Here is a 57,671-nt window from a genome sequence, read left to right on the forward strand (position 1 = left end):
AAGAAATGGGAAGGTGGACACATCCAACAATGGGCCATGATCATGAATCAACTATTAGTTCACGACCACCTGAAGAAACGTGTGAAGAAATATCTAGAATAACTTACACACTTTTCTTGACAAGCCCGCCAAGTTCCGAAAAACCAGTGCTGTCATTAAAAGAATTGCTAAAAAGCCAACCAATTGACCCACTCCCGGTACACAAATCCCGCCATCCTCATAAAACTTGCACAAAAAAGGAAACCTATCGTATGAACAACAACATTTGGGTCATTCAAAACGGAGGTTTCCACCATGAAAGAGGTTATTTTAGCACTGTTGACGGGTCTTATTACTGGGATCCTGTTTGCTGCATTCCGCCTGCCAATACCGGCGCCGCCAGCTTTTGCTGGAGTGACAGGAATTATTGGGATTTATCTGGGGTTTAAGGTGTTTGCTTGGATCAGTCCGATTTTTTTAAATTGGTTTAAATAATAGGGGCGGGCGGGTTTCTAAGTTCCACTCCACCGCCGCGGATTCGTGTTACCCCTCGGTTCCTTCTCAAATCCTCGTATTTTTTCAAGGCCAGCCCTTTTGCTTTTACGTCATCATAATATCGACATCCCTCTTTGCCCCTCCTTAGAGAAAGTAAGAGATGGTGCGGGAAATTTGTTCTTTAAAGGCACGAAAAAAATTCGGCTGATTTAATTGTTCCAGCGTTAGCCTTGCAGACTGTGTAATATCCTCCAGCAATAGGCTTTTAGCCTTGGCGACGACAGCTGGCTCGTAGATATAGCAATTGATCTCATAATTTAAAAAAAGACTTCTCATATCAAAATTGGCGGTTCCGATATCGCAAACAGAGTCATCTCGTATCAAAATTTTGGCATGGAAAAAACCAGTTTCAAATTGATAAACTTGTGCCCCATGTTTTAAAAGTTTTCGAAAATAAGGATATGCAGCTTCCTTAACAAGGGCATGGTCACTGCATTTCGGAACAACAATCGATATCTCAACTCCCCTTTTTAACGCATCTAAAAGCGCTTGAAATAAAGAGGGACTGGGGACAAAATAGGGAGAACCAATATAGAAGGATTTCTTGGCCTCCTTTATAAAACGAATATAGATGTTTTCAAGCTCGACTCCTTCAGTAGCAGAAAAATGATGACGGGCAGAACCTTTGGGGAGCGGGGGAAAATAACGTGAATCATTCTCAAGACATTCCTTCGTTGCTAGTTTCCAATCCGCTAAAAACTGCCTTTGTAAATCGGAAACGCCTTCTCCCTGAAGCTTCAAATGGTAGTCACGCCAAGGAGAAAGCTTTGGGTTGCCGCCAATGTATTCTTTACCAATGTTAAAACCTCCAACGTACCCCACTTTACCATCAATAACGGTAATTTTCCGATGGTTTCTTTCCTGAAGTGTATAAAAGAAAAAGGGAAAACGGGGTACATGGCAATAGGCAAACTGAACTTGGTTCCTTTTTAACCGCTCCCTATATTTTCGTTTAAAGCCGAAGCTTCCAAACCAGTCTAATAAAAGGCGAACTTCTACACCGGAACTCGCCTTTTCCTCTAAAATCTGCAGGAATCGATCACTAAAGGCATCATTTTGTACGATATAAAATAAAACATGAATGTGGTCGGATGCAGCCTCTAGTTCCTTAAAAAAGTCTTCAAACAAATCGGGACCATCTGTAAAGATACGTATATCGCTTTTCCGTTCAGGAAAATTTATTTTTTTATACCTTTTAACATGACGTTTTCGTCCATATGTAAAGTCAAGAAACAGCCATAGACATATCAGTGCCACAATGATGAATAGGATAGAAAAGATCATGTATGAAAGCTCCTCTTCTTCGGGACTGGTGCTGTACGTATTATGCCCGAAACAGACGAAGATAAGTGAAGTAAGAGAATGGAAAAACGGATTAGCAGACACCCTTTAACAGGGTAAAGATCAAATAAAAGAATGCTAAAAGTCGAAAAGGACGTATTGACTGAATGCTCATTCATAATATAATGGTAATAAGGATTCAGAAAATTAATTGTTTTTCATACAAAGAGAAGAAAGGGGAGGGGACCGTGACACCACTATTATGGGTGAACTTTGCTGCATTTTTAATTGTAACCGCTTACGCAGTAAGCCTCTTTGTATACGTTGTTAAAACACGAATTGCTTATATTCGGCTAGGGAAAAAGGTGGAATTCGATCAGCGTTTAAAAGAGAGATTCGAAAAAATCTGGGTTAATGTGTTTGGACAAAAAAAGCTATTAAAGGATAAGAAGAGCGGAATTATTCACGTCATGTTTTTCTATGGGTTCATCCTTGTTCAATTTGGGGCGATTGATTTTATCTGGAAGGGGATTGCACCAGGATCGCATCTTCCATTAGGCCCATTATATCCCGGTTTTACGTTTTTTCAGGAACTCGTCACATTGATGATTTTAGTGGCGGTGGGCTGGGCGTTTTACCGACGCTATATTGAAAAGCTAGTTCGGTTAAAGAGAGGATTAAAATCTGGACTTGTCCTAATTTTTATCGGAGGACTCATGCTATCCGTTCTATTTGGAAATGGAATGGGCATGATTTGGCACGGACATGAAGCGACTTGGTCCGAGCCAGTTGCATCATTAGTCGCTCTTTCGTTTGCTTGGTTAGGGGAAACTGCCGCCATCATATTATTTTACATCTCCTGGTGGATTCACCTGCTTTTATTACTGGCCTTTTTAGTTTACGTTCCGCAATCCAAGCATGCGCATTTAATTGCAGGACCTGCGAATGTCTTTTTAAATCGCCTCGAACCGCCTGGAAAACTTGCCAAAATTAATTTTGAAGATGAAACGCAGGAAACGTTTGGCGTAGGTAAAATTCAAGATTTTACACAAAAACAGCTAGTCGACCTTTATGCTTGTGTTGAGTGTGGCCGCTGTACCAATATGTGTCCAGCAACAGGTACAGGGAAAATGCTGTCACCAATGGATTTAATTACAAAACTTCGTGATCATTTAACCAATACCGGAGCTGCGATTACATCAAAACAGCCTTGGGTACCGGCTTATGCCTTTTCAAATACGTTAGGAAATCAGCTAGCGGTTGCATCTGCGGGAGCCGGAGCCAGTGAGTCAGCAGTTGCGCTTGAATATAATCCTAGTCTGATTGGTGATGTCATCACTGAAGAAGAAATTTGGGCTTGTACGACTTGCAGAAATTGCGAGGATCAATGTCCAGTTATGAATGAGCACGTCGATAAGATTATCGATTTAAGACGTTATCTCGTTTTAACAGAGGGGCGGATGAATCCGGATGCACAGCGCGCGATGCAAAATATTGAGCGCCAAGGAAATCCATGGGGCTTAAATCGGAAAGAAAGGGAGAACTGGCGTGAAGCACGGGAAGATGTCCATATTCCAACTGTGAAGGAAATGAAAAAATCCGGAGAAGAGTTCGAGTATTTATTCTGGGTTGGCTCAATGGGTTCTTTCGATAATCGCAGCCAAAAAATCGCATTAGCGTTCGCCAAGCTCTTAAATGAAGCGGGTGTTAAATTTGCGATTTTAGGAAACAAGGAAAAGAACTCTGGGGATACACCGCGCAGGCTCGGTAATGAGTTCCTCTTTCAAGAGCTGGCAGCCAGTAACATTGAAGAATTTGAGAAAAATGAGGTCAAAAAGATCGTTACAATCGATCCGCATGCCTATAACATTTTCAAAAATGAATATCCTGATTTTGGTTTAACAGCGGAAGTGTATCATCATACAGAGGTTCTCGCTAAGCTTGTAAAAGAAGGAAGGCTAACACCTAAATATCAAGTTCAGGAAACCATCACCTTCCACGACTCCTGCTATTTAGGGCGCTATAACGAAGTGTATGATCCGCCTCGCGAGATCTTAAAGTCCATTCCAGGTGTGAAGCTGGTGGAGATGGAGCGAAATCGTGAACGGGGCATGTGCTGTGGAGCCGGCGGAGGTCTGATGTGGATGGAGGAAGAAACCGGTCACCGCATTAATGTAGCGCGGACAGAACAGGCTCTGGCGGTATCGCCTTCTGTCATCAGTTCGGGATGTCCGTACTGCCTGACAATGCTTTCAGATGGAACGAAGGCAAAAGAAGTAGAAGATTCAATTGGAACATTTGACGTAGCGGAAATTCTAGAAAGAGCCGTCTGCGGTGAACCGAACCAATTAGTTTCTTAGTGAAAATAGGAGGGGAGAAAAAGCATTTCTTCTCCTTCTCTTTATAAAATATAGTAAGCGTTTCCACGGTGAGTGCTGGATGTACTCGCTTCCTTTTGGACCAGTCTTGAGCGAGCGTTCAGTCAAAATCTAAATGAATGGCTACATTCTCTTCTGCAAGTTTATATGTATCGTAACTCGAACCGGACATAGGATCCGTTATTTCATGAAAATCAAGGAGATCCGAGGGTTTCGCGGACTTGAGATCCGCTATTTAAGCTTTTTTATAGGAAAATACCCTCTTTTACACCAAATAACGGAACCAGTGTCCGCTGAGTTCAAAAAAACCCTGCTTATCAGATGAATAACGGAACCAAAGTCCGTGTAACACATGATGGCCATAAAAATTTAAAAAGCCAACTAAATAAAGGAGTGGAGAAAAATGAAAACAGTGATTTTGGATGGTGCAAGAACACCCATTGGAAAGCTTGGAGGGGTAATCAGTTCACTGACAGCCTCTCAATTGGGGGGGATTGCGATTAAGGAAGCACTTAATCGGAGTCAGGTCGGTCCAAAAGAAGTTGGGACTGTCATTATGGGGTCTGTGCTGCAAGGCGGACAGGGTCAATTGCCATCACGGCAAGCAGCCCGCTACGCAGGTCTTCCATGGGAAGTCAAAACCGAAACAATTAACAAAGTATGTGCTTCTGGAATGAGGAGCGTTACGCTTGGAGATCAGCTAATTCGCCTGGGGGAAGAGGAAGTTATTGTTGCGGGCGGAATGGAATCAATGAGTCAAGCTCCATATATATTAACGAAAGCACGCTTTGGTTATCGTATGGGTGATGCGCCTGTCAAAGACTTAATGATTTATGATGGGTTAACTTGCAGCTTTAATGGCGTCCATATGGGAACGTACGGGAATAGCACGGCAAAAGAGCTGAATATTACAAGAGAAGAGCAGGATGCATGGGCATTAAGAAGTCATCAGCGCGCCGTAGCTGCGACTAAGAACGGAATTTTACAAGAAGAAATTGTGTCGGTTGAGATCCCGCAAAAGCGCGGGGAAGTTTTAAAGGTAACTCAAGATGAATCACCGCGGGCTGATACATCCTACGAAAGGCTGGCAAAATTAAATCCAGTTTTTGATCATACGGGAACAATCACCGCAGGAAATGCACCTGGAGTGAATGACGGAGCTTGTGCAATGGTTCTGATGAGTGAAGAAAAAGCAAAGCAGGAAGGACGGACACCGCTTGCCTACATCATCGCTCATACGGCGCTTGCAACTGAAGCAAAGGATTTTCCAAAAACACCTGGACTTGTCATCAACCAGCTATTAGAAAAAACGGGAAAAAGTGTGGATGACATAGATTTATTTGAAATTAATGAGGCCTTTGCAGCTGTTACCTTAGCGAGCAAACAAATTGCCGGTTTAGACGAAGAAAAGATTAATGTCAATGGCGGGGCTGTTGCGCTAGGCCATCCAATTGGAGCAAGCGGAGCAAGAATTATTTTAACGCTTGCGTATGAACTAAAAAGAAGAGGCGGCGGAATCGGGATCGCAGCGATTTGTTCTGGCGGCGGTCAAGGAGATGCAGTCATGATCGAAGTTCCTAAAACCAAATAATAGATTGATAGAAAAGGAGAGAGTCTGATGAAAGTTCAAAAGGTAATGGTTGTCGGTGCCGGACAAATGGGTTCTGGCATTGCCCAGGTTTTTGCTCAGTCAGGATTCCAAGTGATTTTAAACGATATCAAACAAGAATTTGTGGAAAGAGGACTTGGTGTCATCACTAAAAATCTGGCTCGCCAGGTTGAAAAAGCCAGAATAAGTGAGGCAGAGAAAGCAGACATCCTAAACAGAATTAAGACTTCAACATCCTTAGAAGACGCACAAGACATAGATTTAGTGGTAGAAGCAGCGGTAGAGAATATGGAGGTAAAATCAAAGATTTTTGCCCAGCTAGATCAATTTGCACCAAAGCATGCCATTCTTGCAAGTAATACTTCCTCTCTTCCGATTACGGAGATTGCAGCGGCTACGAATCGGCCAGAGCAAGTGATCGGGATGCATTTCATGAATCCGGTTCCTGTAATGAAGCTTGTTGAAATTATTCGCGGCCTGGCTACCGCAGACGAGGTTTACCAGACGATTGAAGACATTACGAAGAAATTGCAAAAAGTGCCAGTATCAGTCAATGACTTTCCAGGCTTTGTCTCAAACCGTGTTCTAATGCCGATGATAAACGAGGCCATTTACACGCTATATGAAGGGGTTGCGACCAAGGAGGCCATTGACGAAGTAATGAAGCTGGGGATGAATCATCCAATGGGTCCTCTGACACTCGCTGATTTTATTGGTTTAGATACCTGCCTCTATATTATGGAGACGCTTCATGAAGGGTTTGGCGATGATAAATATCGCCCATGTCCTCTCCTAAGAAAGTATGTAAAAGCCGGGTGGCTGGGCAGGAAAACAGGAAGAGGTTTTTATACCTATGAAAGCTAATGCAAGTGTACTCAATCGCGAGGTGAACAGCATGAATCTTCAGTTTACTGAAGAACAGCAGATGATGAGGAAAATGGTGCGGGAATTTGCTGAAGCAGAAATTGCTCCATACGTGGAGCGAATGGAAAAGGGGGAGTTTCCGCGGCCGATCCTTAAAAAGATGGGGGAGCTTGGACTGATGGGGATCCCGGTCCCCGAAAGGTATGGCGGCGCCGAAATGGATTTTATCTCATATATTCTCGCTATAGAGGAGCTTTCAAAAGTAAGTGCTACGGTTGGTGTCATTTTGTCCGTACACACTTCCGTATCAACCTATCCCATTTTGTATTTTGGTACGGAAGAGCAAAAGCAAAAATATGTGCCTAAGCTTGCTTCTGGTGAATACCTTGGTGCCTTTTGCCTGACGGAGCCAAGTGCGGGTTCTGACGCAGCCAGTCTCAAAACGAAAGCAGTTTTAAATGGAGACCACTACGTTTTAAATGGTTCAAAAGTTTTTATTACGAATGGTGGAGAAGCGGATATTTACATCGTGTTTGCTTCAACAAATCCGTCACTTGGAAGCAAGGGAATAAATGCATTTATTGTGGAAAAGGGAACACCGGGCTTCCATATCGGCAAGGACGAGAAAAAGATGGGACTCCATGGTTCCAAAACGGTTCAGTTGAGTTTCGAGGATATGAAAGTCCCTGTTGAAAACCGCCTCGGGGCAGAGGGGGAAGGCTATACGGTCGCGATGAGCAATCTCGAAGCAGGCAGGATTGGCATTGCCGCCCAAGCGCTTGGGATTGCGGAAGCTGCCTTTGAAAAAGCGGTTGCTTATTCAAAAGACAGACATCAATTTGGCAAACCCATCGCAGTGAATCAAGGGGTTGGCTTTAAGCTCGCTGACATGGCTACAGCAATTGAATCTGCCAAACTGCTTGTCTATCGCGCTGCGTATCTTCGTGCCAATGGAATCCCGTGTAAACAAGAGGCTTCTATGGCAAAGCTATTCGCCTCCAAAACAGCGGTGGAGGTAACAACAGAGGCCATTCAAGTGTTCGGCGGCTATGGATACACAGAGGACTATGATGTAGAACGTTATTTTAGAGATGCCAAAATTACAGAAATCTATGAGGGAACATCGGAGATTCAACGCATCGTTATAAGCAAACAGCTTTTACAAGATTAGGGGGAACAGGGCATGAACTTTAAACTTTCAGAAGAACATGAAATGATACGAAAAATGGTGCGAGACTTTGCTGAAAACGAGGTAGCACCAACCGCAGCAGAAAGAGACGAAGAAGAGCGTTTTGACCGGGAGATCTTTGATAAGATGGCTGAACTGGGGCTTACTGGAATTCCATGGCCAGAGGAATACGGCGGGATTGGCAGCGATTATTTAGCTTATTGTATTGCGGTGGAGGAGCTCTCAAGGGTGTGTGCGTCAACAGGCGTTACTTTATCTGCCCATACGTCGCTTGCCAGCTGGCCAATTTATAAGTTTGGTACAGAAGAACAAAAACAGAAGTATTTAAAGCCGCTTGCCCAAGGAACAAGCATAGGGGCTTATGGATTAACCGAGCCTGGATCTGGTTCAGATGCTGGCGGGATGCGGACAACTGCGAGAAAAGACGGAGATCATTATATTTTAAATGGTTCCAAGATTTTTATCACAAACGGCGGAGTCGCCGATATTTATGTGGTGTTTGCCTTAACCGATCCATCCAGTAAACATAAGGGAACAAGCGCTTTTATTATTGAAAAGGACTTTCCTGGCTTTAGCGTTGGCAAAAAGGAGAAAAAGCTGGGGATTCGTTCTTCGCCTACGACCGAAATTATTTTTGAAGATTGCCGGGTGCCTGCTGAAAACCTCCTCGGCAGCGAAGGCGAAGGCTTTAAGATTGCGATGATGACGTTAGATGGAGGCAGGAACGGGATAGCTGCTCAAGCTGTTGGAATTGCTCAAGGTGCCCTGGACGCTGCCGTGGGCTATGCGAAACAAAGAATTCAATTTGGAAAACCAATTGCAGCCAATCAAGGGATTTCCTTTAAGCTCGCCGACATGGCTACTAATGTGGAAGCAGCCAGATTATTAACCTACCAGGCTGCCTGGCTTGAATCAAACGGTCTGCCATATGGGAAAGAGTCGGCAATGTCTAAGCTGTTTGCCGGAGATACCGCGATGAAGGTAACAACAGAGGCAGTTCAAGTATTTGGCGGGTACGGGTACACAAAAGATTACCCAGTTGAAAGATTTATGCGCGATGCGAAAATTACGCAAATCTATGAGGGTACGCAAGAAATCCAGCGACTCGTTATTTCCCGCATGTTGACAAAAGATTAATAGATTTTATTTCGAACGCATTTTCGATAGATTGTTCTCAATTAGGAGCGGAAAGCAAAGTGTATTTTAACTGCTTGTTAAGATTATTTCTTCAAATATAAATCTTTCCTGATAAATGAAACTGGGGGTGTTTTAGCGCGTTATGAAAAACGTTGAGGTACATTCCTCTGTTAAAGATGAAAGGCTGATCAAGGTTCGCCGTGACCAGATGATTAAAGGGGCCGTTTCGCTCTTTAAAGAGAAGGGGTTTCATCGAACCACGACCAGAGAAATTGCAAAGGCATCAGGCTTTAGCATCGGTACACTTTATGAATACATTGAAAAGAAGGAAGATGTTTTATATCTCGTAGTGGACCGGATTTATGATGAAGTAAAGGATCGGTTAAACGACTCGATTGATACCGCTCTTGGCACGATTGATGGCCTCAAATCAGCAATCGCCGCTTATTTTCGTGTAATGGACGAGATGCAGGAAGAGGTCCTTGTCATGTATCAGGAAGCGAAATCGCTCACTAAGGATGCGCTTCCGTATGTGTTAAATAAAGAAATACAAATGGTTCAGATGTTTGAAGACATATTAAAACGCATGACGAAGCAGAAGGAAATCATCATGCCTGAAAAAGAGATCCAGTTATGTGCACATAACATCTTTGTTCTTGGGCAAATGTGGGGATTTAGAAGGTGGGCCCTTCATTCTATGTTTTCAATCGAGGAATATATCGAAATGCAAACACGTCTTATATTAGAGGGTCTTACAAAACGGGAGAATAAGGAGGATGAAAAATGACCATGCAAACGGTTTATAAACCAAAGCATCCGATCCGATTCGTTACAGCATCCAGTCTGTTTGACGGTCATGACGCTTCCATTAATATTATGAGGCGAATTTTGCAAGCAAGCGGTGCCGAGGTTATTCATCTCGGTCATAACAGGTCGGTTGAAGAGGTGGTTCGGGCTGCGATCCAGGAGGATGTGCAAGGGATTGCAATGTCTTCTTATCAGGGCGGTCATGTTGAGTATTTTAAGTATATGCATGATTTGTTGCAAGAAAAGGGCGCTGGTCATATTCGGATTTTTGGAGGAGGAGGGGGAGTCATTCTTCCGCGCGAAATAAAAGAACTCCATGAATACGGAATTGCCCGGATTTTCTCTCCAGAAGACGGAAGACAGCTGGGACTTCAAGGCATGATCAATCTGATGCTTGAAGAATGTGACTTTCCAACGATTCGGCAAATTGACAAATCGATTCTAGAACGAGTGAAAAACGGTGAAACCGCTGCGGTTGCCTCTTGTATCACGCTGGCTGAATACGGTGTCGAGGAAGCGGAAGTCTCTGCAGCCGTGGAAATCTTGGATGAAGTCAAAGCTCAGTCTAAGAATGTGCCAGTTGTAGGAATAACAGGAACAGGCGGTGCGGGAAAAAGTTCTTTAACGGATGAGTTAGTTCGCCGTTTCTTGCGTGAAATTCCTGATAAAAAAGTAGCGATTTTATCAGTTGACCCCACAAAGCGTAAGACAGGCGGGGCTTTATTGGGTGACAGAATCCGCATGAATGCGATTTTTTCTGATCGCGTCTATATGCGCAGTTTAGCGACTAGGGGTTCCCGATCTGAGCTTTCCTTAGCGATTAAAGATGCAATCTCTGTTGTCAAAGCGGCAGGGTTTGATCTAATTATTGTGGAAACGAGCGGAATTGGCCAGGGTGATGCAGAAATCGCGGGAATCGTTGATATTTCAATGTATGTGATGACCAGTGAATTCGGAGCACCGTCGCAGCTTGAGAAAATTGATATGATTGATTTCGCTGATCTGATTGTCATTAATAAATTTGAACGGAAAGGGTCAGAGGATGCGAAAAGGCAAGTGCAGAAGCAATACCAAAGGAGTCATATGCTGTTTGACAAGCCTCTAGATGAGATGCCTGTATACGGGACGATTGCGAGCCAATTTAATGACCCAGGCACCAATGCTTTATTTGCAGCCCTTATTGAGGTTGTAAACCAAAAATGCGGGAAAGACTGGCACACTTCTTTGTCTAAACATGAAACAGTGGAGAAGCAAAATATCATAATACCGAATGACCGCCGCTATTATTTAAGAGAAATTGTGGATACAGTGAGACGATACCATCAAATGGCAGAAGAGCAGGTAGAAATAGCCCGCAGACTCTTCCAAATTGAAGGTGCTTTGCAGGCCGCTAAAGAAACAGAAGGAAATGAAGAAGTGATCCTTTCTTTAGAGGCAATGAAGGAACAGGTGGAGGAAAAGCTTACGCCTGAGTCAAAGCGAATTCTTTCAGGCTGGCAGGAGTTACAACAAAAATACAGTGCTGACCAGTTGGTTACAAAAATAAGAGATAAAGAAATTGTAACGGAGCTCAAGACGAAGAGTTTATCTGGTTTAGACATTCCGAAGGTGGCACTGCCTAAATATAAGGATTACGGAGAAATTCTTAAGTGGGTATATAAAGAAAATGTTCCGGGGATGTTTCCGTTTACGGCTGGAGTCTTTCCATTTAAACGGAAAGAGGAAGATCCAAAGCGGCAATTTGCCGGAGAAGGAACACCTGAACGGACTAATCGCCGATTCCATTATCTGTCAAAAGATGATCCGGCCAAACGCTTAAGTACAGCCTTCGATTCAGTCACGTTATACGGAGAAGACCCTGACTTTCGTCCTGACATTTTTGGAAAAGTTGGAGAAAGCGGTGTAAGCGTCTGCAGTTTAGAAGATATGAAAAAACTGTATGATGGTTTTGATTTATGTCATCCGCAAACATCTGTTTCGATGACAATCAATGGTCCGGCTCCAATTATTTTAGCCATGTTCCTTAATACAGCGATTGATCAGAAGGTGCGTGCAAAAGAGGAGGAGCTAGGCAGAACTTTAACAGTGGAAGAGTTTACTAAAGTAAAAGCGGAAACATTGCAGACAGTAAGAGGTACAGTCCAGGCCGATATATTAAAAGAAGACCAGGGCCAAAATACCTGCATTTTCTCAACTGAATTTGCTTTGAAGATGATGGGAGATATTCAAGCTTATTTTATCGACCATAAAGTTCGTAACTATTATTCCGTTTCGATTTCGGGATATCATATTGCCGAAGCTGGAGCAAACCCAATTTCCCAGCTTGCCTTCACGCTTGCGAATGGATTTACCTATGTCGAATATTACCTAAGCCGGGGCATGAAGATTGATGATTTTGCGCCAAACCTATCCTTCTTTTTCTCGAATGGATTAGATCCGGAATATAGTGTAATTGGCCGCGTAGCACGACGAATCTGGGCAATTGTCATGAAACACAAATACGGAGCAAATGAGCGCAGTCAGAAATTGAAATATCACATCCAAACATCAGGTCGCTCTTTACACGCTCAGGAGATTGATTTTAATGACATCCGCACGACTCTTCAAGCCTTGATGGCCTTGCATGACAACTGTAACTCTCTTCACACCAATGCATACGATGAAGCTATTACAACTCCGACAGAGCAATCGGTGCGCAGGGCAATGGCGATTCAAATGATTATTACGAAAGAACATGGTTTAACCAAAAATGAAAATCCGCTACAAGGGTCATTCATAATCGAAGAGTTAACTGATCTGGTGGAAGAAGCGGTTTTAAAAGAATTTGAACGTCTGAATGACCGCGGAGGTGTGCTTGGTGCGATGGAATCTCAATATCAGCGCGGCAAGATCCAGGAAGAATCTATGTATTATGAAATGAAAAAACACTCTGGAGAGCTGCCAATTATCGGGGTTAATACGTACCTGAATCCAAATCCGCCATCTGAAGAAGAGCTAAATTCGATGGAAATTGCGCGGGCAACAAGAGAAGAAAAGCTGACGCAGATTGAAAACTTAAAAGCTTTCCAGAAAAAGCATGCCGATGTGGCAGAAAAAGCGCTTGAGCGATTAAAGCAAGTTGCCTTATCCGGGGGTAATATTTTCGAAGAATTAATGGAAACAGTGAAAGTCGCAAGCCTTGGCCAAATTACAAAGGCTCTTTATGAAGTAGGAGGACAATACAGACGGAATATGTAGTGTAAGGTAGGGCAAACTCGAGTGTTTTACCGCTAAGGGTTTGCCCTTTTTTCATATATTTTATGGAGATTGTAAATCTTAAATTAAAATGAGTAATTTTCAGTTTTTTTAGTTCTAAAGTTGTAGTAGAGTAGAGATACGATATCCAAGGGAACGCTTTCTTTTTTCTGCGCTGCCCCAGTTGATTAGCTTCGTGTAAAAGGAGTGTGAATGCTGCTTGAATATATGGAAGTGGATAAAACGGACCGTATTTATTGCAATTATTCTAGTGGCCTCACACGCTCTATATCAAATGCAGCTAGGTGCAATTCCTTGTATGCTGTTATCTTTTTATCTTTTTCGGCTCGCATGGAATGAATTTAAAAAAGGAAAAGCGACCTCTTGTCCTCAACAAAAAGAAGTACTGGAAAGTAAAACAGAATCTTTTTAATTGATTTCAAATGATAAATAAGGCAAAATAGCGCTAGCATAAAGGTTTAGAATTTGTTTATAATGATAAATATGGATTTTGGGGGACAAATCCCCTTTATCTACATAGTGAATGCTATTGAACGATCTTGGAAAGGATGTGCGAGCATTTGAGTATATTGCAAACATACGCAAAAGAAGATCTCCAAGAAATGTCTCTAATTGAATTGGCTTATTTATTACTTGCTGATAAAAAAGAGCCTTTACCATTTAATGACTTGGTATCTGAAATTGCTTCAATTCTTGAATTATCTGAAGAACAAGTCCAAGATAGAATGCCTCAATTCTACACAGATATGAACATAGATGGCCGTTTTCTTTGTATTGGAGAAAATAAATGGGGTCTCAGAACTTGGTATCCGCTTGATCAAATTGAGGAGGAAACGGTTCCAACGATTCGTCCTAAGAAGAAGAAAGGCAAGAAACTTATGGACGATGATGATTTGGATATCGATGAATTTGACGATATTGATGAAGAAGACCTTGATTTCGATGATCTCGATGAGGAATACGAGGATGACGAAATCCTGGATGAAGATGAAGACGAAGATGAAGACGATGACGATTTTGACGATTTAGGCGATGATGAAGAGGACTTTGACGATGAAGATATCATTGAAGATGATGATTATGATCTTGATGGCGATGATATCATCGATGATGACATTGAGCCGGAAGATGATGATGATTTATAATCTTGACATTCGGTAAGACTACTTGTAGAATTCTTTTTGGGCTCCTTAAAAAAGGACGTTCTAAAATTGATGTTTTAGCTCCCTTACATTTTGTAAGTGGAGTTTTTTTATTTTTAAAGAGATAAGGAGTAAATGGTGAGCATTGAATCAAAATAAAAGCTGTACCGCCATTTTATGTATGGGCACTCATCAGGCTACTCATGAAATTTCTAAAGAGTAGAGAAGAGTTGATTATACTTGTTGTGGACAAACTCAAGTTATAGGCAAAAAAGACTTACGCAAAGCTATAAAGTATTGCCCTCTTCGAACAGGAGTGTGCCGTCCTTTCCCCTGCGATAAGCGCAAAAACTATAAATAAATAGAATTCAGGAAGGAAGGGGATTTTTCGTGACGAAGTATATTTTCGTAACTGGAGGAGTGGTTTCTTCTCTAGGAAAAGGGATCACTGCAGCATCTTTAGGGAGACTATTAAAAAATCGGGGACTGCAAGTGACCATTCAAAAATTTGACCCATATATTAACGTTGACCCAGGAACCATGAGTCCTTATCAGCACGGTGAGGTTTTTGTAACCGAAGATGGAGCTGAAACAGACCTGGATTTAGGGCACTATGAACGATTTATTGATATCAACTTAAACAAATTTAGTAACGTCACAACAGGGAAAATTTATTCCTCTGTTATTAAAAAAGAAAGAAGAGGGGACTATCTGGGCGGAACCGTTCAAGTAATTCCCCACATCACTAATGAAATCAAAGACCGTGTGTTCCGTGCCGGAAAAGAAACCAATGCCGATGTGGTTATTACTGAAATCGGAGGCACCGTCGGGGATATTGAATCACTTCCTTTCCTGGAAGCGATTCGCCAAATTAAAAGTGATGTTGGCCGCGATAATGTGATGTACATCCACTGTACTTTAGTTCCTTACTTAAAAGCGGCAGGTGAAATGAAAACGAAGCCAACGCAACATAGCGTAAAAGAGCTAAGAAGCCTCGGCATTCAGCCAAATGTGATTGTCGTTCGTACGGAAATGCCAATTTCACAAGATATGAAGGATAAAATAGCCTTGTTCTGTGACATTGATCCAAAGGCCGTGATTGAAGCGGGAGATGCCGATATTCTGTATGAGGTTCCGCTTGAGCTTCAAAAACAAAATTTAGATACGATTGTTTGTGAGCATTTGAAATTGACCTGCCAGGAAGCCGATATGACTGAATGGCGCGGTCTTGTTGAAAAAGTTCGTAATCTCTCAAAGCAAGTAAGAATTGGTTTAGTCGGAAAATATGTAGAACTGCAGGATGCGTATATTTCTGTTGTAGAATCTCTAAAGCATGCAGGCTATGTGTTTGATGCAGATATAGATATTAAATGGATCAATTCTGAACATGTAGATGAGACAAATGTGGAGGCATTATTAAAAGATGTGGATGGGATCCTGGTTCCTGGCGGCTTTGGCGACCGCGGAATTGACGGGAAGATTGAAGCGATTCGATATGCGCGCGAAAACCAAGTTCCGTTCCTTGGAATTTGCCTTGGCATGCAATTGGCATGCATCGAATTCGCCCGCAATGTAGTGGGGCTTAAAGGAGCTCATTCCTCCGAAATCCAGCCTGATACACCGTATCCGGTCATTGATTTGCTTCCTGAACAAAAAGACATTGAAGACTTGGGCGGCACCTTGCGCCTTGGTTTATACCCTTGCAAAATCAGCGAAGGAACGCAAGCAATGAAGGCCTATAACGATGAAGTCATTTATGAAAGACATCGTCATCGTTACGAATTTAATAATGAATTCCGCCAGGCTTTAGAAGAAAAAGGTTTTGTCTTTTCCGGTACGAGTCCAGATGGAAGACTGGTTGAAATTATTGAATTGAAGGATCACCCATGGTTTGTGGCATCCCAATTCCATCCAGAATTCACATCCAGACCAACCCGGCCACAGCCACTGTTTAGAAACTTTATTGAAGCATCGGTGAAAGCCACATTATAATGAAAAAAGGGTCTGCCATGGGGCGGACCCTTTATTTTACAATTCCTCTTCTAGAAATTCTCTTATCAAAAAGTGAATATGGTGGTAAATAAAGAGGGATGCAATCCCTGTTGGAAATCCGAAACGGTTCCCGAATTCGTCGGGCAGTAAGCCTTTTGCTGCTTTTAAATCGATAAATACATTGCCAATCGGTACCGCTTCTTCATTCGTGTCTTTATTGGCTACCAATACAAACGGAATATCTGCTTCAGTAAATGCTGAGATGAACCTTTGGACAGCAGGATCTTGAGATGATCGTGAGAAAAGCCACACCCGGTCGGCGTGTGTAATCTCTTCCAATTTGTCTTCACTTAATTCCTTAGCTGTTTGCAATGGTTCTACCCCGTATAAGGCCTCTGCCGTTACTGCTTTCAGCTCTTGTTCTCCGTATATATAAATCGAACCTTGCCCAACTGGAGCTTGAGCTAAAAGCCGGGCTGCATCCTCCATTAAAAACGCATTTTCCTCAGTCGATAATCGCTGAAACAATCCAGTCAGCTGAGTTGTAAACATCTTATTCATAGCAAAATCCCTCACAATACCTATTATCCTTTCCTCCTATCTTAAGGGAAACCAATACCCATGTAAAACATTCGACACAATTCGGGAATGCCCGGACCGACAGAAGTATTTTCGACAAATCTCGAGTCATGCCTGGTACGCCCTGAGTGTGCAAACCCAAATTTAATAGGAAACGCAATAAAATTGTGGAAAAAAAAGAAGGAATTAGCAGATTAAAAGGAGAAGTAAAGCTATGGAGATTAGAGGGATTACACAAAATAAAAAACAGCAGTAATTAAGAATGATCGATTACCCTAGTTTTTGCTTAGTGTAAGTGGCTCAGTATAAAGACATGTAGTTACGATAAGGGAGGAGAAAGAGAAGAATGAAAGAGAAAATTTTAATTGTAGATGATCAATTTGGAATTCGAATTCTTCTTAACGAAGTCTTCAATAAGGAAGGATATCAAACATTTCAGGCAGCAAATGGGGTTCAGGCATTGGATATCGTAAAAAAACATTCTCCCGATTTAGTACTGCTTGATATGAAAATACCGGGCATGGATGGAATCGAAATCTTAAAAAGAATGAAAGTAATCGATCAGGATATACGGGTTATCATCATGACTGCGTATGGAGAGCTAGACCTGATTCAGCAGGCAAAGGACCTCGGAGCTCTTACTCACTTTGCGAAGCCATTCGATATTGATGATATCCGTTCTGCTGTTAAAAAATATCTCCCTTTAAAATCTAGTTAATAAGTACAAATAAATAGCTTTTTATTCATATACATCGATAAGTAAGTACATATTTTAAAGGAGCTGAACTATTTTTCCCCTCCGAAGGGGGTCAGTAAAATAGTCAAAGCTCCTCCTTTTTGTTATGATAATAAATGATGATTTCTGATAGAAATAGGAAATACTAATTCAAGTAAAATTTCCGTATACATCGATGGGTGTAAGATAGTTGAAATCGAAATCCGTACATATGAAGGAGGATATTTATGCCCTTAGTTTCTATGAAAGAAATGCTCATTAAAGCAAAAAATGAAGGATATGCAGTAGGACAATTCAATGTGAACAACCTTGAATTTACACAAGCGATTCTTCAGGCTGCCCAAGAGGAAAATTCACCTGTTATTTGTGGTGTCTCTGAAGGAGCTGCCCGTTACATGGGTGGTTTTAAAACAGTAGTCGGCATGATTACAAATTTAATGGAAGAATATAAAATAACTGTTCCGGTTGCGATTCACCTTGATCATGGATCAAGTTTTGAAATGTGTGCTAAAGCGATTCACGCTGGTTTTACATCAGTTATGATTGATGCTTCTCATCATCCCTTTGAAGAGAACGTCGCGATTACCTCTAAGGTTGTGGAATTAGCGCATATACACGGCGTTTCTGTTGAAGCAGAGCTTGGTACAGTTGGCGGACAAGAAGATGATGTTGTTGCTGACGGCGTCATTTATGCAGATCCCAACGAATGCAGAGAGCTAGTAAAACGTACTGGCATTGATTGCCTGGCACCTGCATTAGGTTCTGTACACGGTCCATATAAAGGCGAACCAAATCTTGGCTTTAAAGAAATGGAGGAAATCGGGAATACAACTGGATTACCTCTAGTGCTTCATGGCGGGACAGGAATTCCGACTAAGGATATTCAAAAAGCGATTTCACTTGGAACTGCTAAAATCAATGTCAATACAGAGAACCAAATTGCATCTGCAAAAGTAGTTCGTAAAGTTTTAGAGGAAAAACCTGAACTTTACGATCCTCGCAAATATTTAGGACCTGCCCGTGACGCGATTAAAGAAACGGTCAAAGGAAAAATGCGTGAGTTTGGTTCATCCAATAAAGCTTAATAAACATACAGGAAGCCGCCTCTAAAAAAGGCGGTTTCGTTACATGGAAAAATGAAGGAAGGGGATGAAAGCAGTGAAATTTTTTATTGATTCAGCCAATATTAAGGAAATTAAAGAAGCGAATGACCTTGGAATTGTTGCCGGGGTTACGACCAATCCAACGCTTGTAGCAAAGGAAGGCGTATCGTTTCATGAACGTTTAAAAGAGATAACGCAGGTAGTGAGCGGTTCAGTCAGTGCGGAGGTTATTGCAACAGATGCTGAAGGAATGATTAGAGAAGGGAAAGAACTCGCTGCCATTGCAAACAATATCACCATTAAGGTTCCAATGACTGCTGAAGGGTTAAAAGCGGTTAATGCGTTCTCTAAAGAAGGCATAAAAACAAATGTCACTCTTATCTTCAGTGCCAATCAGGCATTGTTAGCAGCAAGAGCCGGGGCTACCTATGTGTCTCCATTCATTGGCAGACTAGACGATATTGGCTTCAATGGACTGGACTTAATTTCTGACATTCATGATATCTTCTGGACTCATGATATTGAAACGAAAATCATTGCAGCTTCAATCAGACACCCGCAGCACGTTACTGAAGCGGCACTAAGAGGTGCCGATATTGCTACAATTCCTTATAAGGTAATCATGCAGCTAATGAAACATCCTCTTACAGATAAAGGTATTGAAGCATTTTTAAAAGACTGGAATGATACATTCGGAAGCAAACAATAATACCTGACTAAAGTAACAAATTTGAATTTTTAAATAAACCTACTACATCTAAGTATCGATTTTGTGTAAACTAAAGGCGAGTGACTGTTCGGAATTTTGTTGCGATCTATTCATGAGAACTGGGTGAATCCTGATTGGTAACAGGGGGATTGCCAGGTGATCTCGATTCATTTTACGAATCAACTGTGAGTGAAGCTATAATGGGAAGGGAGTCAATCATGGAAAAATTAAAAATTGCAGGAGCCTATCCGTTAAAAGGGCAAGTAAGAATAAGTGGAGCAAAAAATAGTGCTGTTGCTTTAATCCCCGCAACCATTTTAGCGGAATCACCTGTTACAATCGAAGGGCTGCCTGAGATTTCAGATGTAGGTAACTTAAAAGATTTGCTTGAGGAAATTGGCGGAAAAATTGAATTAAAAGATCAGGAAATGACAGTGGACCCAGCCAATATGGTGTCCATGCCATTGCCAAATGGCAAGGTGAAGAAGCTTCGGGCATCCTACTATTTAATGGGTGCCATGCTTGGAAGATTTAAAAAAGCAGTAATCGGTCTGCCAGGAGGCTGTCATCTAGGGCCAAGACCAATTGACCAGCATATTAAAGGCTTTGAGGCATTAGGTGCAAAGGTGACGAATGAACAGGGAGCGATTTACCTGAGAGCCGATGAGCTCCGTGGCGCAAGAATTTATCTGGACGTCGTAAGTGTAGGAGCAACTATTAATATCATGCTCGCAGCGGTACGCGCCAAAGGGAGAACCATCATCGAGAATGCAGCAAAAGAACCTGAAATTATTGATGTAGCAACCCTTTTAACCAATATGGGAGCTAAAATTAAAGGTGCAGGTACAGATGTCATTAGAATTGAGGGAGTAGACCAGCTCAAAGGCTGCCGCCATACGATCATTCCTGATCGAATTGAGGCCGGGACATATCTTATATTAGCCGCTGCGATGGGAGAAGGCGTGATCATCGATAATGTGATTCCGCTTCATCTGGAGTCTGTTATTGCGAAGCTAAGAGAAATGGGTGTCACTGTTGAAACGAGTGATGACCAAATTTTTGTCAGACGGGCAGAAAAGATGAAAGCCGTCGATGTGAAAACATTAGTTTATCCAGGGTTTCCAACCGACCTTCAGCAGCCATTTACAAGTCTGTTAACGTTAGCTGAAGGAACGAGTGTCGTGACGGACACCATTTACTCGGCGCGTTTTAAGCACATCGATGAATTGCGGCGAATGAATGCTAATGTAAAGGTAGAAGGCCGTTCAGCGATTATTACCGGACCTGTCCAGCTTCAAGGAGCAAAAGTAAAAGCAAGCGAATTAAGAGCCGGAGCTTCTCTCGTGATTGCAGGACTGATGGCTGAAGGAATTACAGAAATAACAGGTTTAGAGCATATCGATCGTGGATATAGTCATTTAGTAGAGAAACTAAATGGCCTGGGAGCCACGATTTGGCGCGAGAAAATGACGCAAGAGGAAATTGAACAGCTTAAAAGTCAGTAATGCAGGACAAATAGAGCCATTTCCTTTAACGATAGAAGAAAAGCACCCAGAGAATGGTCAGAACGTCTGCACTATTCTCTGGTTCCACTTCTCACTCCATGACCATTTATTACTCCATCGTATAAACTCCCTTGCAGAGAAAAAGAAGTGAAGAAAGCCCCCGACTTATGAAAAAATCCTAGAAAAATGGTGTGTTTTTAAAATTAAAGTGAACCTAATCGTCCGAACCATCCATAATTCTGATACAATAGCATATGAGTAAAGGCGACCATGAAGGAGGGCATAAAGATAAATGGAACGTAGTTTATCAATGGAATTAGTGCGCGTTACAGAAGGTGCCGCTTTAGCTTCTGCCCGTTGGATGGGACGGGGCCTAAAAGACGAAGCGGATGATGCAGCTACCAGTGCAATGCGTGACGTTTTTGATACAGTCCCAATGAAGGGAACCGTCGTAATTGGAGAAGGAGAAATGGACGAGGCTCCTATGTTATATATTGGGGAAAAACTTGGAACAGGTTACGGTCCTCGTGTTGATGTAGCGGTTGATCCTTTAGAAGGAACGAATATTGTTGCGTCTGGCGGTTGGAATGCCTTAGCGGTATTGGCCGTTGCGGATAATGGCTGCTTGCTCCACGCCCCAGATATGTATATGGAAAAAATTGCGGTGGGTCCAGAAGCAGTTGGGCAAATTGATATTAATGCCTCTGTTTTAGACAATTTAAAAGCGGTGGCGAGAGCGAAAAACAAAGACATCGAGGATGTAGTTGCAACCGTTTTAAACCGCCCGCGCCACGAAAAAATTATTAAAGAGCTTCGTGAAGCCGGAGCGAGAATTAAACTGATAAATGATGGAGATGTAGCAGGCGCGATTAATACGGCGTTTGATCATACGGGTGTAGATATTTTATTCGGTTCCGGAGGAGCTCCAGAAGGCGTATTAGCAGCTGTTGCACTGAAATGTTTAGGCGGGGAGCTTCAAGGGAAATTGCTGCCGCAAAATGATCAGGAACTGGCCCGCTGCCAAAAGATGGGGCTCGATGTTAACAAAGTCCTTTTAATGGATGACTTGGTTAAAGGAGACGACGCCATTTTTGCAGCAACTGGTGTAACAGACGGAGAATTGTTAAGAGGCGTTCAGTTTAAAGGCTCCTATGGTTTAACCCACTCAGTCGTTATGCGTGCCAAATCAGGAACGGTTCGATTTATCGAAGGAAGACACAGTTTGAAGAAAAAACCAAACCTTGTCATTAAACCTTCCTAATACATTGAACTCGGGCTTATAAGTCCGGGTTCGATTTTCAACTTATTTTTTCCTTTGACAAAAACAAGGAATCGTTCTACGATAGATAAGGTTTCTACTTAAATACTTCGAAATTGAATCTCCAAATTATTAGCCATCCTTTCCGCCCATCCGTTTTTTTCAGGTCCAATGATCAGAAAACTGAATGGTCTTCAATGCGAAGTCGTACTTTTTGGAGAGGGAGTACATTTTTACATTATACAACTTAATAAAAAAAGTGTGGTGCATGTAATGGAAGAATTAACAATTGCAGCTCTTGAGACGATGAAGTTAAAAGATCTGTATGAATTAGCGAAAAAATATAAAATTTCATATTATAGCAAGCTTACGAAAAAAGAATTAATTTTTGCTATTTTAAAAGCACAAGCAGAGCAAGAAGGATACTTCTTCATGGAAGGTGTCTTGGAAATCATTCAGTCAGAAGGCTTTGGTTTCCTAAGACCGATTAATTATTCACCAAGCTCTGAGGATATTTACATCTCAGCTTCGCAAATTCGCCGCTTCGATTTGCGAAACGGTGACAAGGTTTCAGGTAAAGTTAGACCTCCAAAAGAAAATGAACGATACTTTGGTCTTTTGCATGTGGAAATGGTCAATGGGGATGACCCTGAAACAGCGAAAGAGAGAGTCCACTTTCCAGCCTTGACTCCGTTATATCCTGACCGTCAAATTAAATTAGAAACAACACCTCGTAACCTTTCGACACGAATTATGGATTTAATTGCCCCAGTTGGGTTTGGTCAGCGCGGATTAATCGTAGCCCCTCCAAAAGCGGGGAAAACAATGCTGCTTAAGGAAATTGCTAACGCAATCACAACGAATCATCCAGAAGCAGAATTAATTGTCTTGCTTATTGATGAACGTCCTGAGGAAGTAACTGATATTGAACGGTCCGTAGCAGGGGATGTTGTAAGTTCCACGTTTGACGAGGTGCCGGAAAACCATATTAAAGTGGCCGAACTCGTATTAGAAAGAGCAATGCGCCTAGTTGAGCACAAACGTGATGTTATTATTTTAATGGACAGTATTACTCGTCTGGCCCGTGCCTACAACCTGGTAATCCCGCCAAGCGGACGTACTTTATCTGGAGGGATTGACCCAGCTGCTTTCCACCGTCCAAAACGCTTCTTTGGGGCAGCACGTAATATTGAAGAGGGCGGAAGTTTAACGATTTTGGCTACTGCTCTTGTTGATACAGGGTCCCGGATGGATGACGTGATTTACGAGGAGTTTAAAGGAACTGGAAACATGGAGCTTCACTTAGACCGTCATTTGGCAGAAAGACGGATCTTCCCTGCGATTGATATTCGCCGCTCCGGTACTCGTAAAGAAGAACTGCTAATCGAAAAGGATCAGCTTGATAAACTATGGGCCATCCGTAAAACATTGTCTGATTCTCCTGACATCGCAGAAAAAATACTAAGACGCCTTCGTCAAACCAAGTCCAACGAAGAATTTTTTGCCCAGTTGGCAGAAGAAATGAAGCAGGGAAATAAAAAATCCCTTTTATAAAATAGGTTCTTTAGTTTCGCTTGAAAAATAAGCGGATTCTAAGAGAAAATATGAGTTTTTCTAATGAAGGATTATCCTTTTACTAGGGTTGCAAACTTACCGCCCGCTTGTTATAATGGTAACAGTTTGTTTCAAAGATTTGCAGACTGACCTTTAGTCTGTATGGTTATATAAACTCTGTTTCGAAATGATTCAGGGCTCAAGAAGGAGTGGAAAGAATGAAACAAGGAATCCATCCAGAATATAAAAAAGCGCTAGTTAAATGCGCATGCGGTAACGAATTTGAAACTGGTTCAGTGAAGGATGAAATTCGCGTAGAGGTTTGCTCTGAATGCCATCCATTCTATACTGGCCGTCAAAAATTTGCATCTGCAGATGGACGTGTTGATCGATTCAATAAAAAATACGGCCTTAAGTAAAACATTCAAAACAGGCAAGCGCAATTTACTTGCCTGTTTTTTCTCTTTATACATAGTATAGTTTGCAGAATTCAAAGTGTATAATACGAAACAAATAATGGTTCATATTATGTAGAAAATACGAACGGGTTTGGAAGGAGCGGCAATGGATTATGTTTGTAGTCAAACAATCTGGCTGGATTGAGGTTATTTGTGGAAGTATGTTTTCAGGTAAATCCGAAGAATTAATTAAAAGGGTACGCAAGGCACAATTTGCAAAAGAAACCGTTGCCGTTTTTAAACCAGTAATTGATAACAGATATAGTGAAGTAGCGGTTGTATCTCATAATGGAAGCCAAGTACAGGCGACTTCCATTACAACCTCACGTGAAATTCTGGAGTCTGTAACAGCTGATGTGGACCTAGTAGCAATCGATGAAGCTCAATTTTTAGATGCTGACCTGACAGAGGTTGTCCAAACTTTAGCGGACCGGGGACATCGCGTGGTGTTAGCAGGTCTGGACCAGGATTTTCGCGGCGAGCCATTTGGACCAATGCCGCAAGTAATGGCGATTGCTGAGTTAGTCACGAAGCTTCATGCGGTCTGTTCAGTATGTGGCTCACCAGCAAGCCGAACACAACGCCTCATCAACGGCGAACCCGCTTTATACAATGATCCTGTTATCAAAGTCGGTGCTTCAGAAAGTTATGAACCAAGATGCCGCCATCACCATGAAGTGCCGGGAAAGCCAACAAATTTAATGCCCCATCTGAATAAAGAAGTAAAACTTTAATTTCCCCTTTTCATAAGGGGTTTTTCCTTTTTTAGGATACGATAATTTCTTCCCTTAAAGGAGATGATAATCCTAGGGGAGGTAGAAGAATAATGAAAGTATTGAAAGGATGTCTATCGACTCTGTTTTGTCTCTCCATCCTCGGCGGATGCGGGGCAGGCGGTCCCAAGGACTCCATTTATGAACAAGCCGACACGTTTGGAACACGCCTCAGCACCGAGCGCCCCGATGACCTAAATGGACGCGACCTAAGAGACGATCGAACCAACACAAACCAAAGCCCGACTTCTTACATCGATCTTAGTGATGATATGCCAACCTTAGATAATGACGTTGATCAGGCAAGAGGTGTGATTGAAAGGGAAACAGATTATGAACCCGGCCCAATCACCATCAATGGTCAGGATATGTGGGTGACAGCCTATCATCAGGGCATCATGTCAGAAGAGGAACGAAGAAAAGAAGAAGCGGCTCTTCATAAGTTCTTAATTAAAGCCTTGCCTCGATATTATATCGAAGTTCAATTAAGAGAAGATCGCAGATAATGATTTTTGATAAAGCCAGTTCCCTTACATTGGTAGTGAGGGGGTGGCTTTTTTGGTTTTGGGTTGGCTTGTAGAGATAGGGTGTTTGAGTTGGTTTTTTAGGCGGCTGAGTTCGGAAAAAAGGATGCGAGTTCGTTAATGGGGAGGCTGAGTTCGGTAAAAAGGTTGTAAGTTCGTTAATGGGGAGGCTGAGTTCGGAAAAAAGGATGCGAGTTCGTTAATGGGGAGGCTGAGTTCGGAAAAAAGGTTGTGATTTCGTTAAAAGAGCAGCTGAGTTCGCTTAATGTATTGCTAAGTTCGGTTAAAGCGAGCTGAGTTCGTTAAAAGGAAACTGAGTTGACAAAAAATGGGTCAATAGTATTGAATAAAAACAATTAATTGAAAAAAGCGGTTATAAGTTCCGAAAAATGCAAACCGGGTCTCGAAAAACTGCGCCTGAATTCCAAAAAGTAGCCGCAGCGGAATGAGGATCCATTAAATAAGTTTGGCGGATCCTCATTCCGTTATTTCAACGAAAACTTGCACTTTAGAGGATGAAGCGGATCCTGAATCTGCCTATTCGTACAAAATCAACCATATTTGACGGAAAAAAAGGCAAATAGCGGAACTAGGAACTGGAACCATGCTCGAAACAAAGATTTTTGAATAAATAGCGGAATGAGGATCCATTAAATAAGTTTGGCGGATCCTCATTCCGTTATTTCAACGAAAACCTGCACTTTAGGGGCTGAAGCGGATCCTGATTCCGCTATTCGTACAAAATCAACCATATTTGACGGAAAAAAAGGCAAATAGCGGAACCAGGAACCGGAACCATGCTCCAAACAAAGATATTTAAATAAATAGCGGAATGACGATCCACTAAATAAGTTTGGCGGATCCTCATTCCGTTATTTCAACGAAAACCTGCACTTTAGGGGCTGAAGCGGATCCTGATTCCGCTATTCGTACAAAATGAACCATATTTGACGGAAAAAAAGGCAAATAGCGGAACCAGGAACCGGAACTATGCTCGAAACAAAGATTTTTGAATAAATAGCGGAATGAGGATCCATTAAATAAATTTGGTGGATCCTCATTCCGTTATTACAACGAAAACCTGCACTTTAGGGGCTGAAGCGGATCCTGATTCCGCTATTCGTACAAAATGAACCATATTTGACGGAAAAAAAGGCAAATAGCGGAACCAGGAACCGGAACTATGCTCCAAACAAAGATTTTTGAATAAATAGCGGAATGAGGATCCATTAAATAAATTTGGTGGATTCTCATTCCGTTATTGTAACGAAAATGGTAGACATTAAAAACAATTTTCTAAAAAAGAGGATTAATTTTCAGGGGTAGCTCTTACTCAAATCCCTAGCCCCAAGCTAAAACAAATTTCTACCCCCTACCCCCTAAAATCTCAAGAATATGCACTAAATTCCAAATATTCATAGCTGAAAATAGAGAATGTTGTGCGATAATGAAGTAAAGGAATAACACGTAAAAGGGAGAGAGAGAAATGCTGACGGATTACCATGTTCATATGCATGAAACTGGAGATTTTTCAGTGGATTATTTGAAAAAATACATAGAAAAAGCGAAGGAACAAGGGATTGAAGAGCTCGGCATATCGGAGCATGCCTATTTTTTCTGGGAGACGAAAGATATTCTCTCCAACCCTTGGATTGACAACCGGCGCGGCGTTGATTTTAAAGATTATCTCCGGCTTTTTGAAGAAGCGAGAAAGCAGGGTCTACAGGTAAAAATGGGGATTGAAATGGATTATACCCCGGGCAAAGAAAAAGAGATGGGGACCTTCATCAATTCGTATCCATTTGACTATGTGATTGGTTCGGTTCACTGGATTGGGGACTGGGGGATTGATTTAGAGATTTACCGCAGTGAGTATGATAAACGGGACATTTTTGAAGCATATGAGCAGTATTTTGATCAGATCGTAACGTTAGCGGAATCGCAGCTCTTTAGCTTTGTCGGACATATTGATTTAATTAAAATCTTTAAATATAAACCAAGTGACCAAGCCTTTATTGAAAAGCAATACGACCGGGCAGTAAAGGCACTTGCAGCGTCAGGCACTTGTATAGAAATAAGCACAGCTGGTCTCCGAAAGCCCGTAGGAGAGATTTATCCGGATCCCATACTGTTAAAAAAATGCTATGATGCCGGAGTTGGAATTGTATTATGCTCCGATGCCCATGCTCCGAAGCATATTGGCTATGCGTATGAGCAATCATTGAAGCTTGCTCGCTCGGTGGGCTATGAAGAAATACAAGTTTTTACTGCAAGAAAAAAGAAAGCCTATCGCCTCGGTTAAGAGGATTTAATTCATGACTGTAATAGGTAGGGATTGATTATGACAATCGAAAAAAATGCCGTAAAATTAGCCTTTTATCAAGAAGAATTTAAACCGGATTTAGCATACGATTTGCCGGCAGACCAAGCCAATTATACGGGCTTGCCCTTAGAAGCTCTTGAAAAGTGTGAGATGGAGAAGGACCGGCACCCAGTCGTCATTCTATATCAGAATAGACCGGCAGGATTCTTCGTCCTTCATGGCTGGGAAGGGGTAAAACTGTATAGCGATAATAAAGATGCGATTTTATTAAGAGCTTATTCCATTAATCCTGCTTACCAGGGCAAAGGCATTGCGAAGGCCTCGCTCATGCTGCTGCCGGATTTTGTGAAGGCACATTTTCCGGATAAAAAAGAAATCATTTTAGGGGTTAATTATAACAACAACCACGCACAACATGTGTACTTAAAAACCGGTTTTATCGATAAAGGGCATCGAATAATGGGTACAAAAGGCGAGCAATTTGTGTTTCATTTACCCCTATAATAACAAGCAGCGCACAATCAACTCTGTGCGCTGTTTTTTTTGATTAAAGGTCAATCGCGATTACATGAAAGATATCGGTTAAAGCTTTTAATTGGGCGATGATATGTTCTTCCGCCTGGCGGTCAACGGTTAACATCATGATCGCATCTCCGCCTACATTGGAACGGCCCACTTGCATCGTCGCGATGTTCACATCAAACTTTGCAAGCAGAGTACCTACCCGGCCAATCGCACCTGGCTGGTCTTTATGACGAATCAGAATCATATGGCCTGCAGGTGTAACGTCTACACTATAATCATCGACTTTGACAATTCGTGCTCCAAGCCCATTTAATAAAGTTCCGGCTACTTTTTTCAAGCTGGTTTTTGTCTTAATTTCTACGGTTATTAGGTTTGTAAAGCCTTTAGAAGAAGATGTTTTATGCTCGTTGACCGTAATGCCCTTTTTCTTAGCTAAGAAAGGAGCATTGACATCATTGACATGGTCGCCAAGATAGCGCTTGAGCAATCCCTTTATTGTGTTTCGGGTAAGAGGAGCCGTATTTAAATCAGCTAATTCTCCAGAGTAATAAATGCAAACTTCTTCAATTGCCTCATCGCTTAAGCGGGACACAAAGCTTCCTAATTTTTCAGAAAGAACAAAGTATGGCTCGATTTTTTTCAGTACCTCGGCAGGGAGGGATGGAAGATTGACAGGATGCTTAGCTATACCGCCCGTCAAGATTTCAAGCACATCCTGACAAACATCAATCGCGACATTTTCTTGAGCTTCTACTGTGCTGGCTCCTAAGTGTGGCGTTGCAATCACTTCGGGCAATTCAAGCAGCTTGAAATTTTGCAAAGGTTCTTCTTCAAAAACGTCCAAAGCTGCCCCAGCCACTTTTTTAGAAAGAATCGCTTCATATAACGCTTCTTCATCAATGATGCCGCCTCGGGCACAGTTGATGATTTGCACACCATCCTTCATTTTTTTAAAAGCATCACCGTTAATAAGATGCTTTGTCTCCTTTAATAATGGGGTATGAACGGTGATAAAATCGCCTTTTCTTAAAACGTCATCGAGTGTTGCGTACTCAATTCCCATTTTCTCTGCTTTTTCTTCTGTTAAGAAGGGATCATAGGCAATCACATGCAGCCGTAAGCCTTTGGCTCTGGCAGCCACTTCACTGCCGATTCTGCCGAGACCGACAATGCCTAACGTTTTATTCTTTAATTCAACCCCGACAAATGATTTGCGATCCCAGCGATGATGCTCTTTTAAAGCAGTAAACGCCTGAGGAATTTTTCTGGCTAATGCCATGAGCATCGCAATGGTGTGCTCAGCAGCTGAATTCGTGTTACCGTCCGGCGCATTAACGACGAGAATTCCGTGTTCAGTGGCTGCATCAAGGTCAATATTATCCACGCCAACACCAGCACGGCCAATTACTTTTAGGTTCGTGGCATGTTGAATGACTTCTCTAGTAACTAGGGTCTGGCTTCTGACCAGTAAGGCATCGTATTTACCGATAGTCTGAATTAATTGTTCCGGTGACAATTGGGTGTTCACAGTGACTTCGATGTTGTTGGCGGCCCGTAAAGGCTGAAGACCTTCTTCACTTAATGGATCGCTTACCAATATGTGCAATGTCATGATTTATTTCCTCCGTTCCAAATAGATAGTCTGAGCTGCAATGGTTCCTTTACCGAAATCTCGTTTCACTCCTATTTGCCGCAACCCTAATTCTAGTAAGCTAATAAACTGTAATACATCAGCAGGAGAACAATAGCCCATGTGGCCAATACGGAATATTTTACCTTTAAGATGATTTTGTCCGCCTGCAAAATGTAGGCCAAATTCTGTTTTTACTGCTCTCCGAAGCTGGTCGGCTTCGAAATCCTCCGGATAGATGGCTGTAACAGTCGGAGATGCGGTGTCATCTGATGTCAAAAGCGGCAGGTCTAAGGCCTGACAGGCTTCTCTTGTCATCTCCATCATGACCCGATGCCGGCTGTATACATTTTCTAAGCCCTCTGCTTCTAAGAGGTTCAAGGCTTGCTCAAGTCCAAATAATAAAGATAAGGCAGGGGTAAATGGTGTCGTATGTTTAGCTAGATTATCCCGGTATTTCCGTAAATCTAAATAAAAACGCGGATGAGGATTTTCTTCGATGACTTTCCATGCGCGCTCACTGGCGGCAATAAAAGCAAGGCCAGTAGGAAGCATAAACGCCTTTTGCGAACCGGTAACAAGGATATCAATGCCCCATTCATCCATTTTGGCTTCAACACCAGCAATACAAGAAACACCATCCACGATAAATAGTGCATCTGAAGTGGCTTGAATCACGCTTGCAATCTGTTGAATCGGGTTTAACACACCGGTTGACGTTTCACAATAGGTGGCAAAAACAATTTTGATAGAAGGATACTTTTGCAGAAAAGCTTTCACTTGCTCTGGATCAACCGCATCGCCCCAAGGCACATCTAGCCGGTGGGTTTTAAGCTGATACGTTTCGCAAATCTTCGCAAATCGGTCACCGAAGGAACCTGTGACCAGTACCAAAACTTCATCACCAGCCTGGGTCGTATTGACAACAGCTGTTTCTAAGCCAGCCGTACCGCTTCCGGCAAGAATCAATACTTTCTGTTCGGTTCCAAAAATCGGTTTGAGTCTAGGGTGAATTCTTCTAAGCAGATTACTCGTTTCTTCACCTCTGTGTCCGATCATTGGCAAATTCATAGCCCGCTGAACACTAGGAGGAATCGGAGTTGGCCCCGGAATGCGTAAAATCTGATGGTCTGGTAACATGCATCATTCTCCTCTCATTAATCAAGAAAATAGAACTAAAAAAACCTTCCACCCCTTAAAACTGGAAGGGGCGAAAGGTTTAACTCACGCGGTACCACCCTTTTTCGCTGCTCAAAAAAAGAACAGCCTTCATTAGGTTCGAACTGATAACGGGAACGACCCGAACAGACCTACTATGTATTCAGCCTGCTTACTCCGAAGTGCTATTCATTGAGAAGAACGCTGGTTTCCACCACCCACCAGCTCTCTAACAGATCTTGCTTCAATGAACCTGTCTTCTTCAACGTATTTGCGTTATCGCTTTACTAATGTAAATTATAATAGCAGACTCAAAGCAACTGTCAATGACTTTTTTAAATTTTTTGGATATTAGTGAAACAGAGGGAAACAGAGGGACGGTTCTTGTGTTTCACTAAGTTCAGTTGAACGGTTGTGAGTTCGGTAAAGGAGAGTCTGAGTTCGGTTAAGCAGTGGTGAGTTCGGTAAAGGGGAGTCTGAGTTCGGTTAAGCAGTAGTGAGTTTGGTAAAGGGGAGTCTGAGTTCGGTTAAACAATGGCGAGTTCGCTAAAGCCATGGCTCAGTTCGGTTAAATAGCTGCTAAGTTCGGAAAAAAGCTACTGAGTCCGGTTAACCAGATCTGAGTTCGCAAAAAAATTATGTTGAGACCGGAAAAGGGGTAGCTGAGCCCAGAAAAGGGGTTATGAAGTCCGGAATAGCGGTGGCTGAGCTGAAATAGTAGGGTTTGAGTCCGGAAAAAGGGTAGCTACCCCCGGAATAAAGGGGTTGCTAAGTCCGAGAAAGTGGCTGCAGAGTTCCGAAACCAAGCCCCAAAGCCCCGAAAACGTCCGTCTGAGTTCCAAAACCCACCCCTAAGTTCCAAAAAACCAGTGTCAATTCTCGAAATACCTGTCCTACAGCCGGCCCCAAAAACCGGCATTTATTTAAATCAATTTGAACAAACCGACACTTTAATACCGAATAACCGTCTATCCACAAATAATCTCACCAAAAATTCAATCTGGCCGCAATCCAACAAGAACCACTTTGACCTTTTAACTCACAATATAATATAATGACAATGTTATGCAGAATATGAGGTGAGTACAGTGTTTGATCGTCTACAGGCTGTTGAAGATCGCTATGAGAGATTGAACGAGCTTTTAAGTGATCCGGAAATTGTGAATGATCCGAAAAAGCTGCGTGAATATTCAAAGGAACAATCTTCTATTCAAGAAACAGTAGAGGTTTATCGTCAATATAAAGAGATTAAAGAACAATACACGGATGCCAAAGCGATGCTTGAAGATAAGCTTGATCCGGAAATGAGAGAATTAGTGAAAGAGGAAGTATCTGAGCTTGAGGAGCAACTAGAAGAACTCGAAGCTCGCCTTAAGATTCTCTTAATCCCGAAAGATCCGAACGATGATAAAAACGTCATCATGGAGATTCGCGGGGCTGCCGGCGGGGATGAGGCTGCGTTATTTGCAGGCGACCTTTACCGGATGTATAGCCGCTATGCTGAATCACAAGGCTGGAAAACGGAAGTCATTGAGGCTAGCACAACGGGTGTCGGCGGGTATAAGGAAATTATTTTCATGATTAATGGGAATGGGGCGTTTTCAAAGCTTAAGTATGAAAATGGAGCCCATCGTGTACAACGTGTGCCTGAAACAGAATCTGGCGGGCGGATTCATACATCGACAGCAACGGTTGCTGTATTGCCAGAAGCCGAAGAAGTCGAAGTCGACATTAATGAAAAGGATATTCGCGTTGACACGTTTGCTTCCAGCGGTCCTGGCGGGCAAAGCGTAAACACGACGATGTCTGCAGTCCGTTTAACCCACATCCCGACTGGCATTGTAGTTTCCTGTCAGGATGAGAAAAGTCAGATTAAGAATAAAGAAAAAGCGATGAAAGTATTGCGGGCGCGGATTTATGATAAATTCCAGCAAGAAGCCCAAGCTGAGTACGACCAGCAAAGAAAATCAGCGGTTGGAACCGGCGACCGTTCTGAGCGGATTCGCACCTATAACTTCCCGCAAAACCGGGTGACCGACCATCGCATCGGTCTAACGATTCAGAAGCTGGACCAAATCTTAGAAGGCCGTCTAGATGAAGTGATTGATGCTCTGATTATGGAAGATCAATCGAAGAAACTGGAGAACGCCGAAGCATGAGCGGAGAAAAGAAGGTAATGGAAGCCCTAGCGTGGGCTTCTTCTTTTTTAAAAGAACAAGGAAGAGATGCCAATGCCGGTGAATGGCTCCTGCAGCATATTAAAAACTGGTCTAGAACGGATTTGATTTTCCGCTTGCGCGAACCGCTTCCCCATGAGGATTTTCACGCGTTTGAAAAGCTTGTGATCGAACATGGAAAAGGTGTACCGGTCCAATATTTGATGGGATATGCTGAATTTTATGGGAGACGCTTTTTAGTGAATCCGAACGTGTTGATACCGCGGCCAGAAACAGAGGAACTAATAGAAGGAATCCTACAAAGGACCGACCGCCTTTTTCAGCCGAATCAGCCATTAAAAGTGGTCGATATTGGTACTGGATCTGGTGCGATTGCTCTTACGCTTAAAAAAGAGCGCCCTCACTGGGAAGTTTCGGCGGTAGACATTTCCGCAGACGCACTGCAAGTAGCAGAGGAGAATAGCAAAAGGCTGGATGCTAAAGTTACCTTTGTGAAAGGCGATTTGTTATCCCCATTCCTAGATTATAATGACAGATTTGATGTGATTGTTTCAAATCCACCCTATATTCCGGAGCGTGATCAAGAGGAAATGTCAGTTGTCGTGAAAGACCACGAACCCCATCTGGCTCTGTTTGCAGGGGAAGATGGCTTAGATATTTATCAAAGATTGATTCCGCAAGCAGTCAGTCTATTAAACAAACCTGGATGTATCGGTCTTGAAATCGGGCATGGACAAGGAAAGGCCGTTTCAGATATCTTCCGAAAAATCGACGCTGCTTTTGTCCCTGAAGTCGTACTGGATATTAATCAAAAAGAGCGTATGGTTTACTTAGAAAAGAACTAAAAGCTGCATCTGCTCCCAGCGCGGACAGATGCTCTTTGTGTTTTGCAGAAAAAAACTAGTAATCTCGCAAAATCAATTTTTAAAATAAAGTACCACTTTTTTTCATTTTGATAGTTTAAGATTCGAAAACCATGTCAAGACTGTCTTAGTGAAAGGGTGGTGTATCCCATGAAAGCCAAAATTTTAGCGGGATCATATTTATTGATATTAGTAATCGGAACGATTTTGTCTTTATATATTCCTAAAAATGAAGTAACGGCAAACGAAGCGTTAGTCATTCCAAATGAGGCGATTCGTTTAAGAATACTAGCCAATAGTGACAGTGAAAAAGACCAGGCAGTGAAGCGGAGAGTTAGAGATGAAGTGAATCAGGCAATCACAGCCTGGGTTTCTGAGCTAACGTCGTTAGAGGCTGCAAGAGACACGATTAAAGGGAATCTTCCAAAAATCGAAGAAATCACAAAAAGAATTTTAAAAGAAGAAGGGGTTCAATACTCCTTTAAAGTAAACTTTGATGAAGTTCAGTTCCCGACAAAGCTTTATGGTGATTTTCTTTATCCGGCAGGCGAATATGAGGCGGTCCTTGTTACTCTTGGTGAAGGGTCAGGTGCCAATTGGTGGTGTGTATTGTTCCCGCCATTATGTTTTGTAGATTTTTCAAATGGAATCGCGACCTCTCCAGGGTTTGAGGATAATGAGAAGAAAGTCAAAGCGGCCACAGTTGAAGAAAAAGCTGAACCGGAGAAAGACACCGTCGAGGTCGCAAAAGCGGCGGAAGCTGATGAGCAAGAGAAAGAAGAAGACAGCGAGCCGCTCTATGTTGAAGAAGAAGAGGAAGAGGTAAAATATCGATTCTTTTTAGTAGACTTTTTTAAATCTATCTTTTAGATTAAATAGAATGTCAGCAGCGGAAAATGAGACCGTCTGCTGACATTTGCATGTATCGGCAGAGTGATTTTTGTATTCTATCATTTTTCAGTTCTAATTAATCTCTTAAATCCATATGTATATGACAAGAGATGAAGAAGAGGTGATAGAATATGGGATATGAATCCAGATTGGCTACAAAAGATGAGGTTGGTTTTTTAAAGATATTTTTGCAAAATGCCGGATTAAGCACAGAGGGTGTGGATCAATTATTTGAATACTTTATTCTTCTGGAGAACGATCAGAAGGAGTGGGTGGGCTGTCTTGGTATCGAACCATTGGGAACGGTCGGTTTAATGCGGTCTTTTGTCGTGATGCCAAATGTAGAAGAAGAGGGGATCTTTCTTCTGTTTGAAAAAATGCTTCAGCTTGCGCAAGAAAAAAATGTACGCCAAATTTTACTGGCAACGAACCGGATGAGCTCGATACCATTCCTGTCAGCCCTTGGCTTTACAGCTGTGGATAAAGCAGACCTGCCTAGCGAACTATCTCAATCAGCCCACGGCAAACAGCTCCTGCAAACCCAAAACGTTACCTTCATGCAGCGCTAGTTGAGGTTCGGCAAGCATTGAAAATAGGGTGGAGCCTGGCAAGTCCCGAAATTTTCGAAGGAATACCACCTGCCACGCTGTGAAATTGGTTTATTGTGCTGGAGCTGTCTTTCTCGAGAATGAGCTGATTGTGGATAAATGTTTTGCAAAAACTAGGAGAATAGTCGTAAAAGCGGGTTTATCCACAGAATTATCCACTTCCTACCCACAAAATGTGGACAAATATGAGGAAAATAGAGCAAAATAAGTGGTGGAAGGGTGTGAACGTATGGGGACAACTCTGTGGATTGTGGATATAAATGTGGATGGATTGTGGGAAACCCCTGAGATTAGACAAGCAGCCAACTTTCTCCGGGAGGGGGAAGTGATTGCTTTTCCAACCGAAACTGTGTACGGTTTAGGAGCCAATGCTACAGACTCAGAAGCTGTGAAAAAAATCTTTGAAGCGAAGGGGAGACCGAGTGATAATCCCCTTATTGTACATATTGCAGACCCAAAGCAAATCAATGAATTAGTAGATGAAGTTACCCCGATTGGAAAACAATTGATTGAAGCTTTCTCCCCGGGACCAATCTCTTTCATTTTTAAAAAGAAAGAGGGCGTATTTTCCGATCTGGTTACAGCAGGCTTGGATACCGTGGCAATCCGTATCCCGGAACATCCTGTTGCCTATGCATTGTTAAAAGCGGCAGCTGTACCGGTAGCAGCTCCAAGTGCCAACCGCTCTGGCAGGCCAAGTCCGACCAGTGCACAGCATGTAATGGATGATTTAAACGGACTCATTAAAGGCGTTATTGACGGAGGTGAGACCGGGTACGGCCTGGAATCAACGGTTGTCGATTGCACGGGGGAGGTTCCGGTTATCTTAAGGCCGGGAAGCATTACTGCTGATGAGATTAAAGAAGTGATTGGCGCGGTAATCGTGGATCCGGCCCTGAAGAATGAAACGGAGGCACCGAGAGCTCCGGGGATGAAGTATCGCCATTATGCCCCTGACCATCCATTATATTTGGTCGATGGAAGCCTTGAATTGCTGCAAAGCTTTGTGAATCAATTTAAAAGGGATGGCAAACGGGTAGGAGTCATCGCCACAAGGGAAAACCTGGCCAAAATCGATGCAGATGCGATGATTGTAATGGGCAGCGAAACGGATCTATCCAGCATTGCTCATTCCCTTTATGATAGTCTTCGAAAAAGTGATGTACTGGATGTGGATGTTCTGCTCAGTCTCTGTTTCCCTGAAGAAGGGGTTGGACAAGCCATAATGAATCGTCTGCGAAAAGCGGCCGGAAATCGGGTGTTGACTGAATCGGATTTATTTGGATGAATTTGAATCGCATGGATAAAAACGCGGGGTGTGCTTGGAAGGAGACCAAGGCGCACCCTGCTTTTTTTATGCATCACTATTTTTCAATTCCCGTTGAATGTGCCTTCTAAAAGATTTCGGACATGCATATGTTAAATTAAGGCAAGTCCAAAGGGGGAAATAGAGAGTGGCAACATTCGGGGAGCTCATCACATTATTATTAATGGCTTTTGCGCTAGGCATGGATGCCTTTTCAGTAGGGCTTGGAATGGGGATGGTCAAGCTGCGGTTAAAGCAAATCGCCTTAATTGGTCTGACCGTAGGGTTTTTTCATATATGGATGCCGTTACTGGGCATGATAACAGGACATTTTTTATCAGACACCTTTGGGCAAGTAGCAAGCTACGCAGGCGGCATATTATTAATCATTTTAGGGATTCAAATGTTTTGGGCAAGCTTTCATGCCGAAGAAACAAGTCCTATCAGGCCGGTCGGAATGGGACTCATTATCTTCGCTGTTAGCGTTAGCCTAGACAGTTTTTCTGTCGGACTTACGTTAGGAATATACGGGGTCCAAACATTACTGGCGATTGTGTGCTTTGGCATTGTTGCAACTGTTTTAACCTGGGGCGGTCTTCTGCTGGGAAGAAAGGTGCAGGGATTGCTCGGGCAATACAGTGAAGCATTAGGCGGAAGTATCCTTTTCATGTTTGGTGTTAAATTGTTAATCCCCATTTAAAAGAGCTTGGATATTGCTCCAAGCTCTCAATCTTTTTTCGGGAACAGCCCTGACCCCTTATTTCACTGGAATCCATATCTCGGAATAATAGTTTGGATCAGTAGGGTTTTCATATGGATAAACCTCCAATTCTGGTGTTCCTGCAAATTCATAGCCGCTTGAAGGAAACCACTCCGTAAAAATTTGTTTCCACACTTTTTGCATCGCATCCGGCATCGGTCCGTGCACTTCAAATACAGCCCATTTGGAAGCGGGTATTTCTAATTCCAGTAACCCCTCTGGTGTATCACCGTTAAAGTCAGCAGCAATCCAGTAGTCCATCATCGGCTCCTTTGTAACCACACATACACCCAGTATCCCGCGAATCTCACCGTTATTCAGCTTTGCCAGCCTATCATTAGTTCCATTGCGGTGAACTTCATCCCACATCAATGGGATTCCCTTCAAATTCTCCTCATTCTCCAATGAAAATTCACGCTTAACTCCGACTACTTTAAACTTGTCTTTTTCTAAAATCTTGACTTGCATTGGTTCGGCTCCTTTCAGACTTACCTGTATCATCAGGCGATTATAAGATTTTAGCTTTCCTCTATACGTTCGGACTTCGCTAGGGGAGATCCCGTGCTGTCGCCGAAAGGCTTTCGTGAAAGCTTCGGGAGTGTCATAGCCATACTTATAGGCTACATCGATTACTTTGCATTTTTGAAGAGTTAGCTCATGAGCGGCGAGTGTCAGACGCCGGCGTCGAATGTACTCACCTACTGTTAAGTCGGTTAAAATGCTAAAAGTCCGCTGAAAATGAAAAACTGAAGAATTAGCTTCCTTTGCAATATCTTCTATCGAAATATCTTCTAGTAAGTGATCTTCTATAAAGTTTAGCGCCTTCTGTATCGATTCAACCCATCCCATATTGCTCACTCCCTACAGTTATCCTACAGGCATTCCGAACCTAAATCCTGTCTTTCTATGCTCTGTTTCGTCAGGTATACATAATTGTTCGAGTTATTTTGAAAAATTCCTTTTTAAAAAGGCTATTCTAGATAAACATACAAGCTATCCATCCGATATAAAAGATAGAAATGAAAAAGATCATCAGATTCAAAGTCTATTATAGGTTCCTTAACTGGGTTATAATGGTAGCAAGAGGAGGATGAGGACATGAAACGTCTTTTGTTCGTCTGTACAGGGAACACGTGTCGCAGTCCGATGGCTGCCGCTATCATGAACCAATTAGGAATTGAAGCAAAATCTGCTGGTATTTTTGCTGCCGCTGGCAGTGATGCATCGCCCCATACAAAGCAGGTTTTATCCGAAAACAACATTGAATACAAGCATGCTTCACAACCGGTAACACCTGAAATCTTAGACTGGGCCACTCATATTTTAACGATGACGGAAAACCATAAGTGGCATTTACTTTCAAGTTATCCTTCGGTCCAAGATAAGACCTTTACGATAAGAGAATTTGTAGATGAATCTGGTGATGTAATTGACCCATTTGGCGGAAGTTTGGAAGAGTACCGCCAAACCTTTTCAGAATTAAATGAATTAATGAAAAAAGTAATAAAAAAATTAGACAATGAAGTTTAACGGAGGGAAACTATCTTGGGGGAACATGTCCACTACAAATTTAGCTTACGCAAAAAATTAATTGCCTTAACGAGTGTTTTGGCGATTATTACCTACTCCACGAGTGCCATCTTTTTATCGGTTTTATACGAGCCAATCACAAAAGCAATTCCAATGAGTGAAACAGCCTTCACCATTTTAACGTTAGGTTTAGGAATTATATGGTCTGGCATATTAACCTTTTTTGCAGCGGGCTGGATCATAAAGCCATTAAAGCGTTTAGAAAAGGCGGCACTCGAAACGGCAGCAGGAAATCTTCATACTGATATCACTATTTCCCAATCAGATGATGAAATTCGTTCCCTTGGATTGGCTTTTCAGCAAATGTCGGCCAACCTAAGAGAAATGGTAAAAGAGGTTGGCGAAGCTGCTCAGGAAACTGCAGATAAGGTACTAGCGATTACATTGGAATCGGAAAGAGCAGCGTCTCAAGCAGAAAGCATTTCCCGCACGATTAGTGAAATTTCCACGGGTGCTGATAACTCGGCATCTTCAGTTCAAACGACAGCTGAATCAGTTGAAGATGTTGTAAAAATCGCAGATAGCGTTCGGGAAAAAGCTCAATCCACAAAGGCAGTTTCTGAAAACATGGTCCAAGACCTGAAAAAGAGTACAGAAGTTATTCAGTCTTTATTAAAAGGGATGGGGGAGCTCTCTCGCGAAAATGAACAGTCTTTAACGGTTGTTAAAGAACTCGAAGATCACGCCAAAAAAATCGGTCAAATTATCAAACTGGTAGGGGACATCGCAGAACAAACCAATCTCCTTGCCCTCAATGCTTCGATTGAAGCAGCTCGTGCTGGCGAACACGGAAAGGGTTTTGCGGTTGTTGCTGAAGAAGTCCGCCATTTAGCCGATGAAAGCCAAAAAGCGGTATCTGATATTTCAAAACTGATTCAAAGCATACAAGCCGAGGTTCGTAACGTTGTTAATCAGATTACAGCACAAGTGAAAAAAGCCGAAGAAGAGACAAACAAAGGAAATGCCACTCAAACGGCGATGGAAGAAATGGCAAGCACAATCCATGAAGTTGCCGAATCGATTCAAGCTATCTCTGATCTTGTTGAACAGCAAATGGAACATATCAAGGATACAGCTACCCAGTCACAAGAAGTGGCAGCCATCGTAGAAGAGACATCAGCGGGCGCCCAAGAAGTAGCAGCTGCTACTCAAGAACAAGCACGCGTTATTCAACATGTTGAAGAAATGGCCAATGAATTAAAGCAACAAGCTGAAAAATTAAAACAAGCGATAGCGAAATTTAGCATATAATACAAATCCCCCTTTCTGTGAAGGGGGATTTACATTTTTCATTTCATGTGGTGCCCGGCCGACCTGCGAAGTTTTTGATTTTTGGCTGGTGACGTTTCCCTTTATAATTATAAAAATCTATGCCACAATAATGGTAGCAATACTAATTTAAGGAGTGACCTTTTGTGAAGGTTGTCATTGCTTCAGATCATGGAGGAATCAAATTAAGAGAAGAAATTAAATCATTATTAACGGAATTAGGAATTGAATTTGAAGATATGGGCTGTGACTGTGAAACATCGGTTGATTATCCGGACTATGCGCTTCCGGTTGCGCAAAAGGTGGCCGACGGAGAATTTGACAAGGGGATTTTGATTTGCGGGACTGGAATCGGGATGTCGATTGCTGCTAATAAAGTGAGAGGGATTCGCTGTGCCCTTGTTCATGACGTTTTTAGTGCAAAAGTGACACGTGAGCATAATGACAGCAATATCCTTGCGATGGGTGAGCGAGTTATCGGACCTGGGCTAGCCCGTGAAATTGTCCGTACCTGGTTATCAGCTGAATACGAAGGCGGCCGTCATGATAAACGGATTGGCAAAATTAAGGAATATGAAGAAAAGAATGTATAGGGTGTCTATATGGATTGGTTAAAAACGTGCCAAGAAGATTGGAAAGACATCCTTCACGACTTTGAATCTAAAGTGTCCTTAAACCAAATGCAGATCCTTGTCATTGGCTGCAGCACAAGTGAAATTGCCGGAAAAAGAATTGGAACAGCCGGAACCGAACAAGTCGCAGAAATGATTTTTAAAGAGCTTCAAAGCCTTAAGGAACGAACAAGGGTCCATCTTGCGTTTCAATGCTGTGAACATCTAAACCGCGCACTTGTCGTAGAAGAAGAAACCGCTGAAAAATTCGGTTTAGAGGAAGTAACGGTCGTCCCTGTTCGCAATGCAGGCGGCGCGATGGCCACCTTTGCTTACCAAAACTTTAAAAATCCTGTGGTTGTGGAATCGATAAAGGCTCATGCTGGAATTGACATCGGAGATACGTTTATTGGTATGCATCTTAAGCCTGTTGTTGTCCCTATTCGCACGGAGAAAAAGCAAGTAGGGCATGCGCATGTGACGTTAGCCAAAACAAGACCAAAACTGATCGGCGGCGAACGAGCAGTTTACGTAGATACCCGGGAAAATAAAACTTGTTAAAATATAAAGACTCCTGTGCTTATATTTAGCGGGAGTTTTTTAAATTGGCTGTTTTCGCAAAGACTGTTGCTAGTGTATATATTTTTTAAACCCGATTATGCTCAACTTCCTCCCTGCACGAAAGCAAGTGTGCCGGAGCGCAATGGAACGGACATGTTCGCCTCCATAAAAAACAAAAAGTATGGGAAAACAGCCTTTCATTTTTAAGGTATAATGCTTATATAATGATTTGAAGCAGGGTGAGACAATATGAATAAAAATGTACTGGGCGGGATTTGTTTAACAGCAGCGGCGAGTATTTGGGGCGGAATGTATGTAGTCAGTAAATATTCATTAGACGAGATTCCTCCATTTGGATTAATGTGGCTTCGCTATTTGCTAGGATTTGGACTCCTTTATGCCATATTAAAAGGAACCCAAAAAGAAAAACGGCCCTTCCGGAAAAGCGATTGGCTTCAATTTGCCTGGATCGGATTCATCGGATATTTCATCTCGATTTCTGCCCAATTTTGGGGGACAAAGCTTTCCAATGCAAGCATGGGCTCTTTAATTACGTCGGCGTCCCCAGCCTTTATTTTTATTTTTGCCTGGCTCCTTTTAAAAGAAAAATTAACAGTAAAAAAGCTAACAGCTCTCTTTCTTTCGACAATCGGAGTAATCATGGTCATTGGTCTGTCTCCAAGCCAAACCGAAACGGCCTTTTTAGGGAATCTCATTCTAGTTATTGCAGCCGTTACCTGGGCTCTTCTGTCGGTCTATGTAAAAGTCGCTTCAGCGAGTCATAGTTCCCTAGTGATTACTACATATGCGGTTGGATTTGGCCTGCTTTGGACAACACCTTTCTTTATTTGGGAGGCCATAACCGTGGAATGGAGCTTTTCGTCGCCATTGCTGCTGTCTTTGTCCGTTCTCTACCTCGGCATTGTTTCAACCGCGGGTGCCTTTTTCTTATGGAACAAAGGACTAGAACTGATGGAGGCCGGAATTGGTTCTTTATTCTTCTTTTTTCAGCCGCTGGTTGGGTCAATCCTTGGGTGGCTCATTCTCAGCGAAGACCTGTCGTTTAACTTTTTAATCGGGGCAGTGCTGATTCTAACGGGCGTTGGCGTTGCCACCTATCAGCGAACCCGCAAAGTAACAAACAAGATAAACATAGTAAAAAATTAAACAGAGGCCGCATATCGCGGCTTCTTTTTTATGCATGAAAAAGATGGAGTTAACCGAAAAAATGGTGTTCTCGTGCAGATTTTACCTAAAAAGTGGAATTAGAAAGGACGGACCGCGAAAAAGTAAGCTTCATATACTGGTATATAGGTACCATCATGTGATAGGAAAGGAGATGGTCATTCTGTTGATATATCCGACCGACGTCACTCGGGTGACTAGCGGATTTCGTACCTCAGCACGGCCGAACCACTTTGGTGTAGACTTTGCAGCACCTGGGACACATGAAATTTATGCAGCTGCAGATGGTACAGTTTCCAGATCCTATATATCCAGCAGCTATGGCGAGGTTATTTTTATTGTTCACGTCATCGACGGACAAACGTGGGAGACAGTATATGCCCACATGCGTGAAGGCTCAAGGCGCGTAATGGAAGGCGATCGAGTCCGGCAAGGACAGGTTATCGGAATTATGGGAAATACTGGCGACTCAACTGGCCAGCATCTACACTTTGAACTTCATAAGGGGCGATGGAATATTAATAAAACAAATGCTGTTGATCCTTTACCGTATTTACAGCAGGCGCAAATGGATGCAAGAAGATACCGTTTGGTAACAGGTACCTTTTCTAATGCAGAATCTTTTGCAGAAGCGATTAGGAAAATGAGAGCCGAATTTGATTGGCTTATATATGAAAAGGCAGATTCTACTGAATTGAACCCAAGCTATCGGATTGTAACCGGTACATTTGTTGGAAGAGCGTCAGCCGACCGGGCTGCACAGCAGATTCGTCATACATTTGGGTGGATTGTCTATGTCCAGGAAGCCTGATATTGAAGAATAATAGCCGCTATCGAGCGGCTTTTTATTTATGAAAAATATATCAACTACAAGAATTAATTGATAAACTGATCAAAAGAGAGCTTGATGAGGAGGGGTATCCTATGTTTATTGTAAACGTAGAAGCGGCAATCAAAAAAGATCAGAAATGGTTAGTGATCCAAAGAGGACTAAAGGAAGAACATGGTGCTGGTACGCTTTCACTTGTAGGCGGAAAAGTCGACCAGGAAGGTTCTATTCAAGATGTTTTGGAAGCAACGATTAAGCGTGAGGTAGAAGAAGAGGTTGGCGTCACGATTACAGATAACATCCAGTATGTACATAGCACTTCCTTTGTAGCAGCGGAAAATATACATGTTATTGACATTGTGTTCCTATGCGAAATAAAAGAAGGAGACCCCTATCGTAAAAGTCCGGAAGAAGTCGAAAATATTTATTGGCTGACTACAGAAGAAATTATGGACCATCCGGATTCTCCGCCTTGGCTGAAGGAAAGCATCAGGCGAGCAGAGCAAATTACCCGATAAGTTTTTTAAATAGAAAAAATTGATAGACCTTTTCAACAAATAAGACGTAGAACGGCCCTATATTTTCGTGATACAATAGGGACGCATGTTTAGAATCGCAAAAATTTTTGTGCTATAAGGGGGAAGTATCAATGAGCCATATTAAAGAACAGGACTTACAAGTGTTTGAAGCAATCCAGCAAGAATTGGGTCGTCAGCGTACAAAGATTGAATTAATTGCCTCAGAAAATTTCGTTTCAGAAGCGGTTATGGAAGCACAGGGCTCTGTTTTAACCAATAAATATGCAGAAGGCTATCCAAGCAAACGTTATTACGGCGGTTGTGAATATGTAGACGTCGTAGAAAATATTGCAAGAGACCGTGCCAAGCAAATTTTTGGTGCAGAACACGCAAATGTTCAGCCTCACTCTGGAGCTCAAGCAAATATGGCGGTTTACTTCACTATTTTAGAGCCAGGGGACACTGTACTGGGAATGAACCTCTCACATGGAGGTCACTTAACACACGGAAGTCCTGTTAACTTTAGCGGGATTCAATATAATTTTGTAGAGTATGGGGTCGATCAAAAAACGCATACCATTAGCTATGAAGATGTTCTGCAAAAGGCAAAAGAACATAAGCCAAAGCTAATCGTTGCCGGTGCAAGTGCGTACCCTAGAATCATTGATTTTAAAAAGTTTAGAGAGATTGCCGATGAGGTCGGAGCATATCTGATGGTCGATATGGCTCATATTGCTGGATTAGTGGCAGCAGGACTGCATCCAAATCCGGTTCCTTACGCAGACTTTGTTACAACTACAACGCACAAAACACTGCGCGGACCACGCGGCGGTATGATTCTTTGCAAAGAAGAATTCGCGAAAAAAATTGATAAAGCGATCTTCCCTGGAATTCAAGGCGGTCCCCTCATGCACGTGATTGCGGCAAAAGCAGTTGCATTAGGGGAAGTCCTGCAGGAAAGCTTTAAGGAATACGCACAAAATATTATCACGAATGCCCAAACCCTTGCAGATGCACTGCAAAATGAAGGCTTAACTTTAGTTTCTGGCGGAACAGATAATCACCTATTGCTAGTCGATGTTCGTTCTCTAAATCTGACTGGTAAAGTAGCTGAAAAAGTGCTAGACGAAGTTGGAATTACTGTAAATAAAAACACAATCCCGTTTGATCCGGAAAGTCCATTTGTCACAAGCGGAATCCGGATTGGTACAGCGGCTGTGACATCCCGCGGCTTTGGAAAAGAAGAAATGGCAGAAATTGCTTCAATTATCAGCCGTGTTCTAAAACATCATGAAGATCCAGCTGTTTTAGAAGAAGCTTCAAAACAAGTCGCAGCTATAACAAGCCGTTTTACGCTTTATCCGGAAAGAGGATAATGATGCCCACAACCCTCAAACTCCTAGACGAGTTTGGGGGTTCTTTGGGTTTGGAGAGTTTTATCAAGTGCTCTCGATCTGCGGTTTCCTGCCGGCTACAATTTCATGACATTTTTTTATCATTATTGCCGGGTCACTTTTTTTTCTGTAAAATGAGACGAAGTGTGTAAAATATGGATAACGGAAGTTTACGGACCCACCGTTACCTTGAAGAAAAGGAGAGATTTTTTTGGCTAAGGTATATGTTTTCGATCATCCATTAATCCAACATAAATTAACGTACATACGAGATAAAAATACAGGAACAAAGGAATTCCGCGAGCTGGTAGATGAGGTCGCGACACTAATGGCATTTGAGGCAACAAGAGATCTGCCGCTCGAAGAAGTTGAAATCGAAACACCAGTGAGTACAGCAAAAGCAAAAACCTTGTCTGGTAAAAAACTGGGGATTGTACCAATTTTACGGGCAGGAATCGGAATGGTAGATGGGATATTAAAACTGATTCCAGCAGCAAAAGTTGGACATATAGGGCTATACAGAGATCCAGAAACGCTTAAGCCGGTTGAATACTACGTCAAGCTTCCTTCTGATGTAGAAGAACGCGATTTTATCGTAGTGGACCCTATGCTTGCAACAGGCGGTTCGGCTGTTGAAGCGATCAATTCATTAAAAAAGCGCGGAGCCAAAAACGTCAAACTAATGTGTTTAATTGCAGCGCCTGAAGGGGTAAAAGCTGTAGAGGAAGCCCATTCAGATGTAGATATTTACATCGCTGCTTTAGATGAGAAGCTCAATGATCACGGATACATTGTACCAGGATTAGGAGACGCGGGCGACCGCTTATTCGGAACGAAGTAACAATCAAGAAAGCGGGTGGAACAAATGGACCGACCAATTAAAGTGATGACGATATTTGGGACAAGGCCTGAAGCGATTAAAATGGCACCGCTTGTCCTAGAATTAAAGAAAAGACCGGAGCAATTCGAAACGATAGTAACCGTAACCGCCCAGCATCGGGAAATGCTGGACCAGGTTCTTGAGATTTTTGGCATTGAACCTGATTATGACCTGAATATTATGAAGGACCGCCAAACTTTAGTGGATATCACTACGAGAGGCCTTGAGGGTCTTGATCAAATCATGAAGAAAGCAAAGCCTGATATCGTGCTTGCCCATGGTGATACGACAACCACCTTTATTTCTGCATTGGCTGCTTACTATAATCAGATTCCAGTCGGGCATGTCGAAGCAGGTCTGCGGACTTGGAACAAATACTCCCCGTATCCGGAAGAAATGAATCGTCAGCTGACAGGAGTAATGGCGGATTTGCACTTTGCGCCAACGGAAAAATCCGCTGAGAATCTGCGCAATGAAAATAAGCCAAAAGAAGCTATTTTTATAACAGGCAACACTGCGATTGATGCCTTAAAAACAACAGTTAAAGAAGACTATCACCATGAAATTTTTGATAAGATTGGCTCTGACCGGCTTGTGCTGATGACTGCTCACCGCCGCGAAAATTTAGGGGAAAACATGAGAAGTATGTTTAAAGCGGTAAAACGAATTGTAGAAAATCACGAGGATGTTCAAGTTGTATATCCGGTTCACTTAAATCCGGCAGTGCGCGAAACGGCAAGCGAGATTTTAGGAAATGATCCGCGCATTCATTTAATCGAACCTTTAGACGTCATCGATTTCCATAACTTTTTATCCCGCAGCACGATCATCCTGACTGACTCAGGCGGAATCCAAGAGGAAGCGCCTTCTCTCGGAAAACCTGTACTCGTGTTGCGTGATACAACAGAACGTCCTGAAGGCATCGAAGCTGGTACGCTTAAGCTTGCAGGTGTTGACGAGGATACGATCTATAATCTCGCACATGAACTATTGACGAACGAGCAAGAGTACGAAAAAATGTCAAAAGCTTCAAACCCATACGGCGACGGACAAGCTTCTGCGCGAATTGCGGAAGCGATCCGCTACTATTTCAAACAAACAACAGAAAAGCCGGAATCTTTTAAGGCATAAAGGTGAAAGAGCGAAGACTCGGGAAAGGGTCTCGCTCTTTTTTTATACTTTTTTAACTGTTGGCGCGCGAAAATCTCGGTTACTGCGCGAAAATTTCCATTATTGCACGAAAATGCCAATTAGTGCGCGAAAATCTCCATTACTCTCTGAAAATCTCTATTATCGTGCGAAAACCAAACTCATCAAACCGACATTCTTAACTCATGCACCTATTTTGCATATTCTTCCTAAATTAGGTAAGTCTAATTAAAAGTGAATTTGATATTTCAATCAGCATGAAATAGGGGTGTCCTCATGAAACGGTTTTGGCTGTGCTTCATTTTCCTCAATCTGTTAGCAGGAAAACCGGCAATGGGACTGGAGATTCCGCCATTACCACAAGAAAATCTGGAAGAAGAAAAAATTGCGATCGTAATTTTAGAAAATAAAATGAGCAAGGAAGAAATTGACCAGTTTCTGAAGAATTATCCTAGTTTGCAAGTCCGCTATCATTTTACCGAAGCCCTAAATGGTTTTTCCGTAAAAGGGAAAGTAAAGGATTTAAGACAATTAGATCAGGTCCAAGCAATTTCACTTGTTTCAGAAGTCAATCCATATCACGCTATGGGGGAAGAGAGCATCGATCACATTGGGGGAGACGACGTACGCTCCTACTTTGATGCGACCAATCAGCGCCTTACAGGTAAAGGGGTGACTGTTGGAGTGATTGACACCGGCATCGATTATACCCATCCGGATTTGCGGGGAAACTTTGGCGGGGGCAAGGACTTCGTTGATGGCGACTCAGACCCGATGGAAACGCATAGTAGCCGTGCGTTAAACACCTTTCATGGAACTCACGTGGCAGGCATTATTGCCGCAAATGGAAAACTTCAGGGAGTCGCACCGGAAGCGACTATTGTTGCATACCGTGCTTTGGGTCCAGGCGGATTTGGAACGACTGAACAAGTAATCGCAGCGATTGAGCAAGCGATTAAAGATAAGGTGGATGTCCTGAATTTATCACTTGGAAGCAGTGTAAATGGACCTGATTTGCCGGTCAGCATCGCTTTAAATGAAGCAGTGAAAAAGGGTATCGTCGCAGTAACCTCAAATGGAAACACAGGTCCAAACCGTTGGACGGTCGGTTCCCCGGGAACGGCCTCAAAGGCTATTTCAGTAGGGGCCTCGACCCCTCCGTTAAAAATTCCGGTCCTTACTTATGGAATGGATAAGAAAGAAATCACATTGCAGCCTCTAGTCGGTTCAGAAAGATGGACGATTGAAAAAACATATGAACTGATGGATGGCGGACTAGGCAAACCCAAAGATTTAGAAGACGCCTTTGGTAAAATTGCCTTAATTGAAAGAGGGGAAATCACCTTTACCGAAAAGGTAAAAAACGCACAAGAGAAGGGCGCGGAAGGAGTTATTATTTACAACAATTCCGACGGCTCATTCGTCGGAAATCTCGAGGAAGAACTATCAATCCCAGTGGCTTCTATATCAAAAAAGGAAGGAAAAACAATTTTAAAAGACCTTAAAAAGGGTGAAGCGTTGGGCCATATATCTTTTAAAGAGGAAGAGGATATCCTCGCCGATTTTAGTTCACGCGGACCTGTAACCGCTACATGGGATATCAAACCGGATGTTGTGGCACCGGGTGTCGCAATTAACAGCACAGTGCCAAAAGGATATCTGTCCTTACAAGGGACAAGCATGGCAGCTCCCCATGTTGCTGGTGCCTGTGCCCTCTTATTGCAAGCCCATCCGGACTGGACCCCTGAGCAGGTAAAGGCAGCTTTGATGAATACAGCTAAGGTTTTAACTAAAAATGACGGAGATACGTATCACACCTTTGAACAGGGAGCGGGACGGATTCAACTGCCCGAAGCCATTCAAACGGAAACCTTAGTTCTGCCTGGTTCACTTGTTCTTGGAAAATATACCGACATGAAGGGCCTCGAAACGCGTTCGGCCCATGTAAAAATCCAAAATGTCGGAGAGAACGATATCACATATAGCTTTTCGGTACCCGGACACAGTGATGTCATTCGCTGGCAATTGCCGCAGTCATTTGAATTAAAACCGGGAGAAGAAAAGGAGGTAACGGTTTCCATGACTCTTTTGGAGCCAGGTGAAGAATCGATTTATGATGGATATTTGGAGCTGAATGCGGGGAAACAGGTTATATCGATTCCTTACCTGTTTGTCGTAAATGAACCAGATTATCCGCGCGTTATGGGATTCTCGATTGGACCAGGGGACGAACCGAATGTATGGAAATACGAGATGTATCTCCCGGGTGGTGCCGATGAAATGGGAATTGCTTTATATGATCCAGATACATTGAAGTTCGAAGGATTTTTAGATTGGAAACGAAACGTCCATAAAGGCATGGTAAGCCGAGAATTGGCGTTTGACAAGCTGCCAAAAGGATATTTTAAAGCAATAGTATTTGCCAAAAAAAGCGGACAGCAAGACATTGTGGAAACCGAAATTTATATCCCGGTACCAGGGGATCGGCGGATAGGGAGTAATTGGTTGGCACCGAGGATGGCAGAGTGATGCGGGTTATGGGAGGAGAGGGAGGTTGGGTTTTCGGAAATGGGAAGGGCGGAGTTGAGTATGGAAAAGGGTGTTGGGGCAGGAATAATGAGTACGGAGTCCGGAAAAGCGGGTGCGGGTGTCCGGAAAAGCGGGCGCGCGAGTCGGGAATGGTGTGTGCCGAGTCCGGAAAAGCGGATGCGGAGTCCGGAATAATTGGTGCGAGTCCGAAATAGCGGATGCCGAGTCCGGAATAGCTGGTGCGCGTGTCCGAAAAAGCGGTGGGAGAGTCTGAATAGCGGGTGGCAGAAAACAGGGGTTGAGTGCCGGAAAAAAGGGTGTGCACCTATAAACTATGTGAAAATACGGTTTTAAATAGAGTCCGAGTCCGGTAACCGGGCACTAAGTTCGGTTAAAAGGGTTTTCAGTTCGGTTTAAGGAATTTTAGTTCGGTTAACTATACTCTGAATTCGGTAAATGAGAACTGAGTTCGGTTAAACATGGAGTTAGTTTGGTTAAACAGGCTCCCAGTTCGGTTATCTGTCCCTGAGTTCTTTAAACCTTTGCTGAATTTGGTAAAAAGGACCCGTCTCGAGGAAAAATGTGTTATTTTTAGGTATTATAGAGTGCAGTCACCAGAAAAACTAAGCCATTTACAGGTGAAATCGAGTCAGACGCCAGACAACAACTGTGCCATCCGCAATAACCCTAGCCGGACACCACCAGAAAATTCCCGGCTACATACAGTCACCAGCCAAAACCGAGTTCTTTCCTACACAACCCGAACCATTTTACAAAAAGCCGGTTAAAAGAGACTAAACTCTGTCAAACCCACGCCAACGGATCCCTGCAGCCCCAACTGAGAAAACCCGCCCCCATCCATAGGCCTTTCTTCCCTATTTTTCGACAAAAAACGCCTTTATCAAAATACACGAAAAAGTATGAAATATCTGCAATATATCTGAATTTATGACCAATTTGTGAACAACCAGAATGTACATGTTCACTTTCTCACGATATCAATTGACATTGCCAAACCCCTATTGTATGCTAATCATTGGTATAGAATGATAAGGTTTTCAAAACCCCGTTTATACTAATAAATCTGTATGATTTACCACCGTAAACACTCCATTTAAGAGGTCAGTTCCATGAAGAAGAATGACCACCATCCATTTCGCGCTATGGCTCTTATGTCGGCTATACTCTCACAGTTAGTAGGCTGTATCCTGATCGGACTTTTTGGAGGCAGATGGGTCGACAAAGCAATCGGTACGGAGCCATTATTCCTTATTATTGGACTTCTTTTGGGGTTAACAGCGGGGATTTACAGCATGCTTCAGTTGATTCGCCATTTTAATTCAGGAGATTAGAGTGAAATGAACGAAGACCTAACCGCCATTTTTATGAGGGGACTAAAATATATATTCTTTTTGCTCTCCTTCTATGTGCTTGGGTGGGGTTTTACACCGTATCAAACGGTTTTTGCAGGTCTGGTTTTAGGGACAACCCTCAGTCTCTTTAATTTTTGGACATTGGTGAAGAAAACGATCCGTTTCGGTGAAGCTGTTGCTCAAGGTCAAAAAGCAAAGGGGCTCGGCATGCTAGTAAGGCTGGCAACGGCTGCTCTTGCAGTGACAATCGCTATGCGTTACCCGGAATTTTTTGATCTGATCAGCGTTATTATTGGATTAATGACATTTTACATTGTCATTATGATAGATTTATTACTTCAATCTATACTCAAAAGAAACAACGGGGAAGAGAGGTGAAATCATGGATCATGAAGCACCGATAAGAGAGGTCGAGCTTTTTGGACTAGTCATACCTTTTAACCTCTCAAACATACTTATGATCACGGTTGCATCCGTTATTGTTTTTGTAATTGCAGTCTTATGTACACGTACTCTCGCAATGAAACCAACAGGCGCTCAAAACTTCTTAGAGTGGGTAGTTGATTTTGTTCGGGGTATTATCAAAAGTAACATGGACTGGAAAGAGGGTGCCCGATTCCATATTCTCGGGCTAACACTCATCATGTATATCTTCGTATCAAATATGTTGGGTCTTCCATTCGCCATTACGTTCAATCACGAACTTTGGTGGAAATCGCCTACAGCTGACCCAGTTATTACCCTTACTTTATCAACAATGATTATTGTCTTAACTCACTATTACGGGGTAAAACTGACTGGTGTGAAGCACTACGGAAAAACCTTTGTAAGTCCGTTTCCATTTTTGTTCCCATTTAAGCTTATTGAAGAATTCGCAAATACCTTAACGTTTGGTCTGCGTCTTTACGGGAACATTTATGCAGGTGAAATCTTGCTTGGAATGCTTGCAGCGGCAGGGTCTGCCAGTATTTTGGGCGGAATCTTAAGCTTTATTCCATTGATGGCATGGCAAGGATTCAGTATCTTTGTTGGTGCAATCCAATCATTTATTTTTCTTATGTTAACGATGGTTTATCTGGCTCATAAAGTGAGTCACGACCATTAATATATTTTTCATTAGAAATAAATATCATTTTCAAACATATTAAGGAGGAAATTTATAATGAATCTTATTGCAGCAGCAATTGCAATTGGTTTGGCAGCGGTTGGAGCAGGTATTGGTAATGGTCTTATTGTTGGTCGTACAGTTGAAGGAATTGCTCGTCAACCAGAAGCTCGCGGTATGCTTCAAACTACAATGTTCATCGGGGTAGCCCTAGTAGAGGCTCTTCCAATCATCGCCGTAGTTATCGCGTTTACAGTATTGGGAAGCTGAGTAAATAAGACAAATTTCAAAATGGCGAAGATCATTCGAATGAGTTCCTTCGCCATTCCTTTATGTAGATGTACTGAATTTAATTGTTGAAGAGAACAGGAAAAGCAGTATAACCAAAGCTCTTGTTCTCTGATTGACGTAAACATTATCGAAGAACCTAAAGGACTCTGAAGGGAGTGAACGATCCGTGTTACTTGAAGGACTAGCCCTTAATGCAGGCGGTTTTACCTGGGGAGACTCCATTTACCAGCTATTTGCATTTTTAGTACTAATGCTATTGCTAAGTAAATTCGCCTTTAAACCGCTTATGAAGATCATGAAAGATCGTGAAAGTCACATTGCGAATGAAATCGACGCAGCTGAGAACAGTCGTCGTGAAGCTAATAAACTCTTAGAAGAGCAGCGTGAGCTTTTAAAAGAAGCAAAACAGCAAGCTCAAAGTTTAATTGAAAATGCAAGAAAGCTTGGTGACGATCAGCGTGAAGAAATCGTCAAGGCTGCCAGAGCAGAAGCTGATCGTATGAAAGAGGCGGCAAAACGAGAAATCACACAAGAAAAAGAGCAAGCGATTGCTTCTCTTCGCGAACAAGTGGCCAGCCTTTCTGTTATGATCGCTTCGAAGGTTATTGAGAAAAACCTTTCTGCTGCAGAGCAGGAGGATTTAATCAATCAGTTTATTAAAGAGGCAGGAGAAGAGCGATGAGCACAGTTTCTAAAAGATACGCCCTAGCTCTTTTCCAGCTTGCACAGGAACAAAACCTGATAGATACCATTGAGTCAGAGCTTCGTGCTGTGAAACAAGCAATCACAGATACTCCCGAACTATTGGCTCTCCTCAAAAATCCAAGACTTTCTTTAGAAAAAAAGAAAGAATTAGTGAAACAAATCTTCACTGACTGTACACCATTCGTACAGCATACTCTAATGCTTTTAGTAGATCGCCATCGTGAAAATGAAATTGTTAACATGGCCTCTGACTTCGTTGCTTTAACGAATGAAGCAAAGGGTACTGCAGAAGCGACCGTTCAAAGTGTCCGTCCGTTAACAACTGACGAAGCAGACGGAATTTCTAATGCATTTGCTCCTAAGGTTGGAAAGAAAACACTTGAGATTACAAACGAAGTGGATACTGACCTTCTTGGCGGACTCAAAATTAGAATTGGAAACATCATCTTTGACGGAAGCCTACAAGGAAAACTAGAACGCCTTAAGCGTGAACTTATAAGCTAATAAATGTAATAAGGGGTGAAATCCGTGAGCATTAAAGCTGAAGAAATCAGTGCACTGATAAAAAAGCAGATTGAAAACTATCAATCTGAACTAAAAGTTACCGAGGTTGGTACTGTAATTAGAGTCGGTGACGGTATTGCTCTTGCTCATGGCCTTGATAATGTCATGGCTGGTGAGCTATTGGAATTCTCTAACGGCGTTATGGGAATGGCGCAAAACTTAGAGGAGAACAATGTCGGTATCGTTATTCTTGGACCATTTACTGAAATAAAAGAAGGCGATGAAGTTCGCCGTACAGGAAGAATCATGGAGGTACCAGTTGGTGAACAGCTAATTGGCCGTGTTGTAAACCCTCTAGGTCAGCCAGTTGACGGACTAGGTCCAATTGAGACTACAAAAACCCGTCCAATTGAAAGTCCAGCTCCTGGAGTTATGGATCGTAAATCTGTTCACGAACCACTTCAAACAGGTATCAAGGCGATTGACGCCCTTGTGCCAATCGGACGTGGTCAGCGTGAATTAATTATCGGAGACCGTCAAACAGGTAAAACATCTGTTGCCATCGATACAATCTTGAACCAAGCGGATCAAAACATGATTTGTATCTATGTAGCAATCGGTCAAAAAGAATCTACAGTTCGTACAGCTGTTGAGACTTTAAGAAAATACGGAGCACTTGATTACACAATCGTTGTAACGGCTTCCGCTTCTCAACCAGCTCCGCTTCTTTACCTGGCTCCTTATGCTGGGGTAACTATGGGTGAAGAATTCATGTACAACGGCAAGCACGTATTAGTTGTATATGATGACCTTTCTAAACAAGCAGCGGCTTATCGTGAGCTTTCCCTATTACTTCGCCGTCCTCCAGGTCGTGAAGCATATCCAGGGGATGTATTCTACTTGCACTCTCGTTTATTAGAGCGTGCGGCGAAATTAAGTGATGCGAAGGGTGCAGGTTCTCTTACAGCACTTCCATTCGTTGAAACACAAGCTGGAGATATCTCAGCTTATATCCCAACAAACGTTATTTCCATTACAGATGGACAAATTTTCTTGCAGTCTGACCTATTCTTCTCTGGGGTTCGTCCAGCGATAAATGCCGGTCTTTCTGTATCACGTGTTGGTGGTGCAGCGCAAATTAAAGCGATGAAGAGCGTTGCCGGTACACTTCGTTTGGATCTTGCATCTTACCGTGAGCTAGAATCATTTGCTCAATTCGGATCTGACTTGGATAAAGCAACTCAAGCGAAATTAAACCGCGGTGCACGCACAGTTGAAGTCTTAAAACAAGATCTTCACAAGCCAATCGCTGTTGAAAAACAAGTTGCCATTTTATATGCCCTAACAAGAGGCTATTTAGATGACATTCCAGTAAAAGACATTCGTCGTTTTGAAAACGAAATGTACAGCTGGATGGATGCAAATAAAGCGGATGTTCTAAAGCAAATTCGTTCAACAGGAAAACTGCCTGAAGGCGATGAGCTAGATCAAGCGATTACAGAATTCAAGAAAACATTTGCCGTTTCTGAATAATGGATGGGCACTAGGAAAAAGGGTGGTGAAACAAAATGGCATCATTGCGCGACATAAAGTCTCGTATTAATTCTACGAAAAAAACGAGCCAAATTACGAAAGCGATGCAAATGGTTTCTGCCTCTAAATTGAATCGTGCAGAATTAAATGCAAAGTCTTTTGTTCCCTATATGGAAAAGATTCAAGAAGTCGTAGCGAGCATTGCCCTAGGCAGCAGAGGCGCATCACATCCGATGCTAGTAAGCCGTCCAATCAACAAAACTGGTTATCTTGTTATTACCTCTGACCGCGGACTTGCCGGTGCATATAATGCAAACATTATCCGCCAGGCATGGCAGACGATTCAAAAGCGTCACAAGTCAGCTGATGAGTACGTAGTCATTACAATTGGTAGAGTTGCGACCACTTTCTTTAAGAAAATGGGCAGCAATGTAGTACAAGAAATTACTGGTTTACCGGATCAGCCATCTTTCGCTGATATTAAGGAGATTACTTCTAAGTCAGTAGGGTTGTTTCAGGATGGAACGATTGATGAATTGTATCTTTACTACAGCCACTTTGTAAATACAATTCAACATGAAGTTCACGCAAAGAAACTACTGCCATTAACTGATATTGCAGCTGAGAAAAAGCTAATCTCTTATGAATTCGAGCCAAATGAAGAAGAGATTTTAGAAGTATTGTTGCCGCAATACGCAGAAAGTCTCATCTATGGCGCATTGTTGGACGGTAAAGCAAGTGAGCATGCTTCTCGTATGACAGCTATGAAGAATGCTACAGATAACGCAAGTGAATTGATTAACTCATTAACATTGCATTACAACCGCGCACGTCAGGCAGCCATTACACAGGAAATAAGTGAAATTGTTGCTGGAGCAGCGGCTTTAGAATAGAAGGACCTAAAAAATGGAATAAGCGCAAATAGGAAAGCCTTGGACATAGCCTGCTTTTTCAATACTGTGACCCAGTCAGAACAGTTGATGGCGAGCAAAGCCAAGGCGCCTGCGCTATTCGTACTAGGAGGGAAAAAGGATGAATAAAGGTAAAGTTCTTCAAGTTATGGGTCCGGTTGTTGACGTAAAATTCGACAGCGGAAACCTTCCAGAGATCTATAATGCCTTAAAGATTCAATATAAAGCACAAAATGAATCTGAAAGAGACATCGATCTTACACTTGAAGTAGCCCTTCACCTCGGAGACGATTCGGTTCGTACAATTGCGATGTCTTCCACAGATGGTCTAAAACGTAATATGGAAGTAATCGATACAGGTGCACCGATCAGCGTTCCTGTAGGTGACGCAACATTAGGACGTGTATTCAACGTATTAGGTGAACCAATTGACTTAGCTGGTGATGTTCAAGAAGGGACTCGCCGTGACCCGATTCACAGAGAGGCACCTACATTCGAACAATTATCAACAGAAGTTGAAATCCTTGAAACAGGGATTAAGGTTATTGACTTATTAGCACCATACATCAAAGGTGGTAAGATTGGTCTCTTTGGTGGTGCAGGTGTAGGTAAAACGGTATTAATTCAGGAGCTTATCAACAACATCGCACAAGAACACGGTGGTATTTCCGTATTCGCCGGTGTTGGTGAGCGAACTCGTGAAGGAAACGACCTTTACCACGAAATGAAAGATTCAGGCGTAATCAACAAAACAGCGATGGTGTTCGGACAAATGAACGAACCGCCTGGAGCTCGTATGCGTGTTGCGTTAACTGGATTAACGATTGCGGAATCCTTCCGTGATGATCAAGGTCAAGACGTACTATTCTTTATCGATAACATATTCCGTTTCACACAAGCGGGTTCAGAGGTATCCGCCTTGCTTGGCCGTATGCCATCTGCCGTTGGTTATCAGCCAACACTAGCAACAGAAATGGGTCGCTTGCAAGAACGGATTACATCTACAAACGTTGGATCTGTAACATCTATCCAAGCGATTTACGTTCCTGCGGATGACTACACAGACCCAGCGCCAGCAACAACGTTCGCTCACTTGGATGCAACAA

Annotated in this window: 54 protein-coding genes, 1 pseudogene and 1 other annotated feature (1 of these 56 running past the window's edge); of the genes and pseudogenes, 50 read left to right on the forward strand and 5 right to left on the reverse strand. The window is 42.6% G+C overall.

What is annotated here, in order from left to right; all coding sequences use genetic code 11:
* The first annotated feature begins 294 nt into the window (after positions 1 to 294).
* Positions 295 to 474 carry a XapX domain-containing protein gene (locus MLE14_RS06990; protein ID WP_243297642.1) on the forward strand — a complete coding sequence of 60 codons (180 nt, stop codon included), beginning with the start codon at positions 295 to 297 and terminating at the stop codon, positions 472 to 474.
* A gap of 144 nt (positions 475 to 618) precedes the next feature.
* On the opposite strand, the gene cls is transcribed toward MLE14_RS06990, so the two are convergent.
* A complete protein-coding gene (gene cls, locus MLE14_RS06995) occupies positions 619 to 1,818 on the reverse strand; it encodes a cardiolipin synthase (protein ID WP_243297643.1) in 1,200 nt (399 codons plus the stop codon).
* Positions 1,819 to 2,063: 245 nt separating this feature from the next.
* On the opposite strand from cls, the gene MLE14_RS07000 reads away from it, so the two are divergent.
* The 10 genes from MLE14_RS07000 (at position 2,064) to MLE14_RS07045 (ending at position 16,188) form a co-directional block, all read left to right on the forward strand.
* Positions 2,064 to 4,175, forward strand: a complete 2,112-nt coding sequence (locus tag MLE14_RS07000; RefSeq protein ID WP_243297644.1) for a 4Fe-4S dicluster domain-containing protein — start codon at positions 2,064 to 2,066, stop codon at positions 4,173 to 4,175.
* A gap of 421 nt (positions 4,176 to 4,596) precedes the next feature.
* The gene (locus tag MLE14_RS07005) at positions 4,597 to 5,784 is read left to right on the forward strand and encodes an acetyl-CoA C-acetyltransferase (protein WP_243297645.1); all 1,188 of its coding nucleotides are present in this window, start codon (positions 4,597 to 4,599) and stop codon (positions 5,782 to 5,784) included.
* A gap of 27 nt (positions 5,785 to 5,811) precedes the next feature.
* Complete coding sequence (locus MLE14_RS07010; protein ID WP_243297646.1) at positions 5,812 to 6,666, forward strand: 3-hydroxybutyryl-CoA dehydrogenase; 855 nt, start codon at positions 5,812 to 5,814, stop codon at positions 6,664 to 6,666.
* Between the two features lie 31 nt (positions 6,667 to 6,697).
* A complete protein-coding gene (locus MLE14_RS07015; RefSeq protein ID WP_243297754.1) occupies positions 6,698 to 7,837 on the forward strand; it encodes an acyl-CoA dehydrogenase in 1,140 nt (379 codons plus the stop codon).
* A 12-nt stretch (positions 7,838 to 7,849) separates the two neighbouring features.
* Positions 7,850 to 8,992 carry an acyl-CoA dehydrogenase gene (locus tag MLE14_RS07020; protein ID WP_243297647.1) on the forward strand — a complete coding sequence of 381 codons (1,143 nt, stop codon included), beginning with the start codon at positions 7,850 to 7,852 and terminating at the stop codon, positions 8,990 to 8,992.
* Positions 8,993 to 9,134: 142 nt separating this feature from the next.
* Positions 9,135 to 9,779, forward strand: a complete 645-nt coding sequence (locus MLE14_RS07025) for a TetR/AcrR family transcriptional regulator (protein WP_243297648.1) — start codon at positions 9,135 to 9,137, stop codon at positions 9,777 to 9,779.
* Between the two features lie 2 nt (positions 9,780 to 9,781).
* Complete coding sequence (icmF, locus tag MLE14_RS07030; protein WP_243297755.1) at positions 9,782 to 13,036, forward strand: fused isobutyryl-CoA mutase/GTPase IcmF; 3,255 nt, start codon at positions 9,782 to 9,784, stop codon at positions 13,034 to 13,036.
* A gap of 217 nt (positions 13,037 to 13,253) precedes the next feature.
* On the forward strand, positions 13,254 to 13,466 hold the full coding sequence (locus MLE14_RS07035) for a hypothetical protein (RefSeq protein WP_243297649.1): 213 nt from the start codon (positions 13,254 to 13,256) through the stop codon (positions 13,464 to 13,466).
* Between the two features lie 148 nt (positions 13,467 to 13,614).
* Positions 13,615 to 14,199 carry a DNA-directed RNA polymerase subunit delta gene (rpoE, locus tag MLE14_RS07040; RefSeq protein ID WP_313897622.1) on the forward strand — a complete coding sequence of 195 codons (585 nt, stop codon included), beginning with the start codon at positions 13,615 to 13,617 and terminating at the stop codon, positions 14,197 to 14,199.
* 387 nt (positions 14,200 to 14,586) lie between these two features.
* On the forward strand, positions 14,587 to 16,188 hold the full coding sequence (locus MLE14_RS07045) for a CTP synthase (protein WP_243297650.1): 1,602 nt from the start codon (positions 14,587 to 14,589) through the stop codon (positions 16,186 to 16,188).
* A 36-nt stretch (positions 16,189 to 16,224) separates the two neighbouring features.
* On the opposite strand, the gene MLE14_RS07050 is transcribed toward MLE14_RS07045, so the two are convergent.
* The gene (locus tag MLE14_RS07050) at positions 16,225 to 16,749 is read right to left on the reverse strand and encodes a DUF2529 family protein (protein ID WP_243297651.1); all 525 of its coding nucleotides are present in this window, start codon (positions 16,747 to 16,749) and stop codon (positions 16,225 to 16,227) included.
* 364 nt (positions 16,750 to 17,113) lie between these two features.
* Between MLE14_RS07050 and MLE14_RS07055 the strand changes: the two genes are divergently transcribed.
* The 11 genes from MLE14_RS07055 to MLE14_RS07105 all read left to right on the forward strand — a co-directional run bounded on the left by MLE14_RS07055 (position 17,114) and on the right by MLE14_RS07105 (position 28,214).
* Positions 17,114 to 17,485 (forward strand): response regulator, encoded by a 372-nt coding sequence (locus MLE14_RS07055; protein ID WP_243297652.1) that lies wholly within the window; start codon positions 17,114 to 17,116, stop codon positions 17,483 to 17,485.
* Between the two features lie 245 nt (positions 17,486 to 17,730).
* Positions 17,731 to 18,588 (forward strand): class II fructose-bisphosphate aldolase, encoded by an 858-nt coding sequence (locus MLE14_RS07060; protein ID WP_243297653.1) that lies wholly within the window; start codon positions 17,731 to 17,733, stop codon positions 18,586 to 18,588.
* Between the two features lie 73 nt (positions 18,589 to 18,661).
* Positions 18,662 to 19,315 carry a fructose-6-phosphate aldolase gene (gene fsa, locus MLE14_RS07065; protein ID WP_243297654.1) on the forward strand — a complete coding sequence of 218 codons (654 nt, stop codon included), beginning with the start codon at positions 18,662 to 18,664 and terminating at the stop codon, positions 19,313 to 19,315.
* Positions 19,316 to 19,533: 218 nt separating this feature from the next.
* Positions 19,534 to 20,820 (forward strand): UDP-N-acetylglucosamine 1-carboxyvinyltransferase, encoded by a 1,287-nt coding sequence (locus tag MLE14_RS07070; protein ID WP_243297655.1) that lies wholly within the window; start codon positions 19,534 to 19,536, stop codon positions 20,818 to 20,820.
* A 292-nt stretch (positions 20,821 to 21,112) separates the two neighbouring features.
* The gene (glpX, locus tag MLE14_RS07075) at positions 21,113 to 22,081 is read left to right on the forward strand and encodes a class II fructose-bisphosphatase (RefSeq protein ID WP_243297656.1); all 969 of its coding nucleotides are present in this window, start codon (positions 21,113 to 21,115) and stop codon (positions 22,079 to 22,081) included.
* Positions 22,082 to 22,351: 270 nt separating this feature from the next.
* Positions 22,352 to 23,632 carry a transcription termination factor Rho gene (gene rho / locus MLE14_RS07080; protein ID WP_243297657.1) on the forward strand — a complete coding sequence of 427 codons (1,281 nt, stop codon included), beginning with the start codon at positions 22,352 to 22,354 and terminating at the stop codon, positions 23,630 to 23,632.
* A gap of 218 nt (positions 23,633 to 23,850) precedes the next feature.
* Positions 23,851 to 24,051: a 50S ribosomal protein L31 gene (gene rpmE / locus MLE14_RS07085; protein ID WP_243297658.1), complete on the forward strand. Its 201-nt coding sequence runs from the start codon at positions 23,851 to 23,853 to the stop codon at positions 24,049 to 24,051.
* 152 nt (positions 24,052 to 24,203) lie between these two features.
* The gene (locus MLE14_RS07090; protein WP_243297659.1) at positions 24,204 to 24,824 is read left to right on the forward strand and encodes a thymidine kinase; all 621 of its coding nucleotides are present in this window, start codon (positions 24,204 to 24,206) and stop codon (positions 24,822 to 24,824) included.
* A gap of 92 nt (positions 24,825 to 24,916) precedes the next feature.
* Entirely contained in the window at positions 24,917 to 25,369 is a 453-nt protein-coding gene (locus MLE14_RS07095; protein WP_243297660.1) for a hypothetical protein, read from the forward strand.
* 1,504 nt (positions 25,370 to 26,873) lie between these two features.
* The gene (locus MLE14_RS07100; RefSeq protein ID WP_243297661.1) at positions 26,874 to 27,689 is read left to right on the forward strand and encodes a histidinol-phosphatase; all 816 of its coding nucleotides are present in this window, start codon (positions 26,874 to 26,876) and stop codon (positions 27,687 to 27,689) included.
* Positions 27,690 to 27,728: 39 nt separating this feature from the next.
* Positions 27,729 to 28,214, forward strand: a complete 486-nt coding sequence (locus MLE14_RS07105) for a GNAT family N-acetyltransferase (protein WP_243297662.1) — start codon at positions 27,729 to 27,731, stop codon at positions 28,212 to 28,214.
* A 43-nt stretch (positions 28,215 to 28,257) separates the two neighbouring features.
* Here the strand turns inward: MLE14_RS07105 and serA are convergent, their stop codons facing one another.
* Positions 28,258 to 29,847 carry a phosphoglycerate dehydrogenase gene (gene serA, locus MLE14_RS07110; protein WP_243297663.1) on the reverse strand — a complete coding sequence of 530 codons (1,590 nt, stop codon included), beginning with the start codon at positions 29,845 to 29,847 and terminating at the stop codon, positions 28,258 to 28,260.
* A 3-nt stretch (positions 29,848 to 29,850) separates the two neighbouring features.
* Positions 29,851 to 31,005, reverse strand: coding sequence for a pyridoxal-phosphate-dependent aminotransferase family protein (locus MLE14_RS07115; RefSeq protein WP_243297664.1), 1,155 nt, complete (start codon positions 31,003 to 31,005; stop codon positions 29,851 to 29,853).
* Positions 31,006 to 31,068: 63 nt separating this feature from the next.
* Positions 31,069 to 31,298, reverse strand: a binding site (T-box leader).
* A gap of 813 nt (positions 31,299 to 32,111) precedes the next feature.
* Here MLE14_RS07115 and prfA point away from each other — a divergent pair.
* The 6 genes from prfA to MLE14_RS07145 all read left to right on the forward strand — a co-directional run bounded on the left by prfA (position 32,112) and on the right by MLE14_RS07145 (position 37,568).
* Complete coding sequence (gene prfA, locus MLE14_RS07120) at positions 32,112 to 33,182, forward strand: peptide chain release factor 1 (protein ID WP_243297665.1); 1,071 nt, start codon at positions 32,112 to 32,114, stop codon at positions 33,180 to 33,182.
* Positions 33,179 to 34,045, forward strand: a complete 867-nt coding sequence (prmC, locus tag MLE14_RS07125) for a peptide chain release factor N(5)-glutamine methyltransferase (protein ID WP_243297666.1) — start codon at positions 33,179 to 33,181, stop codon at positions 34,043 to 34,045. Before prfA ends, prmC begins: the two co-directional genes overlap by 4 nt.
* A gap of 168 nt (positions 34,046 to 34,213) precedes the next feature.
* Positions 34,214 to 34,933, forward strand: a complete 720-nt coding sequence (gene spoIIR / locus MLE14_RS07130) for a stage II sporulation protein R (RefSeq protein ID WP_243297667.1) — start codon at positions 34,214 to 34,216, stop codon at positions 34,931 to 34,933.
* A 152-nt stretch (positions 34,934 to 35,085) separates the two neighbouring features.
* Entirely contained in the window at positions 35,086 to 35,523 is a 438-nt protein-coding gene (locus tag MLE14_RS07135) for a GNAT family N-acetyltransferase (RefSeq protein ID WP_243297668.1), read from the forward strand.
* A 268-nt stretch (positions 35,524 to 35,791) separates the two neighbouring features.
* A complete protein-coding gene (locus tag MLE14_RS07140; protein WP_243297669.1) occupies positions 35,792 to 36,850 on the forward strand; it encodes an L-threonylcarbamoyladenylate synthase in 1,059 nt (352 codons plus the stop codon).
* A gap of 202 nt (positions 36,851 to 37,052) precedes the next feature.
* Positions 37,053 to 37,568: a manganese efflux pump MntP gene (locus MLE14_RS07145; protein ID WP_243297757.1), complete on the forward strand. Its 516-nt coding sequence runs from the start codon at positions 37,053 to 37,055 to the stop codon at positions 37,566 to 37,568.
* A 57-nt stretch (positions 37,569 to 37,625) separates the two neighbouring features.
* Here the strand turns inward: MLE14_RS07145 and MLE14_RS07150 are convergent, their stop codons facing one another.
* Complete coding sequence (locus MLE14_RS07150; RefSeq protein ID WP_243297670.1) at positions 37,626 to 38,477, reverse strand: AraC family transcriptional regulator; 852 nt, start codon at positions 38,475 to 38,477, stop codon at positions 37,626 to 37,628.
* Positions 38,478 to 38,726: 249 nt separating this feature from the next.
* On the opposite strand from MLE14_RS07150, the gene MLE14_RS07155 reads away from it, so the two are divergent.
* The 22 genes and pseudogenes from MLE14_RS07155 to atpD all read left to right on the forward strand — a co-directional run.
* A complete protein-coding gene (locus tag MLE14_RS07155; RefSeq protein ID WP_243297671.1) occupies positions 38,727 to 39,158 on the forward strand; it encodes a low molecular weight protein arginine phosphatase in 432 nt (143 codons plus the stop codon).
* 153 nt (positions 39,159 to 39,311) lie between these two features.
* Positions 39,312 to 39,530 (forward strand): annotated as a pseudogene (locus MLE14_RS22855) (HAMP domain-containing protein); the annotation flags it as partial.
* 12 nt (positions 39,531 to 39,542) lie between these two features.
* On the forward strand, positions 39,543 to 40,469 hold the full coding sequence (locus MLE14_RS07160) for a methyl-accepting chemotaxis protein (RefSeq protein ID WP_449237019.1): 927 nt from the start codon (positions 39,543 to 39,545) through the stop codon (positions 40,467 to 40,469).
* A 164-nt stretch (positions 40,470 to 40,633) separates the two neighbouring features.
* The gene (gene rpiB / locus MLE14_RS07165; protein WP_243297673.1) at positions 40,634 to 41,080 is read left to right on the forward strand and encodes a ribose 5-phosphate isomerase B; all 447 of its coding nucleotides are present in this window, start codon (positions 40,634 to 40,636) and stop codon (positions 41,078 to 41,080) included.
* Positions 41,081 to 41,089: 9 nt separating this feature from the next.
* On the forward strand, positions 41,090 to 41,659 hold the full coding sequence (locus MLE14_RS07170) for a TIGR01440 family protein (RefSeq protein ID WP_243297674.1): 570 nt from the start codon (positions 41,090 to 41,092) through the stop codon (positions 41,657 to 41,659).
* A 249-nt stretch (positions 41,660 to 41,908) separates the two neighbouring features.
* A complete protein-coding gene (locus MLE14_RS07175) occupies positions 41,909 to 42,826 on the forward strand; it encodes a DMT family transporter (protein WP_243297675.1) in 918 nt (305 codons plus the stop codon).
* Between the two features lie 184 nt (positions 42,827 to 43,010).
* Positions 43,011 to 43,655, forward strand: a complete 645-nt coding sequence (locus MLE14_RS07180) for a M23 family metallopeptidase (RefSeq protein WP_390628401.1) — start codon at positions 43,011 to 43,013, stop codon at positions 43,653 to 43,655.
* Positions 43,656 to 43,768: 113 nt separating this feature from the next.
* The gene (locus MLE14_RS07185) at positions 43,769 to 44,191 is read left to right on the forward strand and encodes an NUDIX hydrolase (protein WP_243297677.1); all 423 of its coding nucleotides are present in this window, start codon (positions 43,769 to 43,771) and stop codon (positions 44,189 to 44,191) included.
* 131 nt (positions 44,192 to 44,322) lie between these two features.
* Positions 44,323 to 45,567: a serine hydroxymethyltransferase gene (locus MLE14_RS07190; RefSeq protein WP_243297678.1), complete on the forward strand. Its 1,245-nt coding sequence runs from the start codon at positions 44,323 to 44,325 to the stop codon at positions 45,565 to 45,567.
* Positions 45,568 to 45,796: 229 nt separating this feature from the next.
* Entirely contained in the window at positions 45,797 to 46,426 is a 630-nt protein-coding gene (gene upp, locus MLE14_RS07195; protein ID WP_243297679.1) for a uracil phosphoribosyltransferase, read from the forward strand.
* Positions 46,427 to 46,450: 24 nt separating this feature from the next.
* The gene (gene wecB, locus MLE14_RS07200; RefSeq protein ID WP_243297680.1) at positions 46,451 to 47,596 is read left to right on the forward strand and encodes a non-hydrolyzing UDP-N-acetylglucosamine 2-epimerase; all 1,146 of its coding nucleotides are present in this window, start codon (positions 46,451 to 46,453) and stop codon (positions 47,594 to 47,596) included.
* Between the two features lie 294 nt (positions 47,597 to 47,890).
* Positions 47,891 to 50,143, forward strand: coding sequence for a S8 family serine peptidase (locus MLE14_RS07205; RefSeq protein WP_279326786.1), 2,253 nt, complete (start codon positions 47,891 to 47,893; stop codon positions 50,141 to 50,143).
* Between the two features lie 54 nt (positions 50,144 to 50,197).
* Positions 50,198 to 50,338, forward strand: coding sequence for a hypothetical protein (locus MLE14_RS07210; protein ID WP_243297681.1), 141 nt, complete (start codon positions 50,198 to 50,200; stop codon positions 50,336 to 50,338).
* Between the two features lie 935 nt (positions 50,339 to 51,273).
* Positions 51,274 to 51,495 (forward strand): AtpZ/AtpI family protein, encoded by a 222-nt coding sequence (locus MLE14_RS07215; RefSeq protein ID WP_243297682.1) that lies wholly within the window; start codon positions 51,274 to 51,276, stop codon positions 51,493 to 51,495.
* 6 nt (positions 51,496 to 51,501) lie between these two features.
* Positions 51,502 to 51,894 carry an ATP synthase subunit I gene (locus MLE14_RS07220; protein WP_243297683.1) on the forward strand — a complete coding sequence of 131 codons (393 nt, stop codon included), beginning with the start codon at positions 51,502 to 51,504 and terminating at the stop codon, positions 51,892 to 51,894.
* 4 nt (positions 51,895 to 51,898) lie between these two features.
* Positions 51,899 to 52,621, forward strand: a complete 723-nt coding sequence (gene atpB, locus MLE14_RS07225; RefSeq protein WP_243297684.1) for a F0F1 ATP synthase subunit A — start codon at positions 51,899 to 51,901, stop codon at positions 52,619 to 52,621.
* A 57-nt stretch (positions 52,622 to 52,678) separates the two neighbouring features.
* A complete protein-coding gene (atpE, locus tag MLE14_RS07230) occupies positions 52,679 to 52,891 on the forward strand; it encodes a F0F1 ATP synthase subunit C (protein ID WP_243297685.1) in 213 nt (70 codons plus the stop codon).
* Between the two features lie 187 nt (positions 52,892 to 53,078).
* Positions 53,079 to 53,594: a F0F1 ATP synthase subunit B gene (gene atpF / locus MLE14_RS07235; RefSeq protein WP_243297686.1), complete on the forward strand. Its 516-nt coding sequence runs from the start codon at positions 53,079 to 53,081 to the stop codon at positions 53,592 to 53,594.
* Positions 53,591 to 54,121 (forward strand): F0F1 ATP synthase subunit delta, encoded by a 531-nt coding sequence (locus MLE14_RS07240; protein WP_243297687.1) that lies wholly within the window; start codon positions 53,591 to 53,593, stop codon positions 54,119 to 54,121. Before atpF ends, MLE14_RS07240 begins: the two co-directional genes overlap by 4 nt.
* A gap of 24 nt (positions 54,122 to 54,145) precedes the next feature.
* On the forward strand, positions 54,146 to 55,654 hold the full coding sequence (gene atpA, locus MLE14_RS07245; protein WP_243297688.1) for a F0F1 ATP synthase subunit alpha: 1,509 nt from the start codon (positions 54,146 to 54,148) through the stop codon (positions 55,652 to 55,654).
* Positions 55,655 to 55,689: 35 nt separating this feature from the next.
* Positions 55,690 to 56,547, forward strand: a complete 858-nt coding sequence (atpG, locus tag MLE14_RS07250; RefSeq protein ID WP_243297689.1) for an ATP synthase F1 subunit gamma — start codon at positions 55,690 to 55,692, stop codon at positions 56,545 to 56,547.
* A gap of 139 nt (positions 56,548 to 56,686) precedes the next feature.
* A protein-coding gene (gene atpD / locus MLE14_RS07255) for a F0F1 ATP synthase subunit beta (protein ID WP_243297690.1) crosses the window boundary here: on the forward strand, positions 56,687 to 57,671 show its 5' portion. 437 nt of this gene lie beyond the right edge of the window; only the first 985 of its 1,422 coding nucleotides appear in the window; it begins with the start codon at positions 56,687 to 56,689; the stop codon falls past the right edge of the window.

The organism is Bacillus litorisediminis, assembly GCF_022808645.1.
GTDB lineage: Bacteria > Bacillota > Bacilli > Bacillales > JC228 > Bacillus_BF > Bacillus_BF litorisediminis.

Bases quoted from the DNA above. Each gene is read 5' to 3' on its own strand.
- MLE14_RS06990 (WP_243297642.1), top strand. From the start codon at position 295: ATGAAAGAGGTTATTTTAGCACTGTTGACGGGTCTTATTACTGGGATC.
- cls (WP_243297643.1), bottom strand. From the start codon at position 1,818: ATGATCTTTTCTATCCTATTCATCATTGTGGCACTGATATGTCTATGG.
- MLE14_RS07005 (WP_243297645.1), top strand. From the start codon at position 4,597: ATGAAAACAGTGATTTTGGATGGTGCAAGAACACCCATTGGAAAGCTT.
- MLE14_RS07010 (WP_243297646.1), top strand. From the start codon at position 5,812: ATGAAAGTTCAAAAGGTAATGGTTGTCGGTGCCGGACAAATGGGTTCT.
- MLE14_RS07015 (WP_243297754.1), top strand. From the start codon at position 6,698: ATGAATCTTCAGTTTACTGAAGAACAGCAGATGATGAGGAAAATGGTG.
- MLE14_RS07020 (WP_243297647.1), top strand. From the start codon at position 7,850: ATGAACTTTAAACTTTCAGAAGAACATGAAATGATACGAAAAATGGTG.
- MLE14_RS07025 (WP_243297648.1), top strand. From the start codon at position 9,135: ATGAAAAACGTTGAGGTACATTCCTCTGTTAAAGATGAAAGGCTGATC.
- icmF (WP_243297755.1), top strand. From the start codon at position 9,782: ATGCAAACGGTTTATAAACCAAAGCATCCGATCCGATTCGTTACAGCA.
- MLE14_RS07050 (WP_243297651.1), bottom strand. From the start codon at position 16,749: ATGAATAAGATGTTTACAACTCAGCTGACTGGATTGTTTCAGCGATTA.
- MLE14_RS07055 (WP_243297652.1), top strand. From the start codon at position 17,114: ATGAAAGAGAAAATTTTAATTGTAGATGATCAATTTGGAATTCGAATT.
- MLE14_RS07060 (WP_243297653.1), top strand. From the start codon at position 17,731: ATGCCCTTAGTTTCTATGAAAGAAATGCTCATTAAAGCAAAAAATGAA.
- MLE14_RS07070 (WP_243297655.1), top strand. From the start codon at position 19,534: ATGGAAAAATTAAAAATTGCAGGAGCCTATCCGTTAAAAGGGCAAGTA.
- glpX (WP_243297656.1), top strand. From the start codon at position 21,113: ATGGAACGTAGTTTATCAATGGAATTAGTGCGCGTTACAGAAGGTGCC.
- rho (WP_243297657.1), top strand. From the start codon at position 22,352: ATGGAAGAATTAACAATTGCAGCTCTTGAGACGATGAAGTTAAAAGAT.
- rpmE (WP_243297658.1), top strand. From the start codon at position 23,851: ATGAAACAAGGAATCCATCCAGAATATAAAAAAGCGCTAGTTAAATGC.
- MLE14_RS07090 (WP_243297659.1), top strand. From the start codon at position 24,204: ATGTTTGTAGTCAAACAATCTGGCTGGATTGAGGTTATTTGTGGAAGT.
- MLE14_RS07095 (WP_243297660.1), top strand. From the start codon at position 24,917: ATGAAAGTATTGAAAGGATGTCTATCGACTCTGTTTTGTCTCTCCATC.
- MLE14_RS07100 (WP_243297661.1), top strand. From the start codon at position 26,874: ATGCTGACGGATTACCATGTTCATATGCATGAAACTGGAGATTTTTCA.
- MLE14_RS07105 (WP_243297662.1), top strand. From the start codon at position 27,729: ATGACAATCGAAAAAAATGCCGTAAAATTAGCCTTTTATCAAGAAGAA.
- serA (WP_243297663.1), bottom strand. From the start codon at position 29,847: ATGACATTGCACATATTGGTAAGCGATCCATTAAGTGAAGAAGGTCTT.
- MLE14_RS07115 (WP_243297664.1), bottom strand. From the start codon at position 31,005: ATGTTACCAGACCATCAGATTTTACGCATTCCGGGGCCAACTCCGATT.
- prmC (WP_243297666.1), top strand. From the start codon at position 33,179: ATGAGCGGAGAAAAGAAGGTAATGGAAGCCCTAGCGTGGGCTTCTTCT.
- spoIIR (WP_243297667.1), top strand. From the start codon at position 34,214: ATGAAAGCCAAAATTTTAGCGGGATCATATTTATTGATATTAGTAATC.
- MLE14_RS07135 (WP_243297668.1), top strand. From the start codon at position 35,086: ATGGGATATGAATCCAGATTGGCTACAAAAGATGAGGTTGGTTTTTTA.
- MLE14_RS07140 (WP_243297669.1), top strand. From the start codon at position 35,792: ATGGGGACAACTCTGTGGATTGTGGATATAAATGTGGATGGATTGTGG.
- MLE14_RS07145 (WP_243297757.1), top strand. From the start codon at position 37,053: ATGGCTTTTGCGCTAGGCATGGATGCCTTTTCAGTAGGGCTTGGAATG.
- MLE14_RS07150 (WP_243297670.1), bottom strand. From the start codon at position 38,477: ATGGGATGGGTTGAATCGATACAGAAGGCGCTAAACTTTATAGAAGAT.
- MLE14_RS07155 (WP_243297671.1), top strand. From the start codon at position 38,727: ATGAAACGTCTTTTGTTCGTCTGTACAGGGAACACGTGTCGCAGTCCG.
- MLE14_RS07160 (WP_449237019.1), top strand. From the start codon at position 39,543: ATGGTAAAAGAGGTTGGCGAAGCTGCTCAGGAAACTGCAGATAAGGTA.
- MLE14_RS07170 (WP_243297674.1), top strand. From the start codon at position 41,090: ATGGATTGGTTAAAAACGTGCCAAGAAGATTGGAAAGACATCCTTCAC.
- MLE14_RS07175 (WP_243297675.1), top strand. From the start codon at position 41,909: ATGAATAAAAATGTACTGGGCGGGATTTGTTTAACAGCAGCGGCGAGT.
- MLE14_RS07185 (WP_243297677.1), top strand. From the start codon at position 43,769: ATGTTTATTGTAAACGTAGAAGCGGCAATCAAAAAAGATCAGAAATGG.
- MLE14_RS07190 (WP_243297678.1), top strand. From the start codon at position 44,323: ATGAGCCATATTAAAGAACAGGACTTACAAGTGTTTGAAGCAATCCAG.
- wecB (WP_243297680.1), top strand. From the start codon at position 46,451: ATGGACCGACCAATTAAAGTGATGACGATATTTGGGACAAGGCCTGAA.
- MLE14_RS07205 (WP_279326786.1), top strand. From the start codon at position 47,891: ATGAAACGGTTTTGGCTGTGCTTCATTTTCCTCAATCTGTTAGCAGGA.
- MLE14_RS07215 (WP_243297682.1), top strand. From the start codon at position 51,274: ATGAAGAAGAATGACCACCATCCATTTCGCGCTATGGCTCTTATGTCG.
- MLE14_RS07220 (WP_243297683.1), top strand. From the start codon at position 51,502: ATGAACGAAGACCTAACCGCCATTTTTATGAGGGGACTAAAATATATA.
- atpB (WP_243297684.1), top strand. From the start codon at position 51,899: ATGGATCATGAAGCACCGATAAGAGAGGTCGAGCTTTTTGGACTAGTC.
- atpE (WP_243297685.1), top strand. From the start codon at position 52,679: ATGAATCTTATTGCAGCAGCAATTGCAATTGGTTTGGCAGCGGTTGGA.
- MLE14_RS07240 (WP_243297687.1), top strand. From the start codon at position 53,591: ATGAGCACAGTTTCTAAAAGATACGCCCTAGCTCTTTTCCAGCTTGCA.
- atpG (WP_243297689.1), top strand. From the start codon at position 55,690: ATGGCATCATTGCGCGACATAAAGTCTCGTATTAATTCTACGAAAAAA.